A 55,503-nucleotide genomic window follows, 5' to 3' on the forward strand; every position below is an offset into this window, starting at 1 on the left:
TTACGCCGCAACCCGGGGATACCCCGGGATTTATACATCGACGCGGTTTCCCCCCCCGGCTCGCGCTGCGCTTAGCCGGGCTACGGGGTGTGCAGTCTGCGGGCGGTAGCCCGGGTAAGGCGTTTACGCCGCAACCCGGGAATACCTCCTCTTACGCTTCGTCGTGCTCTTCCCACGCCAGCGCGCGTTTTACCGCCTTCTTCCAGCCGCTGTAGCGATAGTTACGCTCGGTGGTTTCAATCCCCGGACGGAACTCGCGTTCGATGACCGCTTTCTCCTGCAGTTCATCCAGGTTTTGCCAGAAACCGACCGCCAGACCGGCCAGATAGGCTGCGCCCAGCGCGGTGACTTCGCGGACTTCCGGGCGTTCCACGCGGGTGCCGAGAATATCGGACTGGAACTGCATCAGGAAGTTGTTGGCGACCGCGCCGCCGTCAACGCGCAGGGCGTGCAGACGGATCCCGGAGTCAGCCTGCATCGCTTCCAGCACGTCGCGGGTCTGATAGGCAATCGACTCCAGGGTGGCGCGAATAATATGGTTGGAGTTCACGCCGCGGGTCAGGCCGAAGATCGCGCCGCGGGCATACGGGTCCCAGTACGGGGCGCCGAGGCCGGTAAACGCCGGAACGACGTACACGCCGTTGGTATCCTTCACTTTGGTGGCGAAATATTCGGAATCGAACGCGTCGCTAATCAGCTTCATCTCATCGCGCAGCCACTGAATAGAGGCGCCAGCCATAAACACCGCGCCTTCCAGCGCATAGTTCACCTCACCGCGCGGGCCGCAGGCGATAGTCGTCAGCAGGCCGTGCGTTGACGTCACCGCTTTCTCGCCGGTATTCATCAGCATAAAGCAGCCGGTACCGTAGGTGTTTTTCGCCATCCCCTCTTTCACGCACAGCTGGCCGAACAGCGCCGCCTGCTGGTCGCCCGCGATGCCGGCGATCGGAATACGCGTCCCGCCCTTACCGCCGATGTTGGTCTGGCCGTACACTTCGGAAGATTTGCGCACTTCCGGCAGCATGGCGCGCGGGATATCCAGCGCGTCGAGCATTTTGTCGTCCCAGTCCAGCTCGTGGATATTAAACAGCATGGTACGCGAGGCGTTGGTGTAGTCGGTTACGTGAACGCGTCCCTGGGTCATTTTCCAGATAAGCCAGGTGTCTACGGTGCCGAACAGCAGCTCGCCGCGTTTAGCGCGTTCGCGCGCGCCTTCGACGTGGTCGAGGATCCACTTCACTTTGGTGCCGGAGAAGTAGGGGTCAACCACCAGGCCGGTGGCCTTGCGGATGTACTCTTCCATGCCGTCGCGCTTGAGCTGTTCGCAGATCTCGGCGGTACGGCGGCACTGCCAGACGATGGCGTTATAAATCGGCTTTCCGGTTTCGCGCTCCCAGACGATGGCGGTTTCACGCTGGTTGGTGATGCCGATCGCCGCGATTTCATCGGAGCTGATATCGGCTTTTGCCAGCACTTCGACCAGCGTAGAGCTTTGCGATGCCCAGATCTCCATCGGGTCGTGTTCAACCCAGCCTGGACGCGGATAAATTTGTTCGAATTCTCGCTGAGAAACGCTGACGATATTGGCATCGTGATCCATTACCACGGCGCGGGAGCTGGTGGTGCCCTGGTCGAGCGCTACGATATATTTTTTGTCGGTCATAGTATGAGTCCCGTAGTCAGATTACAGCGAAGCTTTGTGTTGCGTCGTAGAGTGGGATGCGGCTTCTTTCTCTTCGACGACGCAGGTGTCGCAAGGCAGGTGGCGGCCAATCAGCTTGCGGTAGCAGAATGCGCCCAGCGCAGCACCGACGATTGGCGCACACAGCGGCACCAGGAAATAAGGAATATCTTTGCCGCCGGTGAAGGCGACGTTGCCCCAGCCTGCCAGCCAGGCGAAGGCTTTCGGTCCGATATCACGCGCCGGGTTCATGGCGAAGCCGGTCAGCGGGCCCATGGATGCGCCGATGACGGCGATCAGCAGACCAATCAGCAGCGGCGCCAGCGGGCCACGCGGCACGCCGTTACCATCGTCGGTCAGCGCCAGAATGACGCCCATCAGGATAGCGGTAATCACCATTTCTACCGCGAAGGCCTGCACAAAATTGATATGCGGATTCGGATAGGTGGAGAAAATGCCTGCCAGCTCGAGACTTTCGACGCTACCGCGCACCATATTGTGGGTATGTTCGAAATCGAAGAAAAGATTGTAATAAAGCCCGTAAACTAAAGCCGCAGCGCAAAAGGCGCCAGCGAATTGCGCAACGATAAATGGAACAACTTTACGACCGTCAAAGCAGGCGAACAGCCACAGCGCGATGGTGACCGCCGGGTTAAGGTGCGCACCGGAAACCCCTGCGGTCAGGTAAATCGCCATGGCGACGCCCAGACCCCAGATGATGCTGATTTCCCACTGACCGAAGCTGGCTCCCGCGACCTTAAGCGCAGCGACGCACCCAACGCCGAAAAAGATCAACAACCCGGTACCGAGGAACTCTGCGATGCACTGGCCTTTTAGTGTTGATGTTTGGCTCATAATCGAATCCTGAAGCGTAGTGATGATTATTGTATGTGTGAAGGTCGCAGGCGACCACGCTGCCATGTAGGCATAGTGTTAATTTATCGTTAACGAACAAAAACGAGAAATATCGAAATTCAAATGTGTGTACCACGTCAAGAAAATGAGCGTTTTCGCGCCATAAACGCGTGTTCGGCCTTTTGCGGGAGCGTTTCACCGCACATTTTTTTACGTGTTGATTAACAATTACGAAAAAGTACCGGGTAAAAGCGGCGAACGGACCAGGTAAAGGCTGAAAAGTGTTGCAAACCGCAATCTACGCGGGTTGTCGCTGGACAGGGGAGGCGGGGCTTCATACAATCGACTACATCACCACTGTAGTGCGCTAATTTTCGTTAAGGCGTCAACGCGTATACGAAACGGACGGTTTCTATCAACGCCTTGCAAGTTCAGGAGAGGTATGACGATGTCATTAGAAGTGTTTGAGAAATTAGAATCTAAAGTTCAGCAGGCGATTGATACCATCACTCTGTTACAGATGGAAATCGAAGAGCTGAAAGAGAAGAACAACACGCTGGCGCAGGAAGTACAGAGCGCTCAGCACAGCCGTGAAGAGCTTGAGCGTGAAAACGGTCAGCTGAAAGAACAGCAGCAGGGCTGGCAGGATCGTCTGCAGGCGCTGCTGGGCCGCATGGAAGAAGTCTGATGCTTCCCGCCCCCTCCCGTTCGGGAGGGGGCAAACTCTCCCCCGCTCTATATACTCACAAGTTATAGCCAATCTTTTTTTATTCTTTAATCATCAGTCCGCTTTCTGGCACGCTTAATCCATCACAACACTACATAAAGAGAGCGGTGCGATGAATAAGTGGGGCGTGGGGTTAACTCTGTTGCTGGCATCCGCCAGCGTTCTGGCAAAAGACATTCAACTATTAAACGTTTCTTACGATCCAACGCGCGAGCTGTACGAACAGTACAACAAAGCCTTTAGCGCGCACTGGAAACAAGAAACCGGCGACAACGTGGTGATTCGTCAGTCCCACGGCGGCTCCGGCAAACAGGCGACCTCGGTGATCAACGGCATTGAAGCCGACGTGGTGACCCTTGCGCTGGCCTATGACGTCGATGCGATTGCCGAGCGTGGCCGAATCGACAAAAACTGGCTGAAGCGTCTGCCGGATAACTCCGCGCCGTATACCTCAACCATTGTGTTCCTCGTACGCAAAGGCAACCCGAAGCAGATTCACGACTGGAACGATCTGATTAAACCGGGCGTGTCGGTGATTACCCCGAACCCGAAAAGCTCCGGCGGCGCGCGCTGGAACTATCTGGCGGCATGGGGCTATGCCCTGCACCAGAACAATGGCGATCAGGCGAAGGCGCAAGAGTTCGTAAAAGCGCTGTTTAAGAACGTCGAAGTACTGGATTCCGGCGCCCGTGGCGCGACCAACACCTTCGTGGAACGTGGGATCGGCGATGTGCTGATTGCCTGGGAAAACGAAGCCCTGCTGGCGACCAACGAACTGGGTAAAGACAAATTTGAGATCGTGACCCCGAGCGAATCGATTCTCGCCGAGCCGACGGTTTCCGTGGTGGATAAAGTGGTCGACAAGAAGGGCACTCGCCAGGTGGCGGAAGCGTATCTGAAGTACCTCTACTCGCCGGAAGGCCAGGAGATTGCGGCGAAGAACTTCTATCGTCCGCGCGATCCTGAGATAGCGAAAAAATACGCGAATGAGTTCCCGAAACTGAAGCTGTTCACCATCGATGACGTGTTTGGCGGCTGGACGAAAGCGCAGAAAGAGCACTTTTCCAACGGCGGCACCTTCGACCAGATCAACCAGCGTTAAATAGCCTCCCCTTATCCCCGCTTGCGCTGCGCTTAGCGGGGATACAACTCTTGTCGCCCGGACAGGCGTAAGCCGCGACCCGGGGCTGAGAAGTCTGGTAGCGCCGCCTCCGGGAAAACACACCGAACCTCTTCCTGTTTTCATTTGGTCATCAAACTGCGTTACTCTTCCGTTTCTGGCTGAGACAGGAAAAAATAATGCGAAGAGTACGATACCTTTTATTAGCGCTGCTGGTGGTCGTTGTGGCGGCGATGGCCGGCGGCTACTACTGGCTTCATTCCGGCAACCCTGATGCGTTGCGCAAAATTGTTCTGCAACAGTGCGTCCCCAATCAACAGCAGCACCAGAATCCCGCGCCCTGTGCGGAAGTGAACCTCAAGGGCGGCTATGTGCTGTTTAAAGACCGCAATGGCCCGCTGCAGTATCTGCTGATGCCGACTTACCGTATTAACGGCACCGAAAGTCCGCTGCTGCTTAATCCCCTGACGCCGAACTTCTTCTGGCAGGCCTGGCAGGGGCGCGAAATCATGAGCCAGCATCGTGGTTCCGCCGTATCGGATGACGCGGTCTCCTTGACCATCAACTCGCGCAGCGGACGCACGCAAAATCATTTCCATATCCATATCTCCTGCCTGCGTCCCGATGTCCGTACCCAGCTGGACAAGGACGCGCCCGCAATCAGCAGCCGCTGGTTGCCGCTGCCCGGTGGACTACTGGGCCACGAATATCTGGCGCGTCGGGTCACTGAAACGGAGCTGGCGCAGCGCAGCCCGTTCCTGATGCTGGCCGAAGAGGTGCCGGAAGCGCGTGAACATATGGGCCGTTTTGCGCTGGCGATGGCAAAGCAGAGCGATGGCTCACTGGTGCTGCTGGCGACCGAGCGTAACCTGCTAACGCTTAATCGCGCATCGGCGGAAGAGATTCAGGATCACAGCTGCGCAATCCTGCAATAACCCCACCATATCTGGCGTTTACCTGTCTTATCGTCCGTCGTATTCTTGCTGAAAAAATCGACAGGAGACAGGTATGTCGCTCTGGTTGTCCCACCCTCTGTTCCTTCCTTCTATCATCGTCGGCATCACTATTCTCCTCTGGGCGACTTCGCTACTGCCGGAGTTTATGACCGCGCTGCTGTTTTTTGCCGCAGCGATGATCGCCAAAATCGCGCCGCCGGAGGTGATTTTTGGCGGCTTTGCTTCCTCGGCCTTCTGGCTGGTGTTCAGCGGCTTTGTGCTGGGGATCGCCATACGCAAAACCGGGCTGGCGGACAGGGCGGCCCGGTCGCTCTCGTCGCGGCTGACCGACTCCTGGCCGCTGATGGTCGGCAGCGTGGTGCTGCTCAGCTATGCGCTGGCGTTTGTGATGCCGTCCAATATGGGGCGTATCGCGCTGCTGATGCCGATTGTGGCGGCAATGGCCAGGCGTGCCGGCATTGAAGAGGGGACGCGCCCGTGGTTTGGCCTGGCACTGGCAGTGGGGTTCGGGACCTTCCAGCTGTCTGCCACCATCCTGCCCGCCAACGTCCCGAATCTGGTGATGAGCGGCGCGGCGGAGGGATCGTATGGTATCCATTTGAATTATCTTCCCTATTTACTGCTGCATACGCCTGTGCTCGGCTGGCTCAAAGGGGCTGTGCTGATCGCCCTGATATGCTGGCTGTTTCCCGGAAAACCGCACCCGCCGCGCGACATGACGCCGCTGCCGCCGATGAGCCGCGATGAGAAGCGCCTGGCGTGGCTGCTGGTGGTAGTGCTGACGCTCTGGGTGACGGAGAGCTGGCACGGCGTGGGGCCGGCCTGGACGGGGCTGGCGGCGACGGTGATAACGCTGCTGCCGCGGGTCGGTTTTATCAGCGGCGAGGAGTTTTCCAGCGGCGTGAATATCCGCACCTGTATTTACGTCGCCGGGATTTTGGGGCTGGCTATCACCGTGACGCAAACCGGTATCGGCGGCGTGGTGGGGAATGCCCTGCTGCAGATTATGCCGCTGGATAAAGAGAGTCCGTTCACCAGCTTTCTGGCATTGACCGGCATTACCAGCGCGCTGAACTTTATCATGACCGCTAACGGCGTACCGGCGCTGTATACCACCTTCGCGCAGAGCTTCTCCGATGCGACCGGCTTCCCGCTGCTGAGCGTGATTATGATTCAGGTGCTGGGGTACTCCACGCCGCTGCTGCCGTATCAGGCGTCACCGATTATCGTGGCGATGGGGCTAGGGAAAGTGCCTGCGCGGGCGGGAATGCTGCTGTGTATTGCGCTGGCGGCGGTAAGCTATTTGATTCTGCTGCCGCTGGACTACCTGTGGTATCAGGCGTTGGGGAAACTGTAGCGAGGTAAAAAAACCCGGCTTGCGCTGTGCTGAGCCGGGCTACAAATATTGCAGATTTCTGGTCAGTAGCCCCGGTTGCGAAGCGCGACCGGGGATAGCCTTTAAAGCGAATTACGCTTTTTTCGCGGCTTCTGCTGCTTTAACGATCACCGCGAAAGCGTCAGCTTTCAGGGATGCGCCGCCAACCAGCGCGCCGTCGATGTCCGGCTGGGTGAACAGCTCTGCTGCGTTGCCCGCGTTAACGGAACCGCCGTACTGGATGATCACTTGTTCAGCCACTTTCGCATCGGCTTTAGCGATGTGGTCGCGAATGAATTTGTGTACAGCCTGAGCCTGAGCCGGGGTAGCGGATTTGCCGGTACCGATCGCCCATACGGGTTCATAAGCGATAACTGCGCCTTCGAACGCCGCCGCGCCCTGGGTTTTCAGAACGGCGTCGATCTGACGCGCGCACACTTCTTCCGTTTTGCCCGCTTCGTTTTCCGCTTCGGTTTCACCGATGCACAGAACCGGGATCAGACCCTGCTCTTTCAGTACCGCGAATTTCCTGGCGATAAACTCGTCGGACTCTTTGTGGTAGGTACGGCGCTCGGAGTGGCCGATGATGATGTATTCAGCGCCGATGTCTTTCAGCATTTCGGCAGAGGTTTCGCCAGTGAACGCGCCGGACAGGTTCAGGTCAACGTTCTGCGCGCCCAGGTGAATGTGGCTGCCCGAAGCGGCTTGTTTAGCCAGGTCGATGTACATCTCAGGCGGAGCAATGGCAACTGCACAGCCGGTTACGCCAGCCAGTTCGGTACGCAGGTTCGCGACCAGTTCGTTTACCATGTGGCGGCTGCCGTTCAGTTTCCAGTTACCCATCACTAAAGGATGTCGCATTTTTATTCTCCACGCTTTAAAGCGAATTAAGGAATATAGCCGCCCCCGCGGGCAGCATGGTCTGTGAAACAGTATAGAGATTCATCACTGGAAAGGCTTTGCTTTTTGTCATTTATTGTTGTTTTCCAGCGTTTCAGATAGCGCCAGCTTAATCGGTTCAACAGCGAAGGTCAGCCCCTTTTCGCCGTTGTCCGCCACCACATAGCGCACAGCACCTTCCGTTTCGGAGAAGTAACGTTTGCCTTTTCCGGCGGTCAGCAGTTTCTGCAGCTTCTGCTGGCTTTGCGTCAGGCTGAGCGTGGGTACGAACGCGCGCATCACGGCGCTCATATACTCCTGGGCTCTCGCTTTCGCCGCTTTCTGCTGCGGCCCCTGAATCGGTAGCCAGGTGATCTGCATCGATTTAATTTTGAGCGTGCCGCGTTCAAGCGCGGTCGACGCGTAAAGGTTCTCATTGATCTTCGTGGCGGCGCGGGTCAGGTTTGCCTGGTCTTTGCTGGCGGCGACGGCGCGAAATTCATTGAGCGATAGCTTCGGGTTATCGTTGTTGAATTTTTCCCGAAACTCGCTGATGGAAATATCAAAGGCCGGCGCGCCGGAGAGAAGATAGGGCGCCGTAGCGCTGGCGTCTGACTCGGCGGACAACGCTTTTTGGCCGACGGATAATGCCGCCAGCCCAATTAAACATAAGGTTGCCCACTTCTTCATGCCCATCTTCCCTTTTTTTATCTGCTGACGATTAAAACGAGAACCGTCACGCTTGTCAAAAAGTCACGCCTTCAGGGTAAACTACGTCGGTGATGATGATAAGGAATAAAACATGACCCTACAGCAGTGGCTATTCTCAATTAAAGGGCGGATTGGACGTCGCGACTTCTGGATCTGGATCGCTATCTGGATAATGACCATGAGCGCGCTGTTCACGCTGGCCGGTAGTAACCTTCTCAATTTACAGACGGCGGCTTTTATTCTGGTGTGCCTGCTGTGGCCGACGGCGGCGGTGACCATTAAACGCCTGCACGATCGGGGTAAATCCGGGCTCTGGGCGCTGCTGATGATTCTGGCGTGGATGCTGCTGGCGGGCAACTGGTCGATGCTGCCTGGGGTCTGGCAGTGGGGCGTCGGGCGGTTTATACCGACGCTGATTATCGTCATGATGCTGATCGACCTGGGCGCGTTTGTCGGTACCCAGGGCGCGAATAAGTTTGGTAAAGAGACGCTGGACGTGCGCTGGAAAGCGGAATCCTGATTACCAGTAGTGTTCGGCGGTCATATGACCCGGCCGGCGACGCAGGTGCTTGCTCATCTGCCGGGTCTCTTTCAGCAGCTGCTGGGTGTCGCGCACCATCTGCGGGTTACCGCACAGCATGACGTGGCTGCTCTCGGCGTTCATCGGCAGGCCGACGGCCTCTTCCAGCGCGCCGGTTTCAATCAGGAACGGGATACGTCCCGTGAGCATGCCCGGCGCGGTTTCCCGGCTCACGACCGACTGGATGCGCAGTTTGCCCGCATAGCGCGCTTCCAGCGCCTGCATCTGCGGCAGATAGCTGAGGTCGGCGGCATAGCGCGCGGCGTGCACCAGTACCAGGTTTTTAAAGCGATCCAGGTCCTTCCCTTCTTCCAGAATCGACAGGTACGGGCCAATCGCCGTGCCGGTGGCGAGCATCCATAGGGTGTCGCAATCCGGTACCTCTTCCAGCACGAAGAAACCGGCGGCTTCGCTGACCACCTGGACTTCATCGCCCGGCTTCAGAGCCGCCAGCCGCTGGCTGAGCTTGCCCTCCGGAACCGTCACCAGATAGAACTCAAGATCGGGGTTGCTGGGGGCGTTGACGTAGGAATAGGCGCGCTGCACGCGTTCTCCGTCTACGTCCAGCCCCAGTTTGGCAAACTGCCCAGCGGTGAAGGGCGCAACCGGCGCGTGAACGGTGAGGCTAAACAGTGCATCAGTCCAGTTCTGTACTTTTACCACTTTGCCCGTAACCCAGTTTGCCATAGCGACTCTCCTCTCAATCCTGTTAACGTATCTTCACCGCGACGAGAGCAGATTTCCAGCCCGAAAAGGCTGGAAAGCTCTATTGATCAAATGTTTTTACAGGATGTGCAGCTGAATATCCGGGTCTTTGCGATCGAGATAATGAATCGATTGAATACGGCGGATAGTGCGGGATTTACCGCGGATCAGCAGGGTTTCGGTGGTGGCCATATTGCCTTTACGGGTGATACCGTCCAGCAGATCGCCCTTGGTGATGCCGGTTGCCGAGAAAACCACGTTGTCGCTGCGCGCCATATCGTCCAGGCGCAGCACTTTGCCTGCTTCAATGCCCATCGCCTGACAGCGTGCCAGCTCGTTTTCGCCGATGCGGCGGTTCTCTTCGCTGTCGCCCTTCACGTGGTGACGCGCCAGCAGACGGCCGTTCATATCGCCGTCCAGCGCGCGGATCACCGCAGCGGAAACGACGCCTTCCGGCGCGCCGCCGATACCGTACATGACGTCAACTTCGCTGTCCGGCATGCAGGTCAGAATAGAGGCGGCAACGTCGCCGTCGGGGATGGCGAACACGCGCACGCCCAGCTTTTGCAGCTCAACAATGACGTCGTCATGGCGCGGCTTGGCTAAGATGGTGACCGTTAATTCACTCAGCGGCTTATTCAGCGCGCGGGCGATGTTATGCAGGTTCTCCGCCAGCGGCAGGTTCAGATCGATGGTGCCCTTCGCTCCCGGGCCGACAATCAGCTTTTCCATGTACATATCTGGCGCATTCAGGAAACAGCCCTTATCGCCTACCGCCATGACCGCCAGCGCGTTCGCCTGGCCCATCGCCGTCATGCGGGTGCCTTCGATGGGATCGACGGCGATATCTACCGCATCGCCGTGGCCGGTACCGACGCGCTCGCCAATGTACAGCATCGGCGCTTCGTCGATTTCGCCTTCGCCAATCACGATAGTGCCGTCGATGTTGATCAGGTTGAGCATAATGCGCATGGCGTTGACGGCGGCGCCGTCGGCGGTATTTTTATCACCGCGGCCTAACCATTTGTAGCCTGCCAGCGCGGCGGCTTCGGTGACGCGCGAAAATTCGATGGCCAGTTCTCGTTTCATAATCCACTCATCTGAATAAAAATTATGCGCAGCGTGGCGAGATGACATTCGCGCTACGCGTTGGAATAGCGTTCGGTTTCCGGCATCCAGCGCTCTATCAGCGCCTGTGCCTGCTGGGGATAGCGTTCGTGAATATGGCGGGCGATGCGCTGAACTTCCGGGATCATGGCCTGATCGCGCAATAAGTCCGCGACTTTAAATTCAGCGTTGCCGGTCTGACGGGTGCCGAGCAGCTCGCCGGGGCCGCGAATTTCCAGGTCTTTTTGGGCGATGACGAAACCGTCATTGCTATCGCGCAGAACCTGCAGGCGCTTCTGGGCGGTTTTTGACAGCGGCGATTTATAGAGCAGCACGCAGTGGGAGGCTACCGCACCGCGCCCGACGCGCCCTCGGAGCTGGTGCAGCTGCGCCAGCCCCAGACGCTCCGGGTTTTCGATGATCATCAGGCTGGAGTTGGGCACGTCCACGCCGACTTCAATCACCGTGGTGGCGACCAGCAGATGCAGCTCGCCCTGCTTGAACGCGCTCATTACCGCCTGCTTCTCGGCGGATTTCATACGCCCGTGCACCAGGCCGATATTCAGCTCCGGCAGCGCGAGCTTCAGCTCTTCCCAGGTGGCTTCCGCCGCCTGAGCTTCCAGCAGATCCGACTCTTCAATCAGCGTACAAACCCAGTAGGCCTGGCGACCTTCGTGAGTGCAGGCGTGACGTACGCGGTCAATAATATCGCTGCGTCGCGTATCCGGAATGGCCACCGTCGTAACCGGCGTTCGGCCCGGCGGCAGTTCATCGATGACCGAGGTGTCGAGGTCGGCATATGCGGTCATCGCCAGGGTGCGCGGAATCGGCGTGGCGGTCATAATCAGCTGGTGCGGGTGAAATCCCTGCTGTTGCCCTTTCTCCCACAGCGCCAGCCGCTGATGGACGCCAAAACGGTGCTGCTCGTCGATAATCACCAACGCGAGGCCGTTAAACTGGACCTGCTCCTGAAAGATGGCGTGGGTGCCGACAATCATCTGTACCTGTCCGCTGGCGATAGCCTCCTGCTGCGCCAGGCGCGCTTTGCCTTTTTGTTTGCCAGCCAGCCAGCCCACCTCAACGCCCAGCGGTTCGAACCAGCTGCGGAAGTTATTGGCGTGCTGTTCAGCCAGCAGCTCGGTCGGCGCCATCAGCGCTACCTGTTTGCCGTGGGCGATGGCGCGCAGGGCGGCAAGCGCGGCGACCAGGGTTTTACCGGAGCCCACGTCCCCCTGCACCAGACGCATCATCGGCACGTCCAGCGCCATATCGCGCTCGATTTCAGCCGTGACGCGCGCCTGCGCGCCGGTCGGCGTAAAGGGGAGGGAGGCCAGCAGCTTATCTTTTAGCGTGTCGTTAGCGCTGAGCGCGAGGGCGTGGTAGCGCTCAGCGCCTGCCCGCAGCGCCAGCATGCTGAGGTTATGCGCCAGCAGCTCTTCCAGGATTAAGCGCCGCTGAGCCGGATGTTTGCCGCTTTCCAGCTCGCTAAGCTGTAACGTGGGCGGCGGGCGATGCAGCGTGCGCAAGGCGTCCGGCAGGCTCATCATCCCCTGCGCCAGCTCAGGCGGCAGTAGCTCGGCGATCGCGCAGGTTTCAAGCAGCTCCAGCGCCTGGTCGGTGAGCTTACGCAGCGTAGCCTGCTTGATGCCTTCAGTGGTGGGATATACCGGGGTCAGCGTTTCCTGTAAATCAGGGGTACTCATGTCGCCCTGAACCCGATATTCCGGATGGATCATCTCCGCCCCGTGCTTACCGCGCTTCGCCTCACCGTAGGCCAGCACGCGGCGCCCGGTTGCCAGGCTATTTTTCATCGCCGCGCTGAAGTTAAAAAAGCGCATGGTGAGGATGCCGGAGCCGTCGCTTATCTGGCAGGTCATCATCCGGCGGCCGCCGAAAGTGATGTTGCAGTTGAGGACTTCGCCTTCAACGGTGGCGTAAACGCCGGGCAGCAGTTCGCCGATGTGATACAGATGGGTGCGGTCTTCGTAGCGTAGCGGCAGGTGCAGAAGCAGATCCTGTACCGTATGCAGGCCGATTTTTGCCAGCTTACTGCTCTGGGCCGCGCCAACGCCCGTCAGGGAATTGAGCGGCACCGCATCCAGCAGACGGCCCTGCATGATTACTTCGCCGCCTGCATGGTGGCCCACCACGCGGCATCGGCTTCGACTTCGCCCTGCTCGTTGACGTGGGGGTAGGGAAGTCCCTTGCGTTTGGCGACCTTCGCCAGCACCGGATAGCCGCCTTCAAACAGCAGACGCTGCTGGTCTTCTTCCGGCAGCATACTGTTCTCGCGCCGGTACATGCCGGCGTTCTGCCGCTGGCGCTGGGCTTCGTAGAGGATAAGCGCTGAGGCGACGGAAACGTTCAGCGACTGCACCATGCCAATCATCGGAATGATGATGTCCTGGTCCGCCAGGTCTAACGCTTCCTGCGTAATGCCGGTTTTCTCCTGCCCCATCAGGATACAGGTGGGACGGGTATAGTCGATTTCACGGAAATCGACGGCGTTATCAGAGAGATGGGTCGCCAGGATCTGCATGCCCTGGCCTTTTAAATGGGTGACGGCCTCGCCAATAGTACGGTGGGTTTTGACCTGCACCCAGCTATTGCTGCCGGCGGCCGCGGAGGCCATGGTACGCATACGGTTACCGGGCCAGATGGCGTGCACTTCATGCACGCCAACGGCGTCTGCGGTACGAATGACCGCAGAGACGTTATGAGGCTTATGGACCTGCTCCATGCAGACTGTCAGGTCAGGCTGGCGCCTGGCGAGCATCTCGCAGATACGCGCATAACGCTGTAAATTCATGATACTTCCATCCTTCGAATGACTCTTTAATCGCTGCGGATTACGCAGCCCATTCCTGGGCCTTGCCCCTTACCGGGCCGCTGTAAGCAGCGTTCAAATCTGCTCCCGGCAGATTTGTCATTCGCTTGCCGCCTTGACGCAATTCGAATGATTTTGTGGAAGAGCTAGTTTCGGTTACGGGTGACTTTTATTACATCCGGCATGACGCGAATTTTGCGCATGATATTCGCCAGATGCACGCGGTCGCGCGCGGTAAGGCGAATAAAGGCGCTGTAAACGCGGCCATCTTTCTCTTCCGTATTCAGGCTTTGAATATTGGAAGACGCGGTGTTGATCGCCGCGGTAAGATTCGCCAGGGCACCCTGATGGTTGAACATATCCACCTTGATTTCGGTGATAAATTCCTGCGCTGTCTCTTTGTCCCACTCGACCGCCATAAATTTCTCCGGCTCTTTCTGATAGCCGCGAATGTTACGACAGGACTCATGGTGAATAACCAGGCCTTTGCCCGGGCTGACGTGCGCGATAATCGGGTCACCGGGGATCGGGCGGCAGCATTTGGCGAAGGTGATCAGCACGCCATCCGCGCCTTTAATCGGCAGATGATTATGGCCGACAGGCGCTGGCTGTACAGGCACGGCGGTGGTTTCACCCTGCTGCAGGTTTTTTGCTACCACGACGCTCATGGCGTTGCCGAGGCCGATTTCGGCCAGCAGATCGTCAAGCGTGGTCAGCTTCATGCGCTCAAGTTCACGCTGAATGTTCTCTGGCGGGATCTCGGCCAGCTTGCGGCTACCGCCGAGGGCGTGATTGAGCAGGCGGCGCCCGAGGCTTACGGAGTCGTCGCGCTTAAGGTTTTTCAGCAGCTGGCGAATTTTGGCGCGCGCTTTCGAGCTGACGACAAAGTTCAGCCATGCGGCGTTCGGACGTGCGCCCGGCGCGGTGATGATTTCCACCGTCTGGCCGCTGGAGAGCGACTGCGACAGCGGATACGGCTGGCGGTCGACGCGGGCGCCGACGCAGGCATGGCCGATGTCGGTATGCACCGCGTAGGCGAAATCCACCGGCGTCGCGCCGGCGGGCAGTTCGACAATGCGCCCTTCCGGGGTGAAAACGTAAATTTCATCCGGGAACAGATCGGATTTTACGCTCTCAATAAATTCAAATGAACTACCGGCGCTCTGCTGGAGCTCCAGCAGGCTCTGCATCCAGCGCTGGGCGCGGATTTGCGCCGTGGTGCTGCTCTCGCCGCCGTGCTCTTTATAAGCCCAGTGCGCCGCCACCCCCATTTCCGCCATCTGGTCCATGTCTTCGGTACGAATTTGTACCTCAACCGGGACGCCGTGCGGGCCGATCATCGAGGTGTGCAAAGATTGATAGCCGTTCGCCTTTGGAATGGCAATATAGTCTTTGACGCGACCCGGACGCGGCTTGTAAAGGCTGTGCATCTGGCCAAGCACGCGGTAGCAGGTGTCGGAATCATGGACAATCACGCGGAAAGCGTAGATATCCATAATCGAGTGAAAGCGCTGCTCTTTGAGCACCATCTTGCAGTAGATGGAGTACAAATGCTTTTCGCGACCGCTAACGCGACAGGGAATTCCCGCTTCCTGCAGGCGCCCTTCGATTTCGGAGAGGATCTTTTGAATCATCTCCTTACGGTTGCCGCGCGCCGCTTTAACCACCTCTTTAATGACGCGGTAGCGGTTAGGATACAGCGCCTCAAAGCCCAGCTCTTCGAGCTCGGTTTTGATGTGATGGATACCTAAACGGTGCGCCAGAGGGCTGTAGATTTCCAGCGTTTCGCGGGCGATGCGGCGGCGCTTGTCCGGGCGCAATGAGCCCAGCGTGCGCATATTATGGGTGCGGTCAGCGAGCTTGATAAGGATGACGCGGATATCCTGCACCATCGCCATAATCATTTTGCGAAAGTTTTCAGCCTGGGCCTCTTTCTTGTCGCGAAACTTAAGCTTATCAAGTTTTGACACCCCCTCTACCAGTTCAGCAACGCTTTTACCGAAAAGCTGCTCCATGTCCTGGTAGGTGGCGGGGGTATCTTCTATCACGTCGTGCAGCAGAGCGGCCATCAGCGTTTCATGGTCGAGTTTCATCTCGGCCAGGATACAGGCTACCGCTACCGGGTGCGTGATATAGGGTTCACCGCTTGAACGTGTCTGGCCCTCGTGAGCGTCACGTGCAACGAGATAAGCCTGCCGAAGACGTTTAATTTGCTCTTCGGGCAGGTAGTTTTGAATCAGCTGATTCAGGCTTTCAAACAGATACAAGGGCGACCCGCAGTGTGATTAACGACGACCTTCAGCAATAGCGGTAACGGCTTGTAATTCAGCGGCTTCCTGCTCTTGCTGTTCCTGGCGCTCACGAACGTCGAGGATCTTGTTGTTGATCAGACCTTCTTCGATTTCGCGCAGTGCGATAACGGTAGTTTTATCGTTTTCTTCCGGTACCAGCGGATCCTTTCCGCCTACCTGCATCTGACGAGCGCGACGCGCGGCGACCAGTACCAGGTCAAAACGGTTACCAATTTTCTCTACAGCGTCCTGAACAGTTACGCGTGCCATACTTAAAATGCTCCACAGGTGAAGAAATGACTGGGCATGATACTGAATGTGGGTTCAGTCTGCCAACAGTTTGGTGATTAAAGCGCCATGTCGCTGCTTTTGGCGGCTCATGCGCAGACGTTCGGCGCGAATAATAATTTTCAGATCGCTCAGTGCGGTATCAAAATCATCATTCACAATCAGGTAATCATACTCCGCGTAATGGCTCATTTCTGCAACTGCCTGCGCCATACGTTTTGCGATAACCTCTTCGCTGTCCTGACCGCGGCCGCGCAGGCGACGATCAAGCTCATCTTTTGACGGCGGCAGGATAAAAATGCTGCGCGCGCCGGGCATTCTGTTGCGGATTTGCTGCGCGCCCTGCCAGTCGATATCAAGGAAGACGTCGACGCCGGTCGCCAGTACCTGCTCGATAGCTTCGCGCGAGGTGCCGTAATAGTTGCCAAAGACTTCTGCATGTTCAAGAAAAGCGTCTCTGCCAATCATCGTCCTGAATTCGTCGTGATTCACAAAGAAATAGTGTTCACCGTGCACTTCACCCGGGCGCGGAGCGCGCGTGGTATGCGAAACAGAAACCTGAGAGTCGTACAACGGTTGGGTTTTTAATAAAGCCTGAATCAGGCTGGATTTACCCGCGCCGCTAGGGGCGGAAACAATATAAAGCGTGCCTTGAGCCATGAGTGTCTTTTGTATGTGGTGGTCGAAATAGAGCTTACATACGAGCCTATTATACACGGCGGCACCGCGTGACGCAGTCCCTGTCACACTTTTTGCGTTCTTTCTTTCATTTTGCTTGCCGTTTCCCTGATTTCTCCGGGCGTTGCAGAAACAATGCAGAAAACCTGGATGCCTGCTCGCAGCGTTAAAAATCCCTCCTCGCGGACGAAAATACGCCTGCGGCACAATCGGCGACGAGAAAACAGGAGGGCATCGCGATGCAAAATGGAGTCTGGGCGCTGGTGCTGTGGATGCTGGTGGGATACGGGCAGGCAGCCTGCCCCGCGTGGCCGCAGGCCAGGGCCGATCGGGAGATTGAACGTCTCAGCCAGCAGATAACGGAATGGAAAAACGCCTACTGGCAGCAGGGGAGCAGTACGGTAAGTGATGAGGTCTATGACCAGCTTGCGGAGCGGCTGGCGTACTGGCGGCGCTGCTTCACCGGCGAGGCTCCCGCTCACGACGCGTCTCCTCCCCTAAAAGGGGAGGCCAGACATCCGGTGGCGCACACCGGCGTGCGTAAACTGGCAAATCAAGCCGACGTGGCGCGCTGGATGCGCGGTCAATCCGGCCTGTGGGTGCAGCCTAAAGTTGATGGCGTCGCGGTCACGCTCGTGTATCGGCAGGGGCGTCTGACCCAGGCGATAAGCCGGGGTAATGGCCTGGCCGGGGAAGACTGGACGGCCAGGGTCTTGCAGATCCCCTCCGTGCCTAAAGTCTCTGACGGCGTACTGGCGAATAGCGTTCTACAGGGTGAGCTGTTCCTGCTCCGCGAGGGGCACGTGCAAAAGCAGATGGGCGGCATGAACGCGCGGGCAAAAGTTGCCGGCATGATGATGCGCCAGCAGGCTGCGGCGGATCTTAATCAGCTGGGTCTCTTTATCTGGGCATGGCCCGATGGGCCGCAGGATATGAAACAGCGGCTGGCGCTGCTGCGGCAGGGCGGCTTTCTTTACAGCGCGCTTTTTTCGCACCCTGTCGCGGATGCGCAGCAGGTTGAACAGTGGCGCCAGCGCTGGTTCACTTCACCGCTGCCTTTTGCCAGCGATGGCGTCGTAGTGCGGCGGGAAAAAGCATCTCCCGGGCGCTTCTGGGTTCCGGGTCAGGGCGATTGGGTTATCGCCTGGAAATACCCGCCCGCCTCACGCGTCATGGAGGTTCGCCGTATCAGCTTTAGCGTTGGGCGCAGCGGTAAAATAGCCGTGGTGGCGCATCTGGAGCCGCAGATGCTGGACGATAAGCGCGTGCAGCGGGTGAGCGTCGGTTCGGTATCCCGCTGGTACAATCTGGATATCGGTATTGGCGACCAGCTGCAAATCAGCCTTGCCGGACAGGGAATACCGCGCATCGATTCGGTCGTCTGGCGCACGGCTCAGCGTAATAAACCCCAGCCACCGGCGGCGCGTTTCAATGCCTTAACCTGCTATTTTGCCACGCCCGAGTGTGCGGAACAGTTTCTTTCGCGGCTGGTCTGGCTCTCATCCCGATCGGTTCTCGATATTGACGGCGTGGGAGAAGCGCTATGGCGGTCCCTGCATGACGCGCGCAGCATGGAGCATCTCTTTTCATGGCTGGCGTTTACGCCGGAGCGGCTGCAAGCCATACCGGGGGTCTCGACGCTGCGCGGGCAAAGGCTGTGGCACCAGTTCAATCTTGCGCGCGAACGGCCTTTTCTGCGCTGGATCCAGGCGATGGGAGTCCCCATACCGAAGACGGCGTTTGCCCGGCTGAAGGAGGATGACTGGCAACGGATGCAGGAGCGAAACGAAGAGCAGTGGCGGCACCTGCCGGGGATCGGGGCGGAAAGAGCGCGGCAGCTGGTGACGTTCTTACATCACCCGGATGTTGCCGCACTGGCGAAGTGGCTAAGCGGGCAACGCGTTCCGGGATTCTGAAAGCATTAATGTGCGCTATGGTTGTAGTTAAATACCGGCAGGCCCAGCTTCCAGCGCAGCGCCAGCATGCGGGCGGTAAAGCCGAACAGCAGGGTGGAGATCACCACCACATCGTGGTTGCTGACGTAATGCTGAAGCGCGATGTATAAAATCGCGGCGGCGAATGACACTCCGGCGTAAAGCTCTTTCTGGAACACCAGCGGGATACGCTTGCAGAACATATCGCGCAGCACGCCGCCAAAAACGCCGGTGATGACGGCGGCAATGGAGGCGATGACCGGGCCCTGGCCCATATCCAGCGCGATCTGGGCGCCAATAATAGAGAACACGATCAGGCCGAGCGCATCAAGCACCAGAAACAGGCGGCGCAGATGCGGCATCACCGGCGCGGCAATCGTGGTCAGGACCGCAGCAATGGCGACAATAATGACGTACTCGGGGTGCTGCACCCAGCCCAGAGGATAGTGGCCGAGCAGAATATCGCGCACTGAACCGCCTCCGAGGGCCGTCGCGGTGGCAATGATAATGACGCCAAACGTATCCATACGGCGGCGCCCGGCAGCCAGCGCGCCGGTCATGGCTTCCGCCGTAATCCCAATCAGATAAAGAATATGAAGCAGCATAAATCCCCCACGGTGATGGCGGAAGGTTAACGATTTGTGCGCAAGATCACGATTGAGATTTTCTAAAGTGAATGAATTTAACCTGATTAAACTAATGCACGATAGGTTTAAATCGGCTGAATTTAACGGTTCCTTTGTCATTTATTCATTTTTAGTGATTATAAAAAGTAATGTGAAAGCCGTCGATGCGTATCGATATTGAAAACGCGATGAATACCTGTTGTTTAACTCTCGACCTTTATCCTTTTATTTTCCTCCTTCAGGGCCTGAGAAAATGACTGCAGCAGCTGGCAATAAAAACTATCTCACCCGCCTGATTGCCGTTGTGCTGACGGGGCTGCTTGCCGGCATCTCAGGCATGGTTCTGGCGCTGATTTTACACGCGATTCAGCACCTGGCCTTTGGCTACAGCCCCGGGCAGATCGTGAGCGCGGAGTCATTTCTACAGGGCGTCACGGATTCATCCTGGCCTCGTCGCCTCTCGGCAATCGTCGCGGGGGGAGCCATCGCAGGATTCGGCTGGTGGCTCCTTGGGCGCTATGGGCAGAAGCGAGTCTCAATAGCGTCAGCGGTGGCAAATCCTTCGGTGGCAATGCCTGCGGGTACTACAACGATTCATGCCCTGTTGCAGATCGTCACCGTGGCGCTGGGCTCTCCGCTTGGCCGCGAAGTCGCTCCGCGGGAAATGGGCGCGCTGGGGGCAGGGATGGTGGCGCGTAAGCTGGGACTGCTGGCGGATGAAACCCGAACGCTGGTTGCCTGCGGCGCCGGTGCGGGCCTGGCGGCGGTGTATAACGTTCCGCTGGCCGGTGCGTTATTCAGCCTTGAGGTAATGCTGCTGTCGTTTAGCTGGGAAAAAACGCTGGCGGCGATTATCACCTCGGCGATTGCCGCGTGGACGGCAACGCTCGGGTTAGGCGAGGAATCGCAATACCATTTTACTTCCGACATCCTGCCGCATTCATTTCTCTGGTGGGCGATTATCGCCGGCCCCATTCTTGGCGCCGGGGCCTGGCTCTTTCGCAAAGCGACCAGCACGGCCCGCTCGCGCGTTCGAAGCAACTGGCAGATGCCGGTTTTCTGTCTGCTGGCGTTTTCCCTGCTTGCCGTCCTCAGCCTCTATTTCCCCCAGCTTCCGGGAAACGGTAAAGGGCCTATGCAGCTGGCTCTCAGCGATGAACTGGGTTTCCCCAGGGCGGCGATGCTGATGGCGCTGAAAATGGTGGTGATTCTGGCGGTGCTGCGCGGCGGCGCGGAGGGCGGCCTGCTGACGCCGGGGCTGGCGGTCGGCGGCCTGACCAGCCTGCTGCTGTGTATGCTCTGGCAACAGCTGCTTCCCGGCGGAGATTACGGCAGTTTTGCTCTCGTCGGCGCGGCGGCGTTTCTCGCCGCATCCATGCAGATGCCGCTAACGGCGGTCGCGCTGGTGATGGAGTTCACCCACATGGATCACAGCTATCTGGCCCCCACGCTGCTGTGCGCCGCAGGGGCATTTTTAACCTGCCGGATATTGGATAAGAACTACGCCTTCTGAAACGCAGCGAAAATAAAAGGCCATGATTTACCATGGCCTTTTGTCCGTGCGTGGGTTGGCGAGCGAAAAACCGTTACTCGATGTTCTGAATCTGCTCGCGCATTTGTTCGATCAGCACCTTCAGCTCAATGGCGGAGTTCGTCACTTCGGCATTGATTGATTTAGACGCCAGGGTGTTCGACTCGCGGTTGAACTCCTGCATCATAAAGTCGAGGCGGCGACCGACCGCTTCTTTCTTCTTCAGGATATTCCACGTCTCTTTCACGTGCGCTTCCAGACGATCCAGCTCTTCGGCGACGTCTATACGCTGCGCCATCAGCACCAGCTCCTGCTCGAGGCGGTTGTTTTCCAGTTGCACTTCCGCATCTTCCAGCTTGGCAACCAGACGCTCGCGCTGCCACTGCAAAATTTCCGGCATATGGGCACGTACTTTAGCCACCTCGGCCGTTACGCCGTCGAGACGCTGTTCGATCAGCGCTTTCAGCGCCTGGCCTTCGGTTTCGCGGGCGACGATAAAGTCATCCAGCGCACCGTTTAACGCGCCCAGAATTTCGGCGGCAATGGCGTCCAGATCCTGTTCATGGGCCGACATCACGCCAGGCCAGCGCAGAATATCTACCGGATTGATTTCGCCTTCGTCGCTCTGCATTTTGACCCAGTTGGCGGCGTTAACCAGCTGCTTTGCCAGTTTTTCGTTAAGGATCAGCTCACCCTGCGCGCTCGGGTCCTGCTCAAAACGCAGGGTACATTCGACTTTACCGCGGGTCAGACGGGAGCGAATACGTTCACGCACCACGGGCTCCAGGCTACGGAACTGCTCCGGCAGGCGGAAGTAGGTTTCCAGATATCGTTGGTTTACCGAGCGCAGTTCCCACGCGGCGCTACCCCATTCACCCTTGATTTCACGCCGGGCGTAGGCGGTCATACTGCGGATCATAGACGTTCCTGTTTTTAAAGGAGAGTGGGGTGGATTATAGCTTTCGAGGCCTTATCAGGATAGGAATAAGCGCGCATTATCCGTATAATGCGCAGCCACATTCGTTTCAAGCCGGAGAACATCATGCGTCCAGCAGGCCGTAGCGCTAATCAAGTGCGCCCAGTAACCCTGACCCGTAACTACACAAAACACGCAGAAGGCTCCGTGCTGGTCGAATTTGGTGACACGAAAGTATTGTGCACCGCTTCTATTGATGAAGGCGTGCCGCGCTTTCTGAAAGGCCAGGGCCAGGGGTGGATCACCGCCGAATACGGCATGCTGCCGCGTTCTACCCACACGCGTAACGCGCGTGAAGCCGCAAAAGGTAAGCAGGGCGGACGCACCATGGAAATCCAGCGCCTGATCGCGCGTGCGCTGCGCGCGGCGGTTGACCTGAAAGCGCTGGGTGAGTTCACCATCACTCTGGACTGCGATGTGCTGCAGGCAGACGGCGGCACCCGTACCGCGTCTATCACCGGAGCCTGCGTGGCGCTGGCCGATGCGCTGAATAAGCTGGTCGCGGCCGGTAAGCTGAAAACCAACCCGATGAAAGGAATGGTGGCGGCGGTCTCCGTAGGCATCGTGAATGGCGAAGCGATTTGCGATCTGGAATACGTTGAAGATTCCGCGGCGGAAACCGATATGAACGTGGTGATGACTGAAGATGGCCGCATCATTGAGGTGCAGGGTACTGCGGAAGGCGAGCCGTTCACCCATGAAGAACTCCTCACCCTGCTGGCATTGGCCCGGGGGGGTATCGAATCCATTGTCACGACGCAGAAAGCGGCGTTGCAAAACTAGTTTTTAAGGCGACTGAGAAGTCGCCTTTTTTTGTCCGTAGAAAAGTAAGATGAGGAGCGAATCCATGAAACCGTATCAGCGCCAGTTTATTGAGTTTGCGCTTAACAAGCAGGTACTTAAGTTTGGCGAGTTTACGCTGAAATCCGGGCGCAAGAGCCCCTATTTCTTCAACGCCGGCCTGTTTAATACCGGGCGCGATCTGGCTCTGTTAGGCCGTTTTTACGCCGAAGCGCTGGTGGATTCCGGGATTAATTTTGACCTGCTGTTCGGCCCGGCCTATAAAGGCATCCCTATCGCCACGACCACGGCGGTCGCGCTGGCGGAACATCATGACCGCGATCTGCCTTACTGCTTTAACCGCAAAGAGGCGAAGACTCACGGCGAGGGCGGAAATCTGGTGGGGAGCGCGCTGCAGGGCCGCGTTATGCTGGTGGATGATGTTATTACCGCAGGCACCGCGATTCGGGAATCGATGGAAATTATTCAGGCCAACGGCGCTGAGCTGGCCGGCGTACTGATCTCTCTGGATCGTCAGGAACGCGGACGCGGCGAAATCTCCGCGATTCAGGAAGTTGAGCGCGACTACGGCTGTAAAGTAATTTCCATCGTGACGCTGAAAGACCTGATTAGCTATCTGGAAGAGAAGCCGGAAATGTCTGAACACCTGACTGCCGTTCGCGCCTATCGCGAAGCGTACGGCGTATAAACATCTGCCCGGCAGGCAACGGTCTGTCGGGTCGATTGCTGGCAAAACGGCCAGCCGCGGCGAGAAGAGCGCCTGGGTATCAATGCGGATAATGCCGGGCATTCCTGCGGGAAGAGATGCAGCCCTTCGGGCTGCACAGAGACCGGCGAGAATTATTTCAGCTGGGCGGCGACCAGCGGCCAGCGGGCGTCAAAATCGTCCGTCGGGCGATATTTAAACTCGCTGCGCACAAAGCGCGATAGCATCCCTTCGCAGAATGCCAATAGCTGGCTGGCCAGCAGGGCTTCATCGACGGTATAGCCTTCGCCTTCGCGCATTTTCTTTTCACGCAACACCTGACGCAGCTGAACTTCAATGCGCTCGAACAGCTGATTGATGCGGTCCTGAAGACGGTCCTGTTCAAACATCAGCGCATGGCCGGTCAGAATTCTTGTCAGCCCAGGATTACGCTCGCCAAACCCAAGAATCAACAGCACAATCAGACGCAGGCGCGCTGAGGTGTCTTTTTCATCTTTTAAAATCAAATTGATGCGCGTAATCAGGCTGTCTTCAATAAATTCAATCAGGCTGTCAAACATGCGGGTCTTGCTCGGGAAGTGCCGATACAGAGCCGCTTCGGATACGCCAACGGACGCCGCCAGTTTCGCTGTGGTAATGCGCTGACTTCCATCGCTGGATTCAAGCATTAGCGCCAGAGATTGAAGTATTTCTTCGCGACGATTCCTTTTCGCAGTTTGTTTTTCTGCCATGTTTTAAAATACCCCTGAAAAAAAGCACTTGTCAGGCAGGCACCCACAAAGCGACCGCAAGCTGTTGCCTGCGGTGATGTTATTGCATTAGTGCGCTTTGCGATGCTGGTTCCACTTCATCCTTCAGGCAGCCCTTTTGCCGGCAGCGCCCCGAAAGAGTTTTGTCTATCGCCGGGCTTATTGACGCCCTGAGTGACCGAAGCCGCCTTCGCCGCGATCGGTGGCGTCAAAATCTTCCACCAGGTTAAATTCTGCCTGCACAACGGGCACAAACACCATTTGCGCGATACGCTCGCCGGGTTCGATGCTGAAGCTCTGCTGGCTGCGGTTCCAGACGGAAACCATCAGCTGGCCCTGATAGTCAGAATCAATCAGACCGACCAGGTTACCCAGTACGACGCCGTGCTTATGGCCCAGTCCGGAGCGCGGGAGAATCACCGCCGCCAGAGAGGGATCGGCAATATGAATCGCCAGACCGGTTGGCACGAGGGTCGTTGCGCCAGGAGCCAGCTCTACGGCGTCATCGAGACAGGCTCGCAGGTCAAGTCCGGCGGAGCCGGAGGTGGCATAGGTCGGCAGCGGAAATTGCTGACCAACACGCGGGTCCAGAATCTTAACGTCGATTTTTTTCATCATAACGGGTAACGATCTCGTCGAGTAATAATTGGCCCAGGAGTTCCTTGCGCTCAAGTGGTAAGCGCTTATCTCCCTCCTGCCAGAAAAGGTGTAATGCATTGCTGTCGCTGTTAAATCCCTGATTTGGCTGAGAAACATCATTGGCGCAAATCAGATCAAGATTTTTGCGGGCTCGCTTTTGCCGTGCGTATTCTTCCACATTATTTGTTTCGGCGGCAAACCCAACGACGTAAGGGCGGTTGGCCTTAAGCGCGGCGACCCCTGCGACGATATCCGGATTTTTAACCATTTTCAGGGTTAATTCATCACCTTGTTTTTTGATTTTTTCTTCGGCGATGGCGACCGCACGGTAGTCAGCGACCGCCGCACAGCCAATAAAAATATGCTGCTGAGGCGCGCTGTTTTGCACCGCGGCTTCCATTTCCAGCGCGGTGGTGACATCAATTCTGTGTACAAACGGCGGCGTAGGCAGCGAAACCGGGCCGCTCACCAGCGTGACGTTAGCCCCGCGGCGCGCGGCGGCGGCGGCAATCGCGAAGCCCATCTTACCAGAACTGTGATTGGTGATATAACGCACCGGATCCAGCGGCTCGCGGGTGGGGCCCGCGGTAATCATGATGTTCAGATGTTGCAAATCTTTGACAGGCGAGAAATGCTGCGCGGCCATATCCACAATGGTCAGCGGGTCCAGCATCCGCCCCGGGCCAACATCGCCGCAGGCCTGGCTGCCGCTGTCCGGGCCCCAGACCAGCAGACCGCGGGCGGCAATGACGTCCAGATTATGCTGAGTGGCGGCGGCGCGATACATCTGCTGATTCATGGCGGGCACGACGGCGACCGGCGAGGGCGTAGCGAGACAAATCGTCGAAACGAGATCGTTGGCCATCCCTGCCGCGACGCGAGCGATTAGGTCGGCGGTGGCGGGGGCAAGAATGACCAGGTCGGCCCATTTCCCCAGCTCAATATGGCCCATCGCCGCTTCGGCGGCCGGGTCGAGCAGGCTGTCGGAAACCGGATAACCGGATACCGCCTGTAGACTTAATGGCGTAATGAAGGCTTTTGCGGCTTCCGTCATGGCGACGCGGACATCCGCGCCGCGGTCACGCAGGCGGCGCACCAGTTCCGGCGTTTTATAGGCAGCAATGCCGCCGCTCACGCCAAGAACGATCTTTTTACCAGCCAGACTCATCATGATTTTTTCCTGTTGCGGTACACCAGAATTCGCGCATCTTATCACAATCCTGACGGCATCGTGTGCCTCGCGCAGATACACTTTGCGAGGCGCTACGCAGGGATAAAACTTGCATCTCGGCGGCGCAAAAAGGCTGTGCCAGGATAGCGCGCAGTGGGAAGGAGATGCCGCGATGGAAATACAAGAATCCCTCATGCCGAGGGAAAAGATGCAGCGCTACGGTATCGAAGTTTTGTCGGATATTGAGCTGTTGGCGCTATTTTTACGTACCGGTACCCGCACGCAGGACGTGATGACATTTTCGCGGGAGCTGCTACAGCGTTTTGGCTCGCTGTACGGCCTGCTATCGGCGGAGGAGTCGCAGTTTGCTGAGGTGGAAGGCATTGGTCTGGCGAAATATGCGCAGCTAAAAGGGATTGCTGAACTGGCGCGACGCTATTTTAGCCTGCGAATGACGGAAGAACCCTCGCTGGTTACCCCGTCGATGACGCGGGAATTTCTGCAAAGCCAGCTGGCCGACGAAGAGCGTGAGATCTTCATGGTGATCTTTTTAGATAATCAGAACCGGGTATTGAAACATAGCCGCCTTTTTTCTGGTACTCTTAGCCACGTTGAGGTGCATCCGCGAGAAATCGTACGCGAAGCCATCAAAGTGAACGCCGCCGCGGTGATCCTGGCACATAATCATCCATCCGGTAGTCCTGAGCCGAGCAAGGCCGACAGGTTGATTACCGAAAGAGTGATAAAATGTTGTCGATTCATGGATATACGTGTGCTGGATCACCTTGTTATTGGCCGCGGAGCGTACGTATCTTTTGCTGAACGCGGCTGGATTTAGCCCCGATCGCGCGATCCATCGGGATCTTTGTCTGTTCGGGACTTGAGCACATCGCCGAGTCAGCGTATACTACGCCACCTTTGAGAATCTCGGGTTTGGCATTTGGGCCTGGCAATCGAGAGTTCGCTTAGAACTGCGATGACCGGGCTGTAAAGCCTGACGAGGCGCCAATACCCCATACGAAGCTCGAGCTAATTTGATTTTTGGAGAATAGACATGTCCCGAGTCTGCCAAGTTACTGGCAAGCGTCCGGTGACCGGTAACAACCGTTCCCACGCACTGAACGCGACTAAACGCCGTTTCCTGCCGAACCTGCACTCTCACCGTTTCTGGGTTGAGAGCGAGAAGCGTTTTGTCACCCTGCGCGTATCTGCTAAAGGTATGCGTGTTATTGATAAGAAAGGCATCGATACAGTTCTGTCCGAACTGCGTGCCCGTGGCGAAAAGTACTAAGTACTTAGAGGAAATAAGTCATGGCTAAAGGTATTCGTGAGAAAATCAAGCTGGTTTCTTCTGCTGGTACTGGTCACTTCTATACCACCACGAAGAACAAACGTACTAAGCCGGAAAAACTGGAACTGAAAAAGTTCGATCCAGTTGTCCGTCAGCACGTTTTATACAAAGAAGCTAAAATCAAATAATTTTAGATTCCTTGTAAAGAAAAACCCCGCCTCGGCGGGGTTTTTTGTTATCAAGACTACGCTACCGTCTACACCGTTGGCGCTGGCGAACGTTTACCCCCTGCGCCAGGCGGAAGAGCATGCTGAACAATAATTGCCCTGAACCTCGTCGCTGAACGCGGTAAGATAGTGCATCCTGCCGTTTTTGTTCGAGAAAAGAATGCCTGAATTACCTGAAGTAGAAACCAGCCGCCGCGGCATTGAGCCGCACCTGGTGGGAGCCACCATCCTGCACGCCGTTGTGCGCAACGGGCGCCTGCGCTGGCCCGTTTCTGAAGAGATCTATCGTCTGAGCGACGTTCCGGTGCTCAGCGTACGCCGCCGCGCTAAATATCTGCTGCTGGAACTGCCCGACGGCTGGATTATCGTCCACCTTGGGATGTCGGGAAGCCTGCGTATCCTGAGCGAAGAGCTGCCCGCGGAAAAACACGATCACGTGGACCTGGTGATGAGTAACGGCAAGGTGCTGCGCTATACCGACCCGCGTCGTTTTGGCGCCTGGCTGTGGACCAAAGCGCTGGAAGGGCATCCGGTGCTGGCGCATCTGGGGCCGGAGCCGCTGAGCGATGAGTTCAACGCCGATTATCTGCAGGCGAAGTGCGCGAAGAAGAAAACCGCGATTAAGCCCTGGCTAATGGATAATAAGCTGGTGGTTGGCGTGGGCAATATCTACGCCAGCGAATCGCTCTTTTCGGCGGGTATTCACCCCGACAGGCTGGCCTCTTCGCTGTCGCGCGAGGAGTGCGAGCAGCTGGTGAAAGTGATTAAGCTGGTCCTGCTGCGCTCCATCGAACAGGGCGGGACGACGCTGAAAGATTTCCTGCAAAGCGACGGTAAACCGGGCTACTTTGCCCAGGAGCTGCAGGTGTATGGCCGCAAGGGCGAGCCGTGCCGCATTTGCGGGACGCCGGTTATCGGCAGTAAACACGCCCAACGGGCGACGTTTTATTGTCGCCAGTGTCAGAAGTAAAGTGCGGGGGTTGCCGTGAACCCGGCTTGCGCTGCGCTTAGCCGGGCTACAGGGCTGCGCTTGGTCCGGTAGCCCGGACAGATGCGCAGCATCGCCTGCGGGAAGAGCCCCGATGGCGCAGGATTACAGCTTCTTCAGCAGCGCCTGGTGAACGTTTGCCGGCAGAAAGTGAGAGACGTCGCCCTGGTGGCGCGCCACTTCTTTCACCAGCGAAGAGGAGATAAACGACCACTCTTTGCACGGCATCAGAAACACGCTCTCCAGCGTCGGCATCAAATGACGGTTCATATGCGCCAGCTGCATCTCATATTCAAAATCTGCCACCGCCCGAAGGCCGCGAATTAAAATATTCGCCTGCTGCGCGCGGGCAAAATTGGCCATTAAATCGCTGAAGCCAATAACCTCAACGTTGACCAGATGCGCCGTTGCCTGGGTGGCCAGCGCGATGCGCTCGTCGAGAGTGAACATCGGCTTTTTGCTCGGGCTGGCGGCGATAGCCAGCAACACCTTATCGAACATGCTGGCCGCGCGGGTGACGATATCGATATGGCCGTTGGTGATAGGGTCGAAGGTTCCCGGATAGATCGCTTTTGTGCTCATAATGACACTTTCTCCGAGTAGCCGCGGCTCAGGGCCCACAGCTCGGTGTATTTATTAAACGTGTATTGCGCGTTGACCACCGCCAGCAGCCAACCTTGTTTCCCATCCAGAATGCCCCCGCGCAGCAGCAGCGTTTTCACAAAGGCGCCCAGCGTATGGCCGAAGATAGCGGCCAGCGAGGTCTTTTTGCCTCTCTGATGGCGCTCCTGCGCCCAGGCGGCGGCGTAGGCCAGCTGCTTTTGCTGAAAGCCGGAGAAATCACGGCAGGTCAGATGCAGCAGGTCGCCCGCGAGTTCGATAACCCGCGCGCCCTGGGCGTCGAGAGATTCGTGGACCAGATTATCGTTATAGCGGTAACGGTCGCGTTCGTACAGGCGCATCACGCGGTCGGGGTACCAGCCGCTGTGGCGCATAAAGCGGCCAAGGAAATAGTTGCGCCGGGCGATGCTGTATATCGCGCCGGTTTGCGGCGCGGCCAGCACGCTGCGGATAGACTGCGCAAGCTCCGGAGTGACGCGCTCGTCGGTATCGATCATCAGCACGTAGTCGCCGGTGGCGTAGGCCTGGGCGCGCTGGCGCTGAATACCGTAGCCCTGCCAGTCGCGATCGACATGCACCTGAACGCCCTGGCTGCGGGCGAGTTCGACGGTGTTGTCGCTGCTGCCGGAATCCAGCAGCACTATCTCATCGGCCCAGCTTACCGACGCCAGACAATCAGGCAGCAGATCCGCCGCGTTTTTGGCGATCATCACGACCGAGAGTCGAGGCGACATTAGTGGCTCCGCTGCGGCAGATAGGGTTGCAATAACTGTAGCAGACGGGAAAGCGCGCCCTGGTTTTGGTGCAGAACTTCCACCGCATGGCGACCGTACCACAGACGGTAATCTTCATCGGTCAGCAGGTTAGACACCTGCGTTACCAGCGAGTCGGCGTCGGTGACGGTAATCAGTCCATCGTCCTGCTGCAGCTTGGCGCAGATATCTTTGAAGTTGAACGTGTGCGGACCCATCAGTACCGGTATCGCATGGGCGGCGGGCTCCAGCGGGTTATGGCCGCCGCGCTCCACCAGGCTACCGCCGACAAACGCGAGGTCGGCAATACCGTACAGCAGCATCAGCTCGCCCATGGTATCGCCAATCACCACCTGGGTACTGTTCGACGGGATTTCGCCGGTGCTGCGCAAGGTGTAGCTCATTCCCGCTTTCTGCACCATCTCGCGGGCGTCGCCGAAGCGCTCCGGATGGCGAGGGACAAGGATCAGCAGCAGGTTGGGGAAACGCTCCAGCAGCTGCTTATGCGCCTGAAGAATAATTTGTTCTTCGCCGTCGTGGGTGCTGGTGGCAATCCATACCTGGCGGTGCGGAGCCCACTGGCGGCGCAGGGTGATGGCGCGAGCCGCCAGCTCCGGCGTGACCGAAATATCAAACTTCAGGCTGCCGGTGACCGCCAGCTGATTGCGTTTCAGGCCAAGAGCGATAAAGCGGCTGGCGTCTTCTTCATTCTGCGCGGCGATAAGGGTAATGCGGCTCAGCAGCCGACGCATAAATTTCCCCAGTTTGGCATAGCCTTTCGCCGAGCGTTCGGAGAGGCGGGCGTTGGCGATTACCAGCGGGATTTTACGCTTGTGCAGCGTGGCGACCATGTTCGGCCAGAGTTCGGTTTCCATGACGATAACCAGCTTCGGCTGAACGGTATTGAAGAAACGGTTCATCGCGCCGGGCAGATCGTAAGGCAGATAGACGTGATGCACGTCTTTGCCGAAAGCGGACATGGCGCGTTCAGAGCCGGTTGGCGTCATGGTGGTGACGGTGATCGGCAGATAGGGGTAACGGTGGCGTAGCGCGCGCACCAGCGGAATCGCCGCCAGCGTTTCACCTACGGAAACGGAATGCAGCAGGATGCCACCCGGTTCTACCTTGTTCTGGCAGAAGCCATAACGTTCCTTCCAGCGTTTACGATAGGCAGGGGCCTTACGGCTGCGTAACAGCAGTCGCAGCCACACCAGCGGCTGAATGAGGTAAAGTAGGGCGGTATAAAGCAATTCCAAGCGATTTATCCGTATTTATGTTTTTGCGGGCAAATTCTAAGCATTTAACCCGCGTAAAGCTATCTCTTTGGCGGAAACTAAGGGATTCAGTATTAAGCCGCGTCGCGATAGCGCTTGATGCGCAGATAGCGGCGTCCAAGACGCCAGCGCAGACGGAACGTACGGGCGTTTTTCCAGATCAGGCGCCAGATACCGCGGTCAAAGAACTCTTTAATGATAATATGCTTTTTTGACTCATCTTTCATGCTATCGAAGGTATGAATAATTCCCAGCCCCTCTTTGGCGATCTGCCAGCGGCAGGCGGAAATATCGCGAACCTTGTCCGGATAGCGCTGGTTGATGGCGTCCAGCATCTCAAGAATCTTCATATAGTGGCGCGCTGAACGCATCAGCGTGTCGTCGTTGTCCGGCTTATGCGACACCGATTCCGAGTGAATATAGTAATCGTAGAACTGCTCGCTGGTGTACTGCACGCGTTCTGCCGCCAGCAGCACTTCGGTGGTCCAGGGAATATCCTGATGGCGCAGGCCAGGCTCAAAGTGGAAGCGGTGGCTGGCGATAAACTCCCGGCGGTAGATATTCAGCCAGGTGACATGCAGGAACTTACGAGAATCCAGCGCCTGCTTTAACCAGACGTGGCCGGGCAAAACGCCGGTCGACTGTAGCCGGTCCAGCGGGAAAATAGGATGGATATCTTTTTTCGTCTCGTAGACGTAGCGGCCGTTGCAGGTGGCGACGTCTAGATTGCCCTTTTCCGCCATCTCCAGAAGCGTACGGTACATGCCCGGGTAAAGCTTATCGTCGATATCCGGGAAGGTCAGGTACTTACCCGTCGCCGCGGCGAGGCCGGTATTGCGCGCCACCGACACGCCCTGGTTTTCCTGCTCCAGCACGAGCACGTTTTGCAGGCGCTCTTTCCACTGGTCGATAACCGCAAGGCTGCCGTCCGTCGACCCGTCGTTCACCAGGATCAGTTCATAGCTTTCCAGCTGCTGTTGCTCAAGGCACTCAAAGAATTGCGCAAGGAATTTTTCGCCGTTATAGACGGCGGCTACGATGCTTAGTAAAGGCGTTTGACTCATAACTCATTCGATCCTGGTTGAATAACGGCGTCAGGCGCTGCGCAGCTGACGATACTGCTGACAAATCGATGCCACGCTGAACTTCTCCAGCGCCGCTGCGTCGATGGCCGGCGGGCTATGGTAAATGCTTTGCATCGTCTGAGCCAGCGCCGGGCTGTTGAGATCCGCCAGGCCACGCGACAGCTCGCCGGTGAGGATCTCGGTCACGCCGCCCGGGCAGCGGGTGCTGGCGACCGGCGTATCCAGCAGCAGCGCCTCAACCACCACGTTGCCAAAGCCTTCGCTATCGGAGCTGAGGACCAGCATCCGCGCGCCTTTAATCCACGGCAGCGGGTTTTTCTGGAAGCCCTTAAACAGGACGCGATCGGCAACCTGTAGCTGCTGCGCCAGCTGGCGCAGGCGCTGTTCTTGTTCCGGTTTTCCCTGCCCCAGCAGCACCAGCGGCGCATCGATACCGCTTTGCGCATAGGCCTCAATCAGGCGGTCGTGGCGTTTACCGGGATGAAAGCGGCCCACGTGGATAATATAGTCGCCGTCGGGGCGCTGGCTGGGTTCTTCAGCCGCGGCGCGCAGAGCGGGGATATCAAACGGGTTATAGATGGTTTTCAGCTGGGCCGGGCGAATGGCGAACTGCTCGACCAGGTCTTGACCTACCGCATCGGAGACGGCGACGACGTTGCGTCCCCGGTAAACGCGCCCGATTTTCTGCTGTTTCAGCCAGCGGTCAAAACCGCTGCGGTGTCCGAGATAGGACGCGGAGAACACGCCGTGCAGGCAAAACCAGACGTTGCGCCCGTTCAGCAGGCGGCTGCGGGAGACAATGCGGTCGGTTTTATGCAGATTCGAGAGCACCAGATCGAAACGGCCCTGCTGTTCTGCTTTCTCGATTGCCGCATCAAGCTGGCGCGCGCGCCGGGACAGCTCCGTCAGCTTGCGCCACGGCTTGCGGCAGCGATCGGCGATGACCTGATAATCCAGCCCTTCCGGCAGCGGATAATCGCAGACGTCGCGCAGGGAAAAAAGTGATACCTGTTCACCCTGGCTAAGAAAATGCGCTGCCAGCGTCAGCACGACTTTTTCCGCGCCGCCGCCGGGCAGGCCGTCGATAACAAACAGTATGCGCATCGTTATTTCACCAAATCCTGATAGAGGGAGAGCAGCTGCGCCGAGAGACGTTCGCTGGTGCAGGTCATGATGCGCTCGCGGGCGCGTTCGCCTTGCGCAGAGCCTAACGCCCGGGCGGGCAGGGCGCTAACCGACTCCTGCAGGGCCGGGATATCCAGCGCATCGCAAACGTAGCCATTGCTGCCCTGAACAATAAACTCCGCGCCGCCGCAGCCGGTAGTCGTAATCACCGGCAGGCCGCAGGCCATCGCTTCGAGAATGACGTTGGGAAACGGATCGTACAGCGTCGGCAGCAGCAGGCCGTCGGCCATCTGATAGAACGGCAGGGTTTCCGACTGCATGCCGAAGAAACGCACCCGCTCCTCGCAGTTCAGCGTTTTCGCCAGCTGCTGATAGCGGCCCTGCTCTTTATCTTTGCCCACCACCAGCAGGTAGCGGTTGGTCGGGGCGATGGCGCGGATCGCCGCATCCAGCCCCTTGCGCTCAAAGCCGGAGCCGACGTAGATCAGGCAGGTCGCCTGGATCGGCAGATTCCATTTGGCGCGCAGCGCGACAAAGGCTTCTTCCGTCGGCGGCAGAAAACGCTGGTTATCGATAGCGTTATAGATAACGTGGATTTTTTCCGCCGGCAGGCCGAAGTCTTCAATAATCTCGCGTTTAATCATCTCCGCGTTGCAGATAACGCCGCGCAGGTGCGCGTCCTGGTACATGTCGCGCTCGGCCTGCATCACATAGCGATGGTAGCGGTCGGCAAACAGCAGGCGGCTTTTCCAGCCGGGCAAAATGCGCGAGCGCTGCTGCAGCCAGCGGCGGTGCACGCCGTCTCCGGCGCGGTACAGGTCGCAGCCGGGGATACGCTCGTGGCTTTGCACCAGATCGAAGGCTTCGCGCTGCCACAGCTGGCGGGCGGCGTCGGCAAATCCTCGCTCGCGGCTGATCCGCCCCCATTTGCGCGGATTGCAGATGTGGATGTTCCACTCGGGCTTCACCGGCCCCTGCCATTCGCGGGTGATGACGTTCAGTTCAAGATCGCTGTCGTCGAGGGCTTCCAGCGCGCGGGAGACAAAGCGCTCCGCGCCGCCGTCCGGGCGATACTTCTGGCGTACCAGAGCCAGCCTGAATTTACTCATGCCAGTACCTTTTTCGCCGCCGCGATAACCGCGTCGGTGGGGATTAAATCGAGAAAGCGTTCGTTGGTGTTGGTATCAATGTCGTCAGGATCGGGAATCGCTCCGAAATCACCCGCCCAAATCACCTCGCCCTGCGCCTGCCATGGACGCCAGAAGGTGAGCTTGGAGGGGCCGAATAGCGCCACCAGCGGCGTACCGAGCGCGGCGGCCATATGCATCGGCACGGAGTCGACGCCGATAAACAGGCGGGCATGGTCGATGACGGACGCCAGCTGGCGCAGGGTGAGCAGCCCGGCGAGGGAGTGCAGGCGAGCATTGGGGCAGCCCGCCATAATGGTGTCGATCATCTGCTTCTCTCTGGCGTCAGGGCCGGAGGTCAGCACGACCGGGTAGCCTGCTTCAGAAAGCGCGTTTATCAGGGCGCTCATCCGCCCTTCGCGCCAGCACTTAAAGAACCAGCGGGAGGTTGGCTGAATGACGATATAGTTATCCTGAAATCCTGCCGGCAGCAGCGCGCGGCTGGCGCGCCAGTCCTGCTCGCTGTAGCCCATCGTCGCCGGCGCGTCAGCAATATCCAGCCCAAGCGGCGCCAGAATCGACAGATTCTGCTGCACGGTATGCAGCTGGTTATGCCGCTCGGTTGAGGCGAGGGCGGTATGGCAAAAACGCCAGGCCGGGTGGCGACGCTTCGGAAAGTCAAAGCCGATACGGATGGCCGCCCCGGTCAGTTTGGTGATGATCGCGCTGGGCCACTGATCGGCAAGATTGAGCACCATATCGTAGCGCTGCTGGCGGAGCGTGCGAATCAGCCGCCACTCCATCTTCAGCTGATGGCCGGCGCCCTGTTTTTTCCAGCGCCGGTCAATGCCGTAAATGTGGCGGATATCCGTATTCGCTGCGAGCATATCCCGGGTTTCTTCATAAAGCAGCACATCCACGCTGGCGGCGGGATATTGCTGCTTAAGCGCGTGAATAAGCGGCGTTATCAATAACATATCGCCATGATGGCGAAGCTTAATAACCAGGATTCGCGCCGGGTTCACGCGGCCGGAAGTGCGGGTTTCAGGCGTCATTCTCTATTCTTCATTCAGGGGCAGGGCTCCGATTCTAGGGGATCAGATAGATTGAGAGAAGCCTTGTCTTGCTCTACCATGACCCGATACGTATGGCCTGAGGACGTTTTCGTGCACAAACCCGCATTTCTCATCACGATTGATACAGAGGGTGATAACCTCTGGCAAAAACATGACAGCATCACCACCGAGAATGCGCGCTATCTACCGCGTTTTCAGCAGCTTTGCGAAAAGTATGGTTTTAAACCGGTCTGGTTGACCAACTATGAAATGGCCATCGACCCGGTTTATATCGAATTTGCCAAAGATGCGATCGCCCGGGGAACCGCGGAAATCGGTATGCATCTCCACGCGTGGAACAGCCCGCCGACCGATCCGCTCACCGATGACGACTGGCGACATAAACCGTATTTGATCGAGTACAGCGATGCGGCGATGCGGGCAAAAGTCGACTATATGACCCGTCTGCTGGAGGACACCTTCCAGACCAAAATGGTCAGCCATCGCGCCGGGCGCTGGGCGTTTGACGAGCGCTACGCGCGTCTGCTGGTGGAGTATGGCTATCTGGTGGATTGCTCGGTTACCCCGAGGGTGAACTGGAAGACGGCGAAAGGCGCGCCGCAGGGCGACGGCGGTACCGATTACCGTCATTTCCCGCAGCACGCCTATTTTCTTGACGAGAATGATATCCGTCGTGAAGGGCAATCATCGCTGCTGGAAGTGCCGATGAGCATTCAGTACAAGCATTCCGCGTGGATGAATAGCCTGAAGCAGGGCTACGATCGCCTGCGCGGCAAAGTACGCTCGCCGTCGGTACACTGGCTGCGTCCGATGGGCGGCAACGTTGAGACGATGAAAAAAGTGGTCGAACAAACGTTGACTCAGGGTAATGACTACGTCGAATATATGCTCCACTCTTCAGAGTACATGCCCGGCGGCAGCCCAACGTTTAAAAACGAGCAGGATATCGAGCGCTTATATGCCGATCTGGACGCTTTTTTCAGCTGGCTGGCGCCGCAGGTGAAGGGAATGACGTTGGCGGAGTACTACCAACAGAAACTCACACAGCGATAAAAGATCACAACCAGGTACCGTATGCGTATCGTGAAGCAGTTTACGCGGAAGAAAAATGCCTTCTTCCGCGAAATTAAGTTTAATTTAATTAACTATCGTTACAGAAATAAAAGCGCACGCCAGCCCTTTAATTCCGCGAAGATTCAGCATGTTTTATTATTGCGCCTGGATGACAAAGTTGGGGATATGGTCGTAACGACCGGCTGCGCAAAGCTTTTAGCTGACCGGGGCTATAAGGTTTCGGTGCTTACCGGGCCGGTTTGTAAGCAGATGCTTGCCGGTGCGGATTTTCTTGAGCAGGTTTATTTATATCAGCCGCGGATGCCGTTAAACGCACTGCGTGCGGCAGGATTTGACGCGGTCGTTGATTTTGATGACGTGAAAACCTACGAGCGTTTTAAACTGCTGGCTGATTTACGCCCTGGCTGCGTTATCGGTTTTAATAAACAAGAATATAAGCTTTACGATCACTCCATCCCTTTTCTGGACAGCAGCAGCCATATTTCCGCGCGCTATAAAGCCGTCGCCAGGCTATTTGGTATAGAACACCCTCATTACCACTATCATCTGCCCGGCGATGCTTTTGAGCGGGAAAGAGTCAAAACACTGCTGGCTCAGCACAAGGGGAGTCAGCTCTGTATTGCCATAAACCCGTTTACCGCCTCAACGGATAAAGACTTTTGCCGTCATCAGGTTTCTGCTCTGATTGAACGCTTATATACGCTCCCTTATAAAATCAGCGTCGTGATGGTCGGGCATAGCGAGAAAATTCGTCAGCTTAATCTGGAAACGGCGCTGCATCTGCCAGATAGCAATATTAATTCAGCGGTTGAGATTGTTCGCCACTGCGATCTGGTGATTACGGCGGATACCGCCATCGTGCATATTGCTCGCGCGTTCGACAAGCCCATGGTGGCGGTTTACAACAAACGTAAACTCAAAGATACCGGTTTGCCGGGCTATACCATTTGGGCGCCGGGTTATGACAAGGCCAGACAAATTGTCTGCGAAGAGACTAACGTCGCCGACATGACCATTGACGCGGTCTGGCCGGTCATCAAAGCGCAGGTGGATGCCCTGATCGCCGCTCGCCAGCAGGCATAAAAAAGGGCCCGCTGCGGGCCCTTCTCTTAGCGTTTCGCCTTCAGGCTGCCGCTCAGCGCGATGCCCAGCGGCAGCCAAAACAGCGGCCAGCTTTCGCGAGGGTTGCTGATGATAAACATGCCCTGCGAGGCCATAAAAATCAGCGCATAGATAAAAATCGCCAGCCCGTAGCGGCCATCCTGCTGTTTACGCCATGCCTGCCATAACCCTCCGGCAATCACCGCCAGCAGCAGCGCCAGGCCGATTATGCCGCCTTTCAACAGAGCACCAAGATAGACGCTGTGGGTGGTAGTGATATGCTCGCCGCTGTAGTTGGTAAAGTTCAGCTCGTAGTCAAAGCCCCGACCCAGCCACGGCTGGCTGGCCACTTCCTGGAGCGTATGGTGCCAGATACTCAAGCGCAATCCGCTTTGGGTGCCCAGCTCTTCAAAGCGCGCCAGCAGCAGGTCTCCCGTTGGCGTAAAGAAGAAAAGCGCGCCCAGAACCAACGCTAACGCGGCGACAATCAGAAGGTTGCGGCGGGTAAAGACGTGCAGGTGCAGGGTGCAAATAAACGCCACCAGCAGCGCGATAATCGGGCCGCGGCTTTGGGTCAGAAACAGCATCACCAGCATGATGGCCATCGGCACATACAGCAGGTGGCTGCCTTTCTCCTTCAGCAGCATCGCGCAAATAAGGATGCCGATACCGCAATAGCCCGCCAGGTCGATCACGTTGGTCGGGCCGGGATTCTCCGGCGAAACCAGGCGTTCCTTGAGGACCAGCGTGAAGTCGATCGCCATCGTCCAGACGGAGAGCACCGTGATCCCGGCCACGACGCTCAGCAGCGCCAGATGTCGGGTCCGGGGATGGCAAAGTAGCGTTGTCAGCAGCAGAAGATAGAAAATTAAATAGGTGCCGTGGGTCAGAGGGGAATCGATATGCTGCGGCGTCTGCCCCCAAATATTGCTCAGCGCATAGTACACGCAGAATACGACCAGCAGGCTATAAACCGGCCACCGCTGGCGGATGCTTTCCGCTATTGCCTGACGATTGTCTTTGTTAAGCAGTGAAAGCAAAAAGAGCAAAATAGATAAATGAAGGAGGTTATTTGTCCGGGTTGATACGCAGAAAATAGCGCTAAAAAACAGAAACAAAGTGAAGAAAACGGTGTAGCCCTGTCTGGCGTAATTACTTATTTTTAAAGTACTCATCAAAAGAAACCTTTTCGAAAATCGTTTCCGGAACCGCGCTTTCTAACGAGAAGTTGACGACCCGAATATGGTTTTGTTGCAGCACGTTGGCAGCGTGCGAAAAGGACGGCATGACCAGGTCATCCACCTTATTTGCCAGCCAGGAGGGGAGTTTATCCTGTTCCGTTTCGTAGAATCGCGGCTGGTTGAAATTACTCATATCCAGCCCGCTTATCAGAATGGTTTTAAATCCCAGCCACATCAGAATTTGCAGTGCCCAGTAGACCACGGTTCCGGCATCGAAAATGCCGTGACGAATGTCGGTGCTAAAGCAAATATCCTGCCTTTGCGGATGAAAGCGTAGCGCGGGGACGCCGCGCCAGGCCTGCTGTATCGCGTTTTTGGCGACTTTAGGCTGATAAATTTTATAACAGGCGTCTTCAATTAATGCCAAACGACAGCGAAGCTCTGCGCCGTGGCGGTCGAGGATTTTGGCGATACCGTGCATGGTGGTGAAGAGCACAATGTCAGCCTGGCTAATCACCGAACGGATCACGTCCGGTTTTTTATCGTAAAACTCCATATCCACGATGGTATAGAGCGAAAATTTAATTTTATCAGAGAGATGCCAGGCGCCGTTCACCCCCATCACCGGAATACTTTTCGGCAGCAGCGTAAAATCGATGCGGCGCGTAGAGGGGCCGGTGGCGGTCAGCAGCACCTCGCCCTGAGCGCTATCCTTCAGTTCGCTGAGATTGACCAGCGGAACCGCTTTCCCTTTGTATTTCAGGGTGCGGATTTCGCCGCTCGCCGCGCGCGTGATATGGGTAAACGGCCAGAGATTTTCGTTATGGCGAAAGGCGCGTCGATGCGTGTAGCGATAGATCTGCTTAAATAATGAACCCATTAAGCCAGTTCCTGAGATTTCAACAGTTGCCGAACCCGGGACGCGGGAATATCGCCCGTGCTGCTGCCGCTTTCCGGGCGCACCACGTGCTGATTTTTACCGTAGCCGCCAATCAGCCCCGGATCGGTCGGGCCGTACAGCGTGAAGTTCGGTTTATCGAGCGCGGCGGTGAGGTGGCTCAGCCCCGTGTCGACGGAAACGACCCCGCGCGCGCCGGCCAGCACCTGGGCTACCTGCTCCAGGCTCATGCGCGGCAGGACGTCGACAAAATCGTGCCCTTCCGCCAGGCGTCCGGCCCGCGCCTCTTCATGGGGGGCGCCCCACGGCAGTTTGATGCGTACGCCGCTGTCGGCAAGCAGGGCGATAAGCGCCCGCCAGTTCTCTTCCGGCCAGTGTTTATCATCGCGCGTTGTGGCGTGGAGGAACACCAGATACGGCGCAGCGGACGGGTCAGCCTGACGCAAAAAATGGCGGGCGATCGCGTAGTCGCCCTGGGTTTCCGGCTTCGCGTAGCCGAGGCTTTTCGCGAACAGCTCGCGGGTGCGCTCAACGGCGTGCTGCTGTTTAGCGATATGGTGACGACGGTTGTAAAACAGGCTCGCCAGCGGCTCGCGGGCGGTCTGCCAGTCCATACCGTGCTTCACGCCGCGGGCCAGTCGGGTGACCAGCGCGGCGCTCTTCACCAGCCCCTGGGCATCGATGATAGCGTCGTACTTTTCCGCGCGCACGGCCTCGCGGAACGCCTTGCGCTCGGCTTTGATCGGCGCGGAAAACCACGCCTTACGCCAGCGGCGAATCGCCACCGGGATGACCCGGTCGACGCTCTCATGCCAGGAAGGGATCTGCGCGAAGCCTTCTTCAACCACCCAGTCGAAACGAATGCCGGGAAAGGCCAGCGCGGCGTCGCTCAGCGCGGGCAGCGTGTGCAGCACGTCGCCCATGGACGAGGTTTTTACGATCAGTACCCGCATCCGTCAGGCTTCCTCTTGTTCCGTTTTTTCCAGCAGCAGGTCGTTTAATTCTTCCAGTACGCGCTGCGGCGTAATGTCGATCAAACTCTGATGATAGCCTTCGGCGGCGTCGCCTTTACGCACTTTGTGGTAGCCGCTGATCAGGCGGATCACGCGCGCTTTGTGCGACAGCGGTGGAGTGAAGTCCGGGCTGCTGGGCCCGTAGAGCGCCACCAGCGGACGGTCCAGCGCCGCGGCGACGTGCATCAGGCCGGAATCGTTGCTGACTACCGCTTTACAGGCGGCGATCAGAATAACGGCCTGCTCAAGCTGGGTTTCGCCGGCCAGATTGCGGCACCATGCCTGCTGTTCGGTCGTGAGCGCGGCGAGGATTTCATTGCCCGCTTCGTGGTCTTTCGCGGAGCCAAACAGAACGATCTGAAAGCCTTCGTCGATCAGCTGTTTCGCCAGCTCGGCGTAGTGATAGTGCGGCCAGCGTTTTGCCGGGCCGAACTCTGCGCCGGGGCAGAAGCCGATAATCGGGCGCTCGGCTGAGAGATTAAACGCGCTGCAGGCCTGCGATTTTTCGCCTTCATGCACCTGCAGCTGCGGCCAGAGCAGCGGCTGCGGCAGATCTTTCGCGCAGCGCATAACGCCTTTGTCGTAGGCCAGACCGACGTAGCGTTCGACCATCAGCGGCCAGGCGTCTTTATCCAGCTTACGGGCGTCGTTCAGCAGGCCGTAGCGCATTTCGCCGAGCCAGCCTGTGCGATGCGGTATTCCCGCAAAGAACGGCACGAGGGCCGATTTAAACGAGTTGGGCAGCACGAAAGCGCGATCGTAGCGACGTTCGCGCAGGCTGTGCCCAAGCTTACGCCGTTCACCGATTTCCAGCGCGCCGTGGCCGAGCGGCATCGGGATCGCCTCGTTGACTTCCGGCATGCGCGATAGCAGCGGACGGCACCATGCGGGCGCCATCACGTCGATTATCGCCTGGGGATAGCGCGCCCTGAGCGTACGGTAAAGACTTTGCGACATCATCATGTCGCCCACCCATGACGGGCCAACCACCAATATTTTCATTCATTCCATCCTTCAAGCTGTCTCTGCGTTGGCTGCCTGCGTTCCCTCCGGTCACTGACTTTAGTCAGCTCCCGGAGAATCACTGAGTTGCCGCCTTGATACCGCTCGAATGATTTTATGAATTCGCATGATTGTCGCGATTGAGCCAGGCCATATATTCCGTTACGCCTTCGGCAACGGTCTTAAACGGTTTATCGTAGCCCGCTGCGCGCAGGTTAGTCAGATCCGCCTGGGTAAACGCCTGATAGCGGCCTTTGAGTTTATCCGGGAATGGAATGTACTCGATGCTGCCTTTCTGGTGATAAGCCAGCGTTGCGTCTGCAACGGCCTGGAAAGACTCCGCGCGCCCGGTGCCGAGGTTAAAGATGCCGGAAACGCCGTTTTCCCAGAACCACAGGTTCACCGCCGCGACGTCGCCGACGTAGACGAAGTCGCGCTTGAAGCCGTCGCTGCCTTCGAACAGTTTCGGACTTTCGCCATTATTCAGCTGGGTGTTCAGATGGAAAGCGACGCTGGCCATGCTGCCTTTATGGCCTTCGCGCGGCCCGTAGACGTTGAAATAGCGGAAGCCGACAATCTGCGAGTTCGCTTCCGGCAGGATCTGACGGACGTATTCATCAAACAGAAACTTGGAGTAGCCGTAAACGTTGAGCGGCTGCTCGTATTCGCGGGATTCAATAAAGTCGCTGGTGCGGCCGCCGTAGGTCGCTGCGGAAGAGGCGTACAGGAACGGGATTTCACGCTCCAGACAGTAGTGCAGTACCTCTTTGGAATACTGATAGTTGTTATCCATCATGTACTTGCCGTCCCACTCCGTGGTGGAAGAGCAGGCGCCTTCATGGAAAATAGCGTCGATATCGCCGAACTCTTCGCCCGCCATAATTTGGATCAGAAAGTCTTCTTTATCCATGTAGTCGGCAATGTTCAAATCCACCAGATTGATGAATTTGGTCCCGTCTTTCAGATTATCTACGACCAGAATGTCGGTAATACCCTGGTCATTCAGCGCCTTAACGATATTGCTGCCGATAAAGCCTGCGCCGCCGGTAACGATGATCATAACTGTAACCTTTGAAGTTGGTAGTCCAGAGACAATCCGGACATGAATACTCCTATCATATCACTACATCGGAAAGGCTTCAGCCATTCGCCGATAAGGTAGAGAGGGACTCGTGATTTATGCTGCAAATAATTCATGCAGTAATGCATCATCTCGTATCAGCGTATAGCTTTAGGTAATATGTGCCAAATTTTGCCGAATCTGGAGAGTTGCAATGCGTGGGGATTTCTACAAACAGTTAACCAATGACCTGGATACCGCGCGTGCGGAAGGGTTGTTTAAAGAAGAACGGATCATCACTTCGGCGCAGCAGGCGGATATCACCGTCGGCGGCAGCCAGGTCATTAACTTCTGCGCCAATAACTATCTCGGCCTCGCGAACCACCCGGAACTGATTGCCGCCGCGAAAAGCGGGATGGACAGCCACGGCTTCGGCATGGCCTCCGTGCGCTTTATCTGCGGTACCCAGGACAGCCACAAAGCGCTTGAGAAGAAGCTGGCCGATTTTCTCGGTATGGAAGATGCGATTCTGTACTCCTCCTGCTTCGACGCCAACGGCGGCCTGTTTGAAACCCTGCTCGGCGCAGAGGACGCGATTATCTCCGATGCTCTGAACCACGCGTCGATCATCGACGGCGTGCGCCTGTGTAAAGCGAAGCGCTTCCGCTATGCCAACAACGATATGCAGGAGCTGGAAGCCCGTCTGAAAGAGGCGCGTGAAGCCGGCGCGCGCCATGTACTGATCGCCACCGACGGCGTGTTCTCCATGGACGGGGTGATCGCCAACCTGAAGGGCGTCTGCGATCTGGCGGATAAGTACGACGCGCTGGTGATGGTCGATGATTCGCACGCCGTGGGTTTTGTGGGTGAAAACGGCCGCGGCTCCCATGAGTACTGCGACGTGATGGGCCGCGTCGACATTATCACCGGTACGCTGGGTAAAGCGCTGGGCGGCGCGTCCGGCGGCTATACCGCCGCGCGTAAAGAAGTCGTCGAGTGGCTGCGCCAGCGCTCGCGTCCGTATCTGTTCTCCAACTCGCTGGCGCCGGCGATTGTCGCCGCCTCCATCAAAGTGCTGGAGATGGTGGAAGCGGGCAGCGAGCTGCGCGATCGTCTGTGGGCTAACGCGCGCCTGTTCCGTGAAAAAATGACCGCGGCAGGGTTTACCCTTGCGGGCGCCGATCACGCCATTATCCCGGTGATGCTCGGTGAAGCCACCGTGGCGCAGCAGTTCGCGCGCGAGCTGCAAAAAGAAGGTATTTACGTCACCGGATTCTTCTACCCGGTGGTACCAAAAGGCCAGGCGCGTATCCGTACCCAGATGTCTGCGGCGCATACCCCTGAACAAATTGAACGTGCGGTGGAAGCCTTTACCCGCATCGGTAAACAACTGGGCGTCATTGCCTGAGGGTGTGAGATGAAAGCGTTATCCAAACTGAAGGCGGAAGAAGGCATCTGGATGACCGACGTACCGGAACCGGAAGTCGGCCACAACGATCTGCTGATTAAAATTCGCAAGACCGCGATTTGCGGTACCGACGTGCATATCTACAACTGGGACGAGTGGTCGCAAAAGACCATTCCGGTTCCGATGGTGGTGGGGCATGAATACGTCGGCGAAGTGGTGGGTATCGGTCAGGAAGTTCGCGGCTTTAAGCTGGGCGACCGCGTTTCCGGCGAAGGGCATATCACCTGCGGCCACTGCCGTAACTGCCGCGCCGGGCGTACGCATCTGTGCCGCAATACGACGGGCGTCGGCGTCAACCGTCCGGGCTGTTTTGCCGAATATCTGGTGATCCCGGCGTTTAACGCCTTTAAAATCCCCGACAATATCTCTGACGATCTGGCGTCGATTTTCGATCCGTTTGGCAACGCCGTGCATACCGCGCTTTCATTCGACCTCGTCGGTGAAGATGTGCTGGTTTCCGGCGCCGGCCCGATTGGCGTGATGGCCGCCGCGGTGGCGAAACACGTTGGCGCGCGCAACGTCGTGATTACCGATGTTAACGAATATCGCCTGGAGCTGGCGCGCAAAATGGGCGTCACCCGGGCGGTGAACGTGGCGAAAGAGAACCTTAACGATGTGATGGCCGAGCTGGGCATGACCGAGGGTTTCGACGTGGGTCTGGAGATGTCCGGCGCGCCGCCGGCGTTTCGCACCATGCTCGATACCATGAACCACGGCGGGCGTATTGCCATGCTGGGTATTCCGCCATCGGATATGTCTATCGACTGGACCAAGGTGATTTTCAAGGGGCTGTTTATCAAAGGGATTTATGGTCGCGAAATGTTCGAAACCTGGTACAAGATGGCCGCGCTCATCCAGTCCGGGCTCGATCTGTCGCCGATCATCACCCACCGCTTTGGCATTGATGATTTCCAGCAGGGCTTTGACGCGATGCGCTCCGGCCAGTCTGGCAAAGTCATTCTCAGCTGGGATTAATTCCGCCCCGGTCAGGATGGTAAAAAAGCGCCCACGGGCGCTTTTTTGAGAGTTATCCTACAATTTTGTGATACTTAATCCACTCCGCACTTTTTCTAAATCGCTTTCTCGCCTATTCGTTTATACAGTCAGTTTAACCATGGTTTAACCCTATAAAGATTATGCTTAAACTTTCTGTATGCTTATTGACCTGTAATTCATCTCGCTTATTACGGGAGGTATTACCGCCGCTGCTCAGGGTGGCTGATGAATTTATCGTCATCGATTCAGGCAGTACGGATGCTACGCTGCAGATTTGCCAACAGTTCGGTCTCTCCGTTCACCATCATCCTTATACCGCTCACGGTACGCAGATGAATTATGCGACCTCTCTGGCCCGCCACGACTGGGTGCTGTGTGTGGACAGCGATGAGATCCTTGACGACGAGGTGGTGGCGGCAATTCTGGCGCTCAAGGCCGGCGATGAGCCGGACCCCGCCTGCGCATGGCGTCTGCCGCGCTACTGGTTCGTGCTGGGTGAAGAGGTGCGCACCATTTATCCGGTATCATCGCCGGATTTCCCGGTTCGCTTGTTTAACCGCTCCGTCGCTAGGTTCAACGATCGGCCGGTAGACGATCAGGTGGTTGGCTTTACGCACTCTGCCCGGCTACCGGGATTCGTGCGCCACGATACCTTCTACTCCCTGCATGAAGTGTTTAGTAAGCTCAATAGCTACACCACGCGGCTGGTTAAACACCAGAAAATCAGGCCGTCTCTTGCGCGCGGAGCGATCAGCGCGATTGGCGCTTTCTTTAAGTGGTATCTGTTCAGCGGAGCGTGGCGAAAGGGCAAGGTTGGCGTGGTCACCGGGCTTTACGCGACCTTTTACAGCTTTCTTAAATACTTTAAAGCCTGGTATGCCCATCAGGACAAGCCGGAATCCGCGGCGGATAAGCACACGGACTCCCGGACGATTTAGTTGGTAGGCTTATCCCAGCCCTGCCACTTCAGCTGGTAATACTGCACCAGCGTGCTCTGAGTGATGCTTTCGCTCAGAATGGTAAAGAAGCGGCTGGCGTTGACCGGCTCCGGCGGACGCTTAGATTTGCACTGTTTCACGCCGCGGAACGGATTGCGCGACGGCTGAACGGACGGCGGCGCGGTGTTCGGCGTTGAGGTATCCACCTGCGGCTCGTTGAGCAGGCTGCTCGGGCGAACCAGAGTGATATCCGGCGGCAGGTTATACACCATCTGCTGCAGCACGCGCACCGTCGTCGGGTGCGGGTGGCCGATAGCAATGGCGGAACCGTTGCGCCGCGCCAAAGCGATAGCGCGGTTGAACTGATAGCGGATATCCGCTTCGTTTTGGGTATCGTCGAGGAAAACCTTACGCTTAATCACCTTTACGCCGGTGCCCTGCGCCGCGCGCATGGCCTGGGTATTGCCGATGGTGACGCTATCGAGGAAGTAGAGATTGTAGCGCTCGAGCGCCTGCATCACCTTCTGCATGCCGAAGAGATTCGACGTCATGGCGCTGCCCATATGGTTATTCAGCCCCACGGCGTACGGAACCTTACCGTAGGCTTCACGGATAATGCGCTCTATCTCGCTGCTGTTCATATCCGGGCGGAGGGTGTCTTTTTCCAGCGGCTGTTTGCTGAGCGGCGCCATTGGCAGGTGGATGAGCACCTCGTGGCCGAGATTATGCGCTTTGGTCGCCATTTCTCGGGCGTGGGGCGCATTAGGAAGGACGGCAACGGAGATCGTCGCTGGCAGCGCCAGCACCTGGTTTTCCGTTTGTGGACGATAGCCAAAGTCGTCGATAACAATGGAGAGTTTGCCGGCAAATACCGGCGACGCCATAACCAGCGTACCGGTTACCGCGAGTGCAATTCTGCGAAATTGAAGCAAAACTTATCTTCCCAACCACGGCTGTGGATTGACCGCCTGACCCTGGCGGCGAATTTCGAAATAGAGCGACGGACGGCCCTGACCGCCGCTGCTGCCTACGAGAGCGATCGGCTGGCCCGCCCGGACCTGAGTGCCGACGCTGACCAGCGCGCTTTGGTTATAGCCGTAAAGACTCATGTCGCCTTTGCCGTGTTCAACGACCACCACCAGACCATAGCCCTGCAGCCAGTCGGCGAGAATAACCCGACCATCGGCAACGGCTTTGACCTCGGTGCCTTCAGACGCAGCGATAACCATCCCCTTCCAACGTAGTTCACCTTGCAGCTGTTCGCCATAGCGATGGAGAATTGAGCCGCGAACCGGCCAGAATGCCTGGCCGCGCGGTGAGCCAAGTCCGCTGGTGCGGGACATCAGCGAGCGTTCGCTTTCGGTAGGTTTGTAGGTGGTGCCTTTACGCGAGGCTTCCTGCTGGCGATCGCGCACATCCTGCGCTTCGCGGGCTTCGCGATCCGCCCGCGCTTTGGCCGCCGCCGCCGCCTGGGCGATACGGCCGCGCAGGCGTGATTCGTTAGCCCGCATCTCGCTGAGCTGCTGCTGGCCTTGCTGAATGGAGGATTCCAGGCTGGCGAGGGTCTTTTTACGTTCGTTGCGCGCCTGCTCCAGCTTGCTCTGCTGGGCGCGCTGTTCGTACACCAGGGTTTGCTGCTGGCTCTGTTTCTCTTCCAGCATCGATTTTTGCACCGCCACGTCTTCGCGGGTTTTCTTCAGCTGGGCGATGGTTTCCTGGCGCGCCTGGTTCAGATAGCCAAAGTAGGCCTGCAGGCGCTGATTACGCTGCCCCTCTTCGCCGCTGAGGATCATCTGGATGCCGGTATGCGGCCCCTGACGAAACGCGGCGTCGAGCTGCGCGGAAAGGTTACGCTCCTGCGAGGCGCGCTGACGCTCCAGCTTGGCCAGCGCGGCGTTCATTTCGTCGATCTGCTTATTCAGCTGGTTCAGCGTTTCCTGGGTTTCGCGCAGCTTGCGCGCGGCGGCGGAGATGGCCTCCTCCTGCGCTTTTAGCTGGGCGACCAGGGAAGCGCGCTGCTGCTGCTGTTGCTTAATCGCCCGCTGTTTAGCGGCGATATCGGCCTGAATGGATTTAAGCTGGTCGCGATCGTCGGCGTGAGCAGATGCGGCGCACAGCAATACGCCAGCGCTAAGCGCGCTGGCGTAAAAGACGGATCGAACTGCCGTTGCGATCCATGTAGTTGAATACGTCGCCTTTCCCCTCATGGGGAAGGATTATTCCACGATGAACAGCGGCTTGCCAGTCATCTCTTGCGGGATTTCCATTCCCATCAGCGTCAGCATGGTCGGCGCGATGTCGGAAAGTTTGCCGCCGTTGACCGCTTTGACGTTTTTATCGCCAACGTAAATCAGCGGAACCGGCAGGTTGGTGTGCGCGGTGTGCGCCTGGCCGGTGGCCGGATCGCGCATCTGCTCGGCGTTGCCGTGGTCTGCGGTGATCAGCAGCTGTCCGCCAACGGATTCAACGGCTTTGCTCACCTGGTCGATGCAGTCATCCAGCGCTTCGACCGCTTTAACGGCGGCTTCCATTACGCCGGTGTGGCCAACCATATCGCCATTCGGGTAGTTACAGATGATGGTGTCGAACTGACCGCCCTTGATGGCGGCAACCAGTTTTTCGGTCAGCTCAGCGGAGCTCATTTCCGGCTGCAGATCGTAGGTGGCGACCTTCGGTGAATTGATCAGAATGCGCTCTTCGCCTTTGAACGGCTCTTCAACGCCGCCGTTGAAGAAGAAGGTCACGTGAGCGTATTTTTCAGTTTCGGAGATGCGCAGCTGGGTTTTGTCGTTCTTCGCCATCCATTCGCCGAAGGTGTTCACCAGAGATGCCGGCGGATAAGCGCAGGCGACTTTAATGTCCGCGGCGTATTCGGTTAGCATGACGAAATCGAGGTTTACCACTTTCTTACGGGCGAAGCCGTCGAAATCGGCGTTAACGAAGGCGCGGGTAATTTCGCGCGCGCGGTCGGCGCGGAAGTTCATGAAAATCAGCGCATCGCCGTCTTCCATCGCCGCATCGGCCTGGCCTTCAGCGCGAATAACGGTCGCTTTCACGAACTCATCGTTTTCATCGCGCGCATAAGCGGCCTGCAGGCCCGCAACGGCGGTATCGGCCTGGAACTCGCCTTTTGCCAGGGTCATCAGATCGTAAGCCTGCTCAACGCGGTCCCAACGGTTGTCGCGGTCCATGGCGTAGTAGCGGCCAACGATCGAGGCAACGCGGCCTTTGCCCAGCGCGGCAAATTTGTCTTCGAATTTCGCCAGCGTCTTTTCAGCGCTGCGCGGCGGAGTATCGCGGCCGTCGAGGAAGGCGTGCAGATAGATTTTATCCGCGCCGCGTTCGGCTGCCAGCTCAACCATCGCCATGATGTGGTCTTCGTGGCTGTGGACGCCGCCCGGAGACATCAGGCCCATGATATGCACGGCTTTGCCTGCGGCAACGGCTTTATCGACCGCGCCGGTCAGTACCGGGTTGGCGAAGAAGGTACGTTCTTTGATTTCAACGTCCAGGCGGGTGAGATCCTGATACACGATACGGCCCGCGCCGAGGTTGACGTGGCCCACTTCGGAGTTGCCCATTTGACGATCCGGCAGACCGACTTCCAGGCCTGAAGCATCAATCAGGGTATGCGGACGTTTCGCCCACAGTGCGTCCATAACAGGGGTTTTGGCGCTGTAAATAGCGTTATCCTGCTGGTCTTCACGGTAGCCATAGCCATCCAGAATGACCAGTACCATAGGTTTTTTAGAAACCGACATTGCGACAACCTCATGCTCAAAGACAGAAAATTTGCGTAATTTTACTACAGCTGAATCGATCAAATCACCGTAAAAGATCAAAGAAAGAGGGCGGCCAGAGCGCATTGCCGCGGCGAGAGCGGTTTTTTTTCGTGACGGGCCGCAGAAAATACATTACATCGCGCTCACTGGCTGTATTTGCCGCAATGCACAGGTATACTCCTTCCCTGGTTTTTTTATCACTTAGTCGGGAGTTGTAACCCCCCATGCAAGAAATTATGCAATTCATCAGCCGTCACCCCGTCCTGAGCATCGCGTGGGTCGCGCTGCTGGTGGCGGTGCTGTTCACCACCTTTAAAGGGCTGATGTCGAAAGTTAAAGTCATCACCCGCGGTGAAGCGACGCGCCTGATCAACAAAGAAGATGCCGTGGTTGTCGATCTGCGTCAGCGTGACGATTTCCGTAAAGGCCACATTGCGGGTTCTATTAACCTGCTGCCGAGCGATATCAAAGCAAATAACGTCGGCGAGTTGGAAAAGCACAAAGCACAACCCATTATAGTGGTAGACGGCTCAGGTATGCAGGCGCAAGAACCCGCCAGCGCGCTGAACAAAGCCGGTTTTGAAAAGGTCTTCGTACTGAAAGAAGGCATCGCTGGCTGGAGCGGCGAGAACCTTCCGCTGGTACGCGGTAAATAATTTACCCGCGTCTTTATGGCGTAGCGCGGTTTTCCCTGCGGCGGCTATTCGTCAGCGGGAAAACAACGCCTGCGGCGTAAAACTCTCGGGGGTAAAAACAGGAGTGAAGTCATGGCCAATATTGATATCTATACCAAAGCGACCTGCCCGTTCTGCGTACGTGCAAAAGCGCTGCTGAACAGCAAGGGCGTGACGTTCAACGAGTTGCCTATCGATGGCGATGCTGCGAAGCGTGAAGAGATGATTCAGCGCAGCGGTCGAACGACGGTTCCGCAGATTTTTATTGATGCGCAGCACATTGGCGGCTGTGACGACTTGTACGCGCTTGATTCACGTGGTGGACTCGATCCCCTCCTGCGCTAATTTTTGCGCTCATCCCCATTGGACGGGCGTACTTAAGGACAACACGAAAGGGTTTTACTATGTCAGAACAAAACAGCACCGAAATGACTTTCCAGATTCAGCGCATCTACACCAAAGATATTTCTTTTGAAGCGCCGAACGCGCCGCAAGTTTTCCAGAAAGATTGGCAGCCGGAAGTTAAACTTGATCTGGATACCGCTTCCAGCCAGCTGGCTGAAGGCGTGTATGAAGTGGTGCTGCGCGTGACCGTAACCGCCTCTCTGGGCGAAGAAACCGCATTCCTGTGCGAAGTACAGCAGGGCGGTATTTTCTCCATCGAAGGCATCGACGGCACCCAGATGGCGCACTGCCTCGGCGCATACTGCCCGAACATTCTGTTCCCGTACGCGCGTGAGTGCATCACCAGCCTGGTTTCCCGCGGCACCTTCCCGCAACTGAACCTTGCGCCAGTGAACTTCGATGCGCTGTTTATGAACTATCTGCAGCAGCAGGCTGGCGAAGGTGCTGAACAACATCAGGATGCCTGATGAACGCGCTTAACGCTGCAATGACTGTGATCGGTGCCGGCTCTTACGGCACCGCTCTTGCCATCACCCTGGCAAGAAATGGCCACCACGTTGTGCTGTGGGGCCATGACCCGAAACATATTGCGACGCTGCAGCACGACCGCTGCAACGCCGCATTTCTTCCTGACGTTCCTTTCCCCGACACGCTGCATCTGGAAAGCGATCTGGCGACCGCGCTGGCGGCCAGCCGCGATATCCTCGTCGTCGTGCCGAGCCACGTTTTCGGCCAGGTGCTGCGGCAGATTAAACCGCTGATGCGCCCCGACGCTCGCCTGGTATGGGCGACGAAAGGTCTGGAAGCGGAAACCGGGCGCCTGCTGCAGGACGTGGCCCGTGAAGCGCTGGGCGACGCTATCCCCCTGGCGGTGATTTCCGGCCCGACCTTCGCGAAAGAGCTGGCGGCAGGCCTGCCGACGGCGATCTCGCTGGCGTCGACGGATCCGCAGTTCGCTGACGATTTGCAAAGCCTGCTGCACTGCGGCAAGAGCTTCCGCGTCTATATCAACCCGGACTTTATCGGCGTGCAGCTCGGCGGGGCGGTGAAAAACGTCATCGCTATCGGCGCCGGCATGTCTGACGGCATTGGCTTTGGCGCCAACGCGCGTACCGCGCTGATTACCCGCGGGCTGGTTGAGATGTCGCGCCTCGGGGAGGCCCTGGGCGCCGATCCGGAGACCTTTATGGGGATGGCGGGCTTAGGCGATCTGGTGCTCACCTGCACCGATAACCAGTCGCGTAACCGCCGCTTCGGCATGATGCTCGGTCAGGGCATGGATGTGCAAAGCGCGCAGGAGAAGATTGGCCAGGTGGTTGAAGGCTATCGCAATACCAAAGAGGTTCGCGTTCTGGCGCAGCGTTTAGGCGTCGAAATGCCAATAACCGAGGAAATTTATCAGGTATTGTATTGCGGAAAAATTGCGCGCGAGGCAGCATTGACCTTATTAGGTCGTGCACGCAAGGACGAGCGTAGCAACTAACTGCGATGGAACCTGGATCACCTGAATGACCCGGCCAGCAAAGAACTGGCCGGTCATTATTATATCGTCTGGAGTCAGCAATGCCGTGTGAAGAACTGGATATCGTCTGGAATAATATTAAAGCCGAAGCTCGGGCTTTAGCTGACTGTGAGCCAATGCTCGCCAGTTTTTACCACGCCACGCTACTCAAGCACGAAAATCTCGGCAGCGCCCTGAGCTATATGCTGGCGAATAAACTGGCTTCTCCGATCATGCCCGCCATCGCGATTCGTGAAGTGGTGGAAGAGGCCTACGCCGCCGACCCGGAAATGATTGCCTCCGCCGCCTGCGATATTCAGGCGGTGCGAACGCGCGACCCGGCGGTGGATAAATACTCCACCCCGCTGCTCTATCTGAAAGGATTCCACGCGCTGCAGGCCTATCGTATCGGCCACTGGCTGTGGAATCAGGGGCGTCGGGCGCTGGCGATCTTCCTGCAAAATCAGGTTTCCGTATCGTTCCAGGTGGATATCCACCCGGCGGCGAAGATTGGCCGCGGGATCATGCTGGACCACGCCACCGGCATCGTCGTCGGCGAAACGGCGGTGATTGAAGACGACGTATCGATTCTGCAATCCGTGACCCTGGGCGGTACCGGTAAAACCAGCGGCGATCGTCATCCGAAAATTCGCGAAGGGGTGATGATTGGCGCCGGGGCGAAAATCCTCGGCAATATCGAAGTTGGACGCGGGGCAAAAATCGGCGCGGGTTCGGTGGTGCTACAGCCGGTGCCGCCGCATACTACCGCCGCAGGCGTTCCCGCCCGCATTGTGGGCAAGCCGGAGAGCGATAAGCCCGCGATGGATATGGATCAGCACTTTAACGGCATACACCATACCTTCGAGTACGGCGACGGTATTTGATTGATTTCCCGGAGGCGATGCTGCGCATCTGTCCGGGCTACAAAACCGAGCGCTGTCTGGTAGCCCGGACAGGCGCTACGCGCCGCCTCCGGGAGAAAGCGAGCTCAGCTGCGCAGCACCGCGCCGGGATAGCCCAGCTGGCGCCAGGCTTCATAGACCACCACCGACACCGCATTTGACAGGTTCATGCTGCGGCTGTCCGGCATCATCGGAATACGGATTTTTTGTTCTGCCGGCAGAGCATCAAGAATGCTGCCCGGCAGTCCGCGGGTTTCCGGGCCAAACAGCAGAAAATCGCCGTCCTGATAGCTTACCGCGCTGTGCGCCGGCGTGCCTTTGGTCGTCAGGGCGAACAGGCGCTGCGGCTTTGCGCTTTCAATAAAGGCGGCGTAATCACCATGGCGCTGGACGGCAGCAAACTCGTGGTAATCCAGACCTGCGCGGCGAAGACGCTTATCGTCCCAGGCAAAACCCATGGGTTCGATAATATGCAGATTGAAGCCGGTGTTGGCGCACAGGCGGATGATATTCCCGGTATTTGGCGGGATTTCTGGTTCGAATAAGACGATGTTAAGCATGCTGCCCCCTTAATTGCGGGGGGCAGAATAGCAGATATTTGGTTAACCCTCACCCTGCTCCTCTCCCGGAAAGAGAGCGGGAGAAAACCGGCGCCGGCCTGTGAGCCGGATGGCCTGATGAGGACGTTAACCCGCCTGCCGGACGGTTCCCTCTCCCTGTGGGAGAGGGTCAGGGATAACCGCCGCGTTTCCTGCTTTGATCGCATCAAAGGTCCGCAGCGCATCGGCGTTCTGGACTAAAGATTCACGGCTGATTTCGCCGATGGTTTTCGCGCCGGTCAGCGTCATCGCCACCTTCATCTCTTTCTCTATCAGGTTCAGCAGATTGGCGACGCCCTGTTTGCCGTGCGTGGCCAGCGCATACAGATAAGCGCGGCCCAGCAGCACGCTATCGGCGCCGAGGGCAATCATCCGCACCACATCAAGGCCGTTGCGAATACCGCTGTCGGCAAGAATTGTGATATCGCCTTTAACCGCGTCGGCAATCGCGGGCAGGGCGCGAGCGGAAGAGAGCACGCCGTCGAGCTGGCGGCCGCCGTGGTTGGAAACCACGATCCCGTCAGCGCCGAAGCGCACCGCATCGCGGGCGTCTTCCGGATCGAGGATCCCCTTGATCACCATCGGACCGTCCCAAAAGTCGCGGATCCACTCAAGGTCTTTCCAGGAAATCGAAGGATCGAAGTTATTCGCCAGCCAGCCGATATAATCCTCCAGACCGGTCGGCTTGCCGAGGTAGGCGGAGATGTTGCCCAAATCGTGCGGACGGCCGTTTAACCCGACGTCCCATGCCCACTGCGGATGGGTCACCGCCTGCCAGTAGCGGCGCATTGCCGCGTTCGGGCCGCTCATCCCGGAGTGAGCATCGCGATAGCGCGCGCCGGGGGTCGGCATATCGACGGTAAAGACCAGCGTTGAACAGCCCGCCGCCTTCGCCCGCTCCAGCGCATTGCGCATAAAACCGCGGTCGCGCAGGACGTACAGCTGGAACCACATCGGGCGCTTAATGGTCGGGGCGACCTCTTCAATCGGGCAGACGGAAACGGTAGAGAGGGTAAACGGAATACCTTTTTCATCCGCCGCGCCGGCGGCCTGCACTTCACCGCGGCGGGCGTACATCCCGCACAGCCCCACCGGCGCCAGCGCCGTTGGCATCGCCAGCTTTTCGTTGAATAAGGTGGTTTCCAGGCTCAGGTCCGACATATTGCGCAGAATGCGCTGGCGGAGCGCGACGTCGGACAGGTCCTCAACGTTGCGGCGCAGGGTGTGCTCGGCGTAAGCGCCGCCGTCGATATAGTGGAACAGGAACGGTGGCAGGATACGCTGTGCGGCGGCGCGGTAGTCGCTGGCGGCGGAAATAATCATCACAAGTTCTCCCTGGAATTTTCGTTATGGTCACCGGGCAGGCGGGTAATTCGCGCCTGGCGGGCCTGGTCTTCATCAAAGCGTTTGATGGTGGCGTGAACAAAGCC

57 protein-coding genes (1 of these 57 only partly in view) are annotated in these 55,503 nt (G+C 57.6%); 23 read left to right on the forward strand and 34 right to left on the reverse strand.

Annotation, left to right across the window (positions count from 1 at the left end; all coding sequences use genetic code 11):
• Positions 1–151 precede the first annotated feature (151 nt).
• Positions 152–1,663 (reverse strand): glycerol kinase GlpK, encoded by a 1,512-nt coding sequence (gene glpK, locus ABLU96_RS06055; RefSeq protein WP_004126722.1) that lies wholly within the window; start codon positions 1,661–1,663, stop codon positions 152–154.
• 21 nt (positions 1,664–1,684) lie between these two features.
• Positions 1,685–2,536, reverse strand: a complete 852-nt coding sequence (locus ABLU96_RS06060; protein WP_048262751.1) for an MIP/aquaporin family protein — start codon at positions 2,534–2,536, stop codon at positions 1,685–1,687.
• Positions 2,537–2,978: 442 nt separating this feature from the next.
• Here ABLU96_RS06060 and zapB point away from each other — a divergent pair, with 442 nt between their 5' ends.
• The 4 genes from zapB to ABLU96_RS06080 all read left to right on the forward strand — a co-directional run bounded on the left by zapB (position 2,979) and on the right by ABLU96_RS06080 (position 6,696).
• The gene (gene zapB, locus ABLU96_RS06065; protein ID WP_009652751.1) at positions 2,979–3,224 is read left to right on the forward strand and encodes a septal ring assembly protein ZapB; all 246 of its coding nucleotides are present in this window, start codon (positions 2,979–2,981) and stop codon (positions 3,222–3,224) included.
• A 151-nt stretch (positions 3,225–3,375) separates the two neighbouring features.
• A complete protein-coding gene (locus ABLU96_RS06070) occupies positions 3,376–4,365 on the forward strand; it encodes a sulfate ABC transporter substrate-binding protein (RefSeq protein ID WP_004126718.1) in 990 nt (329 codons plus the stop codon).
• A 197-nt stretch (positions 4,366–4,562) separates the two neighbouring features.
• Positions 4,563–5,318 carry a CDP-diacylglycerol diphosphatase gene (locus ABLU96_RS06075; RefSeq protein WP_009652756.1) on the forward strand — a complete coding sequence of 252 codons (756 nt, stop codon included), beginning with the start codon at positions 4,563–4,565 and terminating at the stop codon, positions 5,316–5,318.
• A gap of 73 nt (positions 5,319–5,391) precedes the next feature.
• Positions 5,392–6,696: an SLC13 family permease gene (locus tag ABLU96_RS06080; RefSeq protein ID WP_233933054.1), complete on the forward strand. Its 1,305-nt coding sequence runs from the start codon at positions 5,392–5,394 to the stop codon at positions 6,694–6,696.
• 111 nt (positions 6,697–6,807) lie between these two features.
• Here the strand turns inward: ABLU96_RS06080 and tpiA are convergent, their stop codons facing one another.
• Together tpiA and ABLU96_RS06090 are read right to left on the reverse strand one after the other, a co-directional pair.
• Positions 6,808–7,575 carry a triose-phosphate isomerase gene (gene tpiA / locus ABLU96_RS06085; RefSeq protein WP_064406429.1) on the reverse strand — a complete coding sequence of 256 codons (768 nt, stop codon included), beginning with the start codon at positions 7,573–7,575 and terminating at the stop codon, positions 6,808–6,810.
• A gap of 108 nt (positions 7,576–7,683) precedes the next feature.
• Positions 7,684–8,283: a DUF1454 family protein gene (locus ABLU96_RS06090; RefSeq protein ID WP_004855520.1), complete on the reverse strand. Its 600-nt coding sequence runs from the start codon at positions 8,281–8,283 to the stop codon at positions 7,684–7,686.
• 112 nt (positions 8,284–8,395) lie between these two features.
• On the opposite strand from ABLU96_RS06090, the gene ABLU96_RS06095 reads away from it, so the two are divergent.
• A complete protein-coding gene (locus tag ABLU96_RS06095) occupies positions 8,396–8,824 on the forward strand; it encodes a DUF805 domain-containing protein (RefSeq protein ID WP_004126694.1) in 429 nt (142 codons plus the stop codon).
• On the opposite strand, the gene fpr is transcribed toward ABLU96_RS06095, so the two are convergent.
• The 7 genes from fpr to gmk all read right to left on the reverse strand — a co-directional run bounded on the left by fpr (position 8,825) and on the right by gmk (position 16,762).
• Positions 8,825–9,571: a ferredoxin--NADP(+) reductase gene (gene fpr, locus ABLU96_RS06100; protein WP_064406430.1), complete on the reverse strand. Its 747-nt coding sequence runs from the start codon at positions 9,569–9,571 to the stop codon at positions 8,825–8,827.
• 96 nt (positions 9,572–9,667) lie between these two features.
• Positions 9,668–10,678, reverse strand: a complete 1,011-nt coding sequence (glpX, locus tag ABLU96_RS06105; RefSeq protein ID WP_014227259.1) for a class II fructose-bisphosphatase — start codon at positions 10,676–10,678, stop codon at positions 9,668–9,670.
• 53 nt (positions 10,679–10,731) lie between these two features.
• Positions 10,732–12,813 (reverse strand): ATP-dependent DNA helicase RecG, encoded by a 2,082-nt coding sequence (gene recG / locus ABLU96_RS06110; RefSeq protein WP_348862393.1) that lies wholly within the window; start codon positions 12,811–12,813, stop codon positions 10,732–10,734.
• A gap of 2 nt (positions 12,814–12,815) precedes the next feature.
• Positions 12,816–13,505, reverse strand: coding sequence for a tRNA (guanosine(18)-2'-O)-methyltransferase TrmH (trmH, locus tag ABLU96_RS06115; protein ID WP_064406434.1), 690 nt, complete (start codon positions 13,503–13,505; stop codon positions 12,816–12,818).
• A 164-nt stretch (positions 13,506–13,669) separates the two neighbouring features.
• Positions 13,670–15,790: a bifunctional GTP diphosphokinase/guanosine-3',5'-bis pyrophosphate 3'-pyrophosphohydrolase gene (gene spoT, locus ABLU96_RS06120; protein WP_004855514.1), complete on the reverse strand. Its 2,121-nt coding sequence runs from the start codon at positions 15,788–15,790 to the stop codon at positions 13,670–13,672.
• An 18-nt stretch (positions 15,791–15,808) separates the two neighbouring features.
• Positions 15,809–16,084, reverse strand: a complete 276-nt coding sequence (rpoZ, locus tag ABLU96_RS06125; RefSeq protein ID WP_004106927.1) for a DNA-directed RNA polymerase subunit omega — start codon at positions 16,082–16,084, stop codon at positions 15,809–15,811.
• 54 nt (positions 16,085–16,138) lie between these two features.
• Positions 16,139–16,762: a guanylate kinase gene (gene gmk / locus ABLU96_RS06130; RefSeq protein WP_004126677.1), complete on the reverse strand. Its 624-nt coding sequence runs from the start codon at positions 16,760–16,762 to the stop codon at positions 16,139–16,141.
• Positions 16,763–17,019: 257 nt separating this feature from the next.
• On the opposite strand from gmk, the gene ligB reads away from it, so the two are divergent.
• Positions 17,020–18,696: an NAD-dependent DNA ligase LigB gene (gene ligB, locus ABLU96_RS06135; protein WP_064406436.1), complete on the forward strand. Its 1,677-nt coding sequence runs from the start codon at positions 17,020–17,022 to the stop codon at positions 18,694–18,696.
• 5 nt (positions 18,697–18,701) lie between these two features.
• Here ligB and ABLU96_RS06140 read toward each other — a convergent pair whose 3' ends face one another.
• The gene (locus ABLU96_RS06140) at positions 18,702–19,319 is read right to left on the reverse strand and encodes a trimeric intracellular cation channel family protein (RefSeq protein ID WP_014227255.1); all 618 of its coding nucleotides are present in this window, start codon (positions 19,317–19,319) and stop codon (positions 18,702–18,704) included.
• A 274-nt stretch (positions 19,320–19,593) separates the two neighbouring features.
• On the opposite strand from ABLU96_RS06140, the gene ABLU96_RS06145 reads away from it, so the two are divergent.
• Positions 19,594–20,853, forward strand: a complete 1,260-nt coding sequence (locus ABLU96_RS06145; RefSeq protein ID WP_064406438.1) for a chloride channel protein — start codon at positions 19,594–19,596, stop codon at positions 20,851–20,853.
• 73 nt (positions 20,854–20,926) lie between these two features.
• Here ABLU96_RS06145 and ABLU96_RS06150 read toward each other — a convergent pair whose 3' ends face one another.
• Positions 20,927–21,790 (reverse strand): YicC/YloC family endoribonuclease, encoded by an 864-nt coding sequence (locus ABLU96_RS06150; RefSeq protein WP_004126669.1) that lies wholly within the window; start codon positions 21,788–21,790, stop codon positions 20,927–20,929.
• 123 nt (positions 21,791–21,913) lie between these two features.
• Here ABLU96_RS06150 and rph point away from each other — a divergent pair, with 123 nt between their 5' ends.
• Positions 21,914–22,630 (forward strand): ribonuclease PH, encoded by a 717-nt coding sequence (gene rph, locus ABLU96_RS06155; protein WP_004106921.1) that lies wholly within the window; start codon positions 21,914–21,916, stop codon positions 22,628–22,630.
• 64 nt (positions 22,631–22,694) lie between these two features.
• Positions 22,695–23,336, forward strand: a complete 642-nt coding sequence (gene pyrE, locus ABLU96_RS06160; protein WP_064406440.1) for an orotate phosphoribosyltransferase — start codon at positions 22,695–22,697, stop codon at positions 23,334–23,336.
• A 152-nt stretch (positions 23,337–23,488) separates the two neighbouring features.
• Here pyrE and slmA read toward each other — a convergent pair whose 3' ends face one another.
• The 3 genes from slmA to coaBC form a co-directional block, all read right to left on the reverse strand.
• On the reverse strand, positions 23,489–24,085 hold the full coding sequence (gene slmA, locus ABLU96_RS06165; RefSeq protein ID WP_004855507.1) for a nucleoid occlusion factor SlmA: 597 nt from the start codon (positions 24,083–24,085) through the stop codon (positions 23,489–23,491).
• Positions 24,086–24,262: 177 nt separating this feature from the next.
• Positions 24,263–24,721 carry a dUTP diphosphatase gene (gene dut / locus ABLU96_RS06170; RefSeq protein ID WP_004855506.1) on the reverse strand — a complete coding sequence of 153 codons (459 nt, stop codon included), beginning with the start codon at positions 24,719–24,721 and terminating at the stop codon, positions 24,263–24,265.
• A complete protein-coding gene (coaBC, locus tag ABLU96_RS06175) occupies positions 24,699–25,910 on the reverse strand; it encodes a bifunctional phosphopantothenoylcysteine decarboxylase/phosphopantothenate--cysteine ligase CoaBC (protein WP_014227252.1) in 1,212 nt (403 codons plus the stop codon). Before coaBC ends, dut begins: the two co-directional genes overlap by 23 nt.
• A gap of 175 nt (positions 25,911–26,085) precedes the next feature.
• Between coaBC and radC the strand changes: the two genes are divergently transcribed.
• The 4 genes from radC (at position 26,086) to mutM (ending at position 28,401) form a co-directional block, all read left to right on the forward strand.
• A complete protein-coding gene (gene radC / locus ABLU96_RS06180) occupies positions 26,086–26,751 on the forward strand; it encodes a DNA repair protein RadC (protein WP_004126657.1) in 666 nt (221 codons plus the stop codon).
• A 216-nt stretch (positions 26,752–26,967) separates the two neighbouring features.
• The gene (rpmB, locus tag ABLU96_RS06185; protein ID WP_002436699.1) at positions 26,968–27,204 is read left to right on the forward strand and encodes a 50S ribosomal protein L28; all 237 of its coding nucleotides are present in this window, start codon (positions 26,968–26,970) and stop codon (positions 27,202–27,204) included.
• A 20-nt stretch (positions 27,205–27,224) separates the two neighbouring features.
• On the forward strand, positions 27,225–27,392 hold the full coding sequence (gene rpmG / locus ABLU96_RS06190; protein ID WP_003024094.1) for a 50S ribosomal protein L33: 168 nt from the start codon (positions 27,225–27,227) through the stop codon (positions 27,390–27,392).
• A 199-nt stretch (positions 27,393–27,591) separates the two neighbouring features.
• Complete coding sequence (gene mutM / locus ABLU96_RS06195; RefSeq protein ID WP_014227251.1) at positions 27,592–28,401, forward strand: bifunctional DNA-formamidopyrimidine glycosylase/DNA-(apurinic or apyrimidinic site) lyase; 810 nt, start codon at positions 27,592–27,594, stop codon at positions 28,399–28,401.
• Positions 28,402–28,524: 123 nt separating this feature from the next.
• Here mutM and coaD read toward each other — a convergent pair whose 3' ends face one another.
• The 7 genes from coaD to rfaQ all read right to left on the reverse strand — a co-directional run bounded on the left by coaD (position 28,525) and on the right by rfaQ (position 35,458).
• A complete protein-coding gene (gene coaD / locus ABLU96_RS06200) occupies positions 28,525–29,001 on the reverse strand; it encodes a pantetheine-phosphate adenylyltransferase (RefSeq protein WP_004106901.1) in 477 nt (158 codons plus the stop codon).
• Positions 28,998–29,774 (reverse strand): glycosyltransferase family 2 protein, encoded by a 777-nt coding sequence (locus ABLU96_RS06205; protein WP_046876802.1) that lies wholly within the window; start codon positions 29,772–29,774, stop codon positions 28,998–29,000. The genes coaD and ABLU96_RS06205 overlap by 4 nt, the downstream gene beginning before the upstream one ends.
• Positions 29,774–31,048, reverse strand: coding sequence for a lipid IV(A) 3-deoxy-D-manno-octulosonic acid transferase (gene waaA / locus ABLU96_RS06210; RefSeq protein WP_014227249.1), 1,275 nt, complete (start codon positions 31,046–31,048; stop codon positions 29,774–29,776). The genes ABLU96_RS06205 and waaA overlap by 1 nt, the downstream gene beginning before the upstream one ends.
• 92 nt (positions 31,049–31,140) lie before the next feature.
• On the reverse strand, positions 31,141–32,130 hold the full coding sequence (locus tag ABLU96_RS06215; RefSeq protein WP_014227248.1) for a glycosyltransferase: 990 nt from the start codon (positions 32,128–32,130) through the stop codon (positions 31,141–31,143).
• A 30-nt stretch (positions 32,131–32,160) separates the two neighbouring features.
• Entirely contained in the window at positions 32,161–33,255 is a 1,095-nt protein-coding gene (locus tag ABLU96_RS06220; protein ID WP_048262739.1) for a glycosyltransferase, read from the reverse strand.
• 2 nt (positions 33,256–33,257) lie between these two features.
• Complete coding sequence (locus ABLU96_RS06225) at positions 33,258–34,385, reverse strand: glycosyltransferase family 4 protein (RefSeq protein WP_032751699.1); 1,128 nt, start codon at positions 34,383–34,385, stop codon at positions 33,258–33,260.
• Complete coding sequence (gene rfaQ, locus ABLU96_RS06230) at positions 34,382–35,458, reverse strand: putative lipopolysaccharide heptosyltransferase III (protein ID WP_025107815.1); 1,077 nt, start codon at positions 35,456–35,458, stop codon at positions 34,382–34,384. Before rfaQ ends, ABLU96_RS06225 begins: the two co-directional genes overlap by 4 nt.
• A 111-nt stretch (positions 35,459–35,569) precedes the next feature.
• Here rfaQ and ABLU96_RS06235 point away from each other — a divergent pair, with 111 nt between their 5' ends.
• Together ABLU96_RS06235 and ABLU96_RS06240 are read left to right on the forward strand one after the other, a co-directional pair.
• Entirely contained in the window at positions 35,570–36,532 is a 963-nt protein-coding gene (locus ABLU96_RS06235) for a polysaccharide deacetylase family protein (RefSeq protein ID WP_004855488.1), read from the forward strand.
• Between the two features lie 21 nt (positions 36,533–36,553).
• Positions 36,554–37,636 carry a glycosyltransferase family 9 protein gene (locus ABLU96_RS06240; RefSeq protein ID WP_025107814.1) on the forward strand — a complete coding sequence of 361 codons (1,083 nt, stop codon included), beginning with the start codon at positions 36,554–36,556 and terminating at the stop codon, positions 37,634–37,636.
• A 26-nt stretch (positions 37,637–37,662) separates the two neighbouring features.
• Here ABLU96_RS06240 and ABLU96_RS06245 read toward each other — a convergent pair whose 3' ends face one another.
• The 5 genes from ABLU96_RS06245 to rfaD form a co-directional block, all read right to left on the reverse strand.
• Entirely contained in the window at positions 37,663–38,829 is a 1,167-nt protein-coding gene (locus ABLU96_RS06245; RefSeq protein WP_064406444.1) for an O-antigen ligase family protein, read from the reverse strand.
• The gene (locus ABLU96_RS06250) at positions 38,807–39,715 is read right to left on the reverse strand and encodes a sugar glycosyltransferase (RefSeq protein ID WP_014839787.1); all 909 of its coding nucleotides are present in this window, start codon (positions 39,713–39,715) and stop codon (positions 38,807–38,809) included. Before ABLU96_RS06250 ends, ABLU96_RS06245 begins: the two co-directional genes overlap by 23 nt.
• The gene (gene rfaC, locus ABLU96_RS06255; RefSeq protein ID WP_025107811.1) at positions 39,715–40,686 is read right to left on the reverse strand and encodes a lipopolysaccharide heptosyltransferase RfaC; all 972 of its coding nucleotides are present in this window, start codon (positions 40,684–40,686) and stop codon (positions 39,715–39,717) included. The genes ABLU96_RS06250 and rfaC overlap by 1 nt, the downstream gene beginning before the upstream one ends.
• A gap of 3 nt (positions 40,687–40,689) precedes the next feature.
• On the reverse strand, positions 40,690–41,748 hold the full coding sequence (rfaF, locus tag ABLU96_RS06260; protein WP_014227240.1) for an ADP-heptose--LPS heptosyltransferase RfaF: 1,059 nt from the start codon (positions 41,746–41,748) through the stop codon (positions 40,690–40,692).
• A gap of 115 nt (positions 41,749–41,863) precedes the next feature.
• Positions 41,864–42,808, reverse strand: coding sequence for an ADP-glyceromanno-heptose 6-epimerase (rfaD, locus tag ABLU96_RS06265; protein WP_014227239.1), 945 nt, complete (start codon positions 42,806–42,808; stop codon positions 41,864–41,866).
• 214 nt (positions 42,809–43,022) lie between these two features.
• On the opposite strand from rfaD, the gene kbl reads away from it, so the two are divergent.
• From kbl to ABLU96_RS06280, 3 genes are all read left to right on the forward strand, one after another.
• Complete coding sequence (gene kbl, locus ABLU96_RS06270) at positions 43,023–44,216, forward strand: glycine C-acetyltransferase (protein WP_014227238.1); 1,194 nt, start codon at positions 43,023–43,025, stop codon at positions 44,214–44,216.
• Between the two features lie 9 nt (positions 44,217–44,225).
• Entirely contained in the window at positions 44,226–45,251 is a 1,026-nt protein-coding gene (tdh, locus tag ABLU96_RS06275; protein ID WP_004855475.1) for an L-threonine 3-dehydrogenase, read from the forward strand.
• Between the two features lie 161 nt (positions 45,252–45,412).
• Positions 45,413–46,210, forward strand: coding sequence for a glycosyltransferase family 2 protein (locus ABLU96_RS06280; RefSeq protein WP_048262731.1), 798 nt, complete (start codon positions 45,413–45,415; stop codon positions 46,208–46,210).
• Here ABLU96_RS06280 and ABLU96_RS06285 read toward each other — a convergent pair.
• From ABLU96_RS06285 to gpmM, 3 genes are read right to left on the reverse strand one after another with little or no spacing between them, the layout of a single operon-like run.
• Positions 46,207–47,142 (reverse strand): divergent polysaccharide deacetylase family protein, encoded by a 936-nt coding sequence (locus tag ABLU96_RS06285; RefSeq protein ID WP_048262728.1) that lies wholly within the window; start codon positions 47,140–47,142, stop codon positions 46,207–46,209. The genes ABLU96_RS06280 and ABLU96_RS06285 overlap by 4 nt on opposite strands.
• A gap of 3 nt (positions 47,143–47,145) precedes the next feature.
• Complete coding sequence (envC, locus tag ABLU96_RS06290; protein ID WP_233933053.1) at positions 47,146–48,417, reverse strand: murein hydrolase activator EnvC; 1,272 nt, start codon at positions 48,415–48,417, stop codon at positions 47,146–47,148.
• 9 nt (positions 48,418–48,426) lie between these two features.
• Positions 48,427–49,971: a 2,3-bisphosphoglycerate-independent phosphoglycerate mutase gene (gene gpmM, locus ABLU96_RS06295; protein ID WP_014227235.1), complete on the reverse strand. Its 1,545-nt coding sequence runs from the start codon at positions 49,969–49,971 to the stop codon at positions 48,427–48,429.
• Positions 49,972–50,216: 245 nt separating this feature from the next.
• On the opposite strand from gpmM, the gene ABLU96_RS06300 reads away from it, so the two are divergent.
• From ABLU96_RS06300 to cysE, 5 genes are all read left to right on the forward strand, one after another.
• A complete protein-coding gene (locus tag ABLU96_RS06300) occupies positions 50,217–50,648 on the forward strand; it encodes a rhodanese-like domain-containing protein (protein WP_004126582.1) in 432 nt (143 codons plus the stop codon).
• 111 nt (positions 50,649–50,759) lie between these two features.
• Complete coding sequence (gene grxC / locus ABLU96_RS06305) at positions 50,760–51,011, forward strand: glutaredoxin 3 (RefSeq protein WP_004106850.1); 252 nt, start codon at positions 50,760–50,762, stop codon at positions 51,009–51,011.
• A gap of 59 nt (positions 51,012–51,070) precedes the next feature.
• Positions 51,071–51,538 (forward strand): protein-export chaperone SecB, encoded by a 468-nt coding sequence (gene secB / locus ABLU96_RS06310; protein ID WP_004106849.1) that lies wholly within the window; start codon positions 51,071–51,073, stop codon positions 51,536–51,538.
• A complete protein-coding gene (gene gpsA / locus ABLU96_RS06315; RefSeq protein ID WP_004855462.1) occupies positions 51,538–52,554 on the forward strand; it encodes an NAD(P)H-dependent glycerol-3-phosphate dehydrogenase in 1,017 nt (338 codons plus the stop codon). Before secB ends, gpsA begins: the two co-directional genes overlap by 1 nt.
• Positions 52,555–52,634: 80 nt before the next feature.
• Complete coding sequence (gene cysE, locus ABLU96_RS06320) at positions 52,635–53,456, forward strand: serine O-acetyltransferase (protein WP_004106845.1); 822 nt, start codon at positions 52,635–52,637, stop codon at positions 53,454–53,456.
• Positions 53,457–53,560: 104 nt separating this feature from the next.
• Here the strand turns inward: cysE and trmL are convergent, their stop codons facing one another.
• The 3 genes from trmL to lldR all read right to left on the reverse strand — a co-directional run.
• Positions 53,561–54,034: a tRNA (uridine(34)/cytosine(34)/5-carboxymethylaminomethyluridine(34)-2'-O)-methyltransferase TrmL gene (gene trmL, locus ABLU96_RS06325; protein ID WP_014227233.1), complete on the reverse strand. Its 474-nt coding sequence runs from the start codon at positions 54,032–54,034 to the stop codon at positions 53,561–53,563.
• Positions 54,035–54,160: 126 nt separating this feature from the next.
• Complete coding sequence (gene lldD / locus ABLU96_RS06330; RefSeq protein WP_025106767.1) at positions 54,161–55,396, reverse strand: FMN-dependent L-lactate dehydrogenase LldD; 1,236 nt, start codon at positions 55,394–55,396, stop codon at positions 54,161–54,163.
• On the reverse strand, positions 55,396–55,503 hold the final stretch of the coding sequence (gene lldR / locus ABLU96_RS06335; RefSeq protein ID WP_064406446.1) for a transcriptional regulator LldR. The gene runs 666 nt beyond the window's last position; the window shows 108 of its 774 coding nt (coding positions 667–774); the start codon falls outside the window, past its right edge — the gene reads right to left on this strand; its stop codon occupies positions 55,396–55,398. Before lldR ends, lldD begins: the two co-directional genes overlap by 1 nt.

The sequence above is a fragment of the Klebsiella sp. CN_Kp106 genome (assembly GCF_040064575.1).
Classification (GTDB): Bacteria; Pseudomonadota; Gammaproteobacteria; order Enterobacterales; family Enterobacteriaceae; genus Klebsiella; species Klebsiella michiganensis.

Bases quoted from the DNA above. Each gene is read 5' to 3' on its own strand.
- rpmG (WP_003024094.1), top strand. From the start codon at position 27,225: ATGGCTAAAGGTATTCGTGAGAAAATCAAGCTGGTTTCTTCTGCTGGT.
- trmL (WP_014227233.1), bottom strand. From the start codon at position 54,034: ATGCTTAACATCGTCTTATTCGAACCAGAAATCCCGCCAAATACCGGG.
- ABLU96_RS06070 (WP_004126718.1), top strand. From the start codon at position 3,376: ATGAATAAGTGGGGCGTGGGGTTAACTCTGTTGCTGGCATCCGCCAGC.
- gmk (WP_004126677.1), bottom strand. From the start codon at position 16,762: ATGGCTCAAGGCACGCTTTATATTGTTTCCGCCCCTAGCGGCGCGGGT.
- rpmB (WP_002436699.1), top strand. From the start codon at position 26,968: ATGTCCCGAGTCTGCCAAGTTACTGGCAAGCGTCCGGTGACCGGTAAC.
- slmA (WP_004855507.1), bottom strand. From the start codon at position 24,085: ATGGCAGAAAAACAAACTGCGAAAAGGAATCGTCGCGAAGAAATACTT.
- ABLU96_RS06240 (WP_025107814.1), top strand. From the start codon at position 36,554: ATGCGTATCGTGAAGCAGTTTACGCGGAAGAAAAATGCCTTCTTCCGC.
- gpmM (WP_014227235.1), bottom strand. From the start codon at position 49,971: ATGTCGGTTTCTAAAAAACCTATGGTACTGGTCATTCTGGATGGCTAT.
- tpiA (WP_064406429.1), bottom strand. From the start codon at position 7,575: ATGCGACATCCTTTAGTGATGGGTAACTGGAAACTGAACGGCAGCCGC.
- cysE (WP_004106845.1), top strand. From the start codon at position 52,635: ATGCCGTGTGAAGAACTGGATATCGTCTGGAATAATATTAAAGCCGAA.
- pyrE (WP_064406440.1), top strand. From the start codon at position 22,695: ATGAAACCGTATCAGCGCCAGTTTATTGAGTTTGCGCTTAACAAGCAG.
- tdh (WP_004855475.1), top strand. From the start codon at position 44,226: ATGAAAGCGTTATCCAAACTGAAGGCGGAAGAAGGCATCTGGATGACC.
- mutM (WP_014227251.1), top strand. From the start codon at position 27,592: ATGCCTGAATTACCTGAAGTAGAAACCAGCCGCCGCGGCATTGAGCCG.
- ABLU96_RS06090 (WP_004855520.1), bottom strand. From the start codon at position 8,283: ATGAAGAAGTGGGCAACCTTATGTTTAATTGGGCTGGCGGCATTATCC.
- trmH (WP_064406434.1), bottom strand. From the start codon at position 13,505: ATGAATTTACAGCGTTATGCGCGTATCTGCGAGATGCTCGCCAGGCGC.
- rfaF (WP_014227240.1), bottom strand. From the start codon at position 41,748: ATGAAAATATTGGTGGTTGGCCCGTCATGGGTGGGCGACATGATGATG.
- zapB (WP_009652751.1), top strand. From the start codon at position 2,979: ATGACGATGTCATTAGAAGTGTTTGAGAAATTAGAATCTAAAGTTCAG.
- envC (WP_233933053.1), bottom strand. From the start codon at position 48,417: ATGAGGGGAAAGGCGACGTATTCAACTACATGGATCGCAACGGCAGTT.
- ABLU96_RS06205 (WP_046876802.1), bottom strand. From the start codon at position 29,774: ATGTCGCCTCGACTCTCGGTCGTGATGATCGCCAAAAACGCGGCGGAT.
- ABLU96_RS06280 (WP_048262731.1), top strand. From the start codon at position 45,413: ATGCTTAAACTTTCTGTATGCTTATTGACCTGTAATTCATCTCGCTTA.
- secB (WP_004106849.1), top strand. From the start codon at position 51,071: ATGTCAGAACAAAACAGCACCGAAATGACTTTCCAGATTCAGCGCATC.
- ABLU96_RS06220 (WP_048262739.1), bottom strand. From the start codon at position 33,255: ATGCGCATACTGTTTGTTATCGACGGCCTGCCCGGCGGCGGCGCGGAA.
- fpr (WP_064406430.1), bottom strand. From the start codon at position 9,571: ATGGCAAACTGGGTTACGGGCAAAGTGGTAAAAGTACAGAACTGGACT.
- coaD (WP_004106901.1), bottom strand. From the start codon at position 29,001: ATGAGCACAAAAGCGATCTATCCGGGAACCTTCGACCCTATCACCAAC.
- ABLU96_RS06080 (WP_233933054.1), top strand. From the start codon at position 5,392: ATGTCGCTCTGGTTGTCCCACCCTCTGTTCCTTCCTTCTATCATCGTC.
- rph (WP_004106921.1), top strand. From the start codon at position 21,914: ATGCGTCCAGCAGGCCGTAGCGCTAATCAAGTGCGCCCAGTAACCCTG.
- ABLU96_RS06140 (WP_014227255.1), bottom strand. From the start codon at position 19,319: ATGCTGCTTCATATTCTTTATCTGATTGGGATTACGGCGGAAGCCATG.
- ABLU96_RS06145 (WP_064406438.1), top strand. From the start codon at position 19,594: ATGACTGCAGCAGCTGGCAATAAAAACTATCTCACCCGCCTGATTGCC.
- dut (WP_004855506.1), bottom strand. From the start codon at position 24,721: ATGATGAAAAAAATCGACGTTAAGATTCTGGACCCGCGTGTTGGTCAG.
- rfaC (WP_025107811.1), bottom strand. From the start codon at position 40,686: ATGCGGGTACTGATCGTAAAAACCTCGTCCATGGGCGACGTGCTGCAC.
- kbl (WP_014227238.1), top strand. From the start codon at position 43,023: ATGCGTGGGGATTTCTACAAACAGTTAACCAATGACCTGGATACCGCG.
- recG (WP_348862393.1), bottom strand. From the start codon at position 12,813: ATGCAGGGCCGTCTGCTGGATGCGGTGCCGCTCAATTCCCTGACGGGC.
- ABLU96_RS06245 (WP_064406444.1), bottom strand. From the start codon at position 38,829: ATGAGTACTTTAAAAATAAGTAATTACGCCAGACAGGGCTACACCGTT.
- gpsA (WP_004855462.1), top strand. From the start codon at position 51,538: ATGAACGCGCTTAACGCTGCAATGACTGTGATCGGTGCCGGCTCTTAC.
- coaBC (WP_014227252.1), bottom strand. From the start codon at position 25,910: ATGAGTCTGGCTGGTAAAAAGATCGTTCTTGGCGTGAGCGGCGGCATT.
- ABLU96_RS06250 (WP_014839787.1), bottom strand. From the start codon at position 39,715: ATGGGTTCATTATTTAAGCAGATCTATCGCTACACGCATCGACGCGCC.
- rpoZ (WP_004106927.1), bottom strand. From the start codon at position 16,084: ATGGCACGCGTAACTGTTCAGGACGCTGTAGAGAAAATTGGTAACCGT.
- lldD (WP_025106767.1), bottom strand. From the start codon at position 55,396: ATGATTATTTCCGCCGCCAGCGACTACCGCGCCGCCGCACAGCGTATC.
- glpX (WP_014227259.1), bottom strand. From the start codon at position 10,678: ATGAAACGAGAACTGGCCATCGAATTTTCGCGCGTCACCGAAGCCGCC.
- ABLU96_RS06075 (WP_009652756.1), top strand. From the start codon at position 4,563: ATGCGAAGAGTACGATACCTTTTATTAGCGCTGCTGGTGGTCGTTGTG.
- radC (WP_004126657.1), top strand. From the start codon at position 26,086: ATGGAAATACAAGAATCCCTCATGCCGAGGGAAAAGATGCAGCGCTAC.
- ABLU96_RS06060 (WP_048262751.1), bottom strand. From the start codon at position 2,536: ATGAGCCAAACATCAACACTAAAAGGCCAGTGCATCGCAGAGTTCCTC.
- rfaD (WP_014227239.1), bottom strand. From the start codon at position 42,808: ATGATCATCGTTACCGGCGGCGCAGGCTTTATCGGCAGCAATATCGTT.
- ABLU96_RS06215 (WP_014227248.1), bottom strand. From the start codon at position 32,130: ATGAGTCAAACGCCTTTACTAAGCATCGTAGCCGCCGTCTATAACGGC.
- ABLU96_RS06225 (WP_032751699.1), bottom strand. From the start codon at position 34,385: ATGAGTAAATTCAGGCTGGCTCTGGTACGCCAGAAGTATCGCCCGGAC.
- ligB (WP_064406436.1), top strand. From the start codon at position 17,020: ATGCAAAATGGAGTCTGGGCGCTGGTGCTGTGGATGCTGGTGGGATAC.
- ABLU96_RS06300 (WP_004126582.1), top strand. From the start codon at position 50,217: ATGCAAGAAATTATGCAATTCATCAGCCGTCACCCCGTCCTGAGCATC.
- ABLU96_RS06095 (WP_004126694.1), top strand. From the start codon at position 8,396: ATGACCCTACAGCAGTGGCTATTCTCAATTAAAGGGCGGATTGGACGT.
- rfaQ (WP_025107815.1), bottom strand. From the start codon at position 35,458: ATGACGCCTGAAACCCGCACTTCCGGCCGCGTGAACCCGGCGCGAATC.
- ABLU96_RS06150 (WP_004126669.1), bottom strand. From the start codon at position 21,790: ATGATCCGCAGTATGACCGCCTACGCCCGGCGTGAAATCAAGGGTGAA.
- grxC (WP_004106850.1), top strand. From the start codon at position 50,760: ATGGCCAATATTGATATCTATACCAAAGCGACCTGCCCGTTCTGCGTA.
- glpK (WP_004126722.1), bottom strand. From the start codon at position 1,663: ATGACCGACAAAAAATATATCGTAGCGCTCGACCAGGGCACCACCAGC.